This is a genomic window from Xanthomonas sp. NCPPB 4467 (genome assembly GCF_041475665.2).
Lineage (GTDB): Bacteria > Pseudomonadota > Gammaproteobacteria > Xanthomonadales > Xanthomonadaceae > Xanthomonas > Xanthomonas dyei.
In genome coordinates this window covers 1,950,139-2,007,809 of the sequence record NZ_CM191260.1, presented here as the reverse complement: position 1 = coordinate 2,007,809, position 57,671 = coordinate 1,950,139, and the positions used below count along the sequence as shown (strand labels likewise).

Sequence of the window (57,671 nt, the reverse complement as noted above, 5' to 3'; positions counted from 1 at the left end):
CGTGTCGGTGCTGCAGCAGGCCGCAAGACATGGCAGCGCCTGGCGCGCCGATGCGCTGGCGGCCGATGAGCGCGCCAGCCAGCTGGCCGGCATGCCCGAGCCGCTGCGCTTTGCCGCCGGCCCTGCCGCACGCACCGTGGCGTTTCGCGGTTATGCGTATACGCGCACGCCCTCGCCGATTTCCGGCGCGTTGATGACGCGCTACGACGAGAGCAAACCGCAGATCTGGAAGGTACCGCTGCGCGATCAGATCAAACCCGATCTGGTGGTCGACGCACCGCGTGGCGGCTATCTGGTGCCGGCAGCACAAGCGGCCTTCGTCGCCGAGAAACTACGTCTGCATGGCATCGATTTCCGCACCGTCGCCAGTACGGCCGAGCACCCGGTGCAAACCTTCCGTGCCGACACCGCCAACTTTGCCGCGCGCTCGAACGAAGGTCACCAGACATTGGAGGTCGGTGGGCAATGGCGCGATGAAACCCGCAGCGTGCCGGCCGGCGCGTTGTTCGTGCCGATTGCGCAACCCAAGGCGCGCCTGTTGATGGCGATGCTGGAGCCGCAGGCACCGGACTCGTTGCTGCAGTGGGGCTTTTTCAACGCGGCCTTCGAGCGCAAGGAATACATGGAGGCCTATGTGGCCGAAGACGTGGCGCGCGACATGCTGGCCAACGACGCCGCGTTGAAGGCGCAGTTCGAACAGCGCATCGCCAGCGACCCGGAGTTTGCCAACAGCCCGCAAGCGCGCCTGGAGTTCTTCGCCAAGCGTCACGCTTCCTGGGACGAGCGCTACCAGCTGTATCCGGTGCTGCGTACCGCGCAGACCGACTTCTAACCGCGCCGCCTCTCCAGGCGAGCGACAGAGCGGCGCCTGCGCGCGCCTCCCATCCCGGCATCTCGCTGCCCCCAATTTCGTCATGACTCAGCACCACAAGGACACCCCGTGCCACATCCCGCTATGAAACCGTTTACAACGACCACTCTTCGCCCTCGCCCGCGCGTCTTGGCGGTGGTCATGGGCCTGGGCATCGCGCTGTCTGCGCCGTTGGCACTCGCACAATCCGCAGCGGCAGCGCCGCCATGGATGGACACCGCGTTGACCGCCGACCAACGTGCGGACCGCCTGCTGGCGCAGATGACCGACGACGAAAAATTCCAGATGCTGCGCAGCTATTTCGGCCTGGGCACCGACAAGATTCCCAAGCCGGAAGGCGCGCTGGGGTCGGCAGGCTATGTGCCCGGCATTCCACGCTTGGGCATCCCCGCGCAGCAGCTGGCCGATGCCGGCGTGGGCGTGACCAATCCGGGTGGCATCCGCAAGGGCGACTTCGCCACCGCGATGCCGTCCGGCCCGTCTACGGCATCCAGCTGGAACCCGCAGCTGGCCTTTGCCGGCGGCAAGACCATGGGCCGCGAATCCTGGCAGCAGGGCTTCAACGTGCTGCTGGCCGGCAGCGTCAACCTGCAGCGCGATCCGCGCAACGGGCGCAACTTCGAATACGCCGGCGAAGACCCGCTGCTGGCCGGCACCATGGTCGGCGAATCGATCCGCGGCGTGCAGAGCGAACACGTGCTGTCGACGATGAAGCACTTCGCGCTCAACGACATGGAAACCCGGCGCAACTTCCATAGCGCCGAGATTGGCGAGCAGGCGATGCACGAGTCGGACCTGCTGGCCTTCGAGATTGCGCTGAAGATCGGCGACCCGGCGTCGGTGATGTGTTCGTACAACAAGATCAACGGCATCTACGGCTGCGAGCACGATTACCTGCTCAACCAGGTGCTCAAGCAGGAATGGAAATACCCCGGCTATGTGATGTCCGATTGGGGCGGTGTGCACAGCGGCTCCAAGGCCGCGCTGGCCGGGCTGGATCAACAATCGGCCGGCGAAGTGTTCGATGCGGCAGTGTTCTTCGATGCGCCGTTGCGCATGGCGGTGGGTGCCGGTGTGGTGCCGCGCGCGCGCTTCGACGACATGGTCAAGCGCGTATTGCGCAGCCTGTTTGCGCATGGCGCGTTCGATCACCCGACCCAGCGCCAACCCATCGATGGCAAGGCCGGGCAACTGGCCGCACAGCATGTGGCCGAAGAAGGCAGCGTGCTGCTGCGTAATGAGCAGGCCCTGTTGCCGTTGTCCAAGGACGTGCGCCGCATCGCGGTGATTGGCGGCTACGCCGACAAGGGCGTGATGTCCGGCGGCGGCTCCTCGCGGGTGGACTACACCATCAATGGCGGCAACGCGGTGCCCGGGCTCACCCCGACCACCTGGCCCGGCCCGGTGATCATCCATCCGTCCTCGCCGTTGCAGGCACTGCGCGCCGCATTGCCGAACGTGCAGATCGATTATGTCGACGGCAAGGACCACAATGCGGCCGCACGTGCGGCCAAAGCGGCCGATGTCGCCATCGTGTTCGCCACCCAATGGGCCGCCGAATCGGTGGACCTGCCGGACATGCAGTTGCCCGACAACCAGGATGCGTTGATCGACGCAGTGGCCAAGGCCAACCCCAAGACCACCGTGGTGCTGGAAACCAACGGCCCCGTGCGCATGCCCTGGGCCGAGCGCGTACCGGCGGTGCTGCAGGCGTGGTATCCGGGCATCGGCGGCGGCCAAGCGATCGCCAACCTGCTCACCGGCGTGGTAAATCCGTCCGGCCATTTGCCGGTGACCTGGCCGGTGGACGAATCGCAGCTGCCGCGCCCGTCGATTCCGGGGCTGGGCTTCAAGCCGGCCAAGCCGGGCGAAGACAGCATCGACTACGCCATCGAAGGCGCCAACGTCGGCTACAAATGGTTTGCCGCGCGCAAGCTCACCCCGCGTTATCCGTTCGGCCACGGTCTGTCTTACACGCAGTTCCGCATGGGCGGCCTGCAGGTGGACGCGCAAGGCAGCACTCTCACCGCGCGCTTCGAGGTGGAGAACACCGGCCCGCGCGAAGGCGCCGCAGTGCCGCAGCTCTACGTCACCTTGCCCGATGGCCATGCCACACCGCTGCGCCTGATCGGCTGGCAGAAGCTCACGCTCAAGCCCGGCGAAAAGCGCAGCGTGCAGGTGGTGGCCGAACCGAAGACGCTGGCCGATTTCGATACCAAGGCACGTCATTGGAAGATCGCTGCCGGCACCTACCGCGTGCAACTGGCGCGCTCGGCGAATGAGCCGGTGCAGAGTGCGGAGGTTACCTTGCAGGCTGCACAGCTACCGTAAACGGCGGCGGCGGGCACGTGATCCATGCGTCCGCCACGCCCGGCTGCCGAGCGCTGCATGCCGCACACAAAAATGTAAGAAAGTGCGTTGACAGCCGCACGTGCAACTTGCACAATTCGCCCCCTGAGTCGCCCAGGTGGCGGAATTGGTAGACGCACTAGCTTCAGGTGCTAGCGGGGGCAACTTCGTGGAGGTTCGAGTCCTCTCCTGGGCACCAAGACTCACGGTAGATCGTAAAAAACCTCGCTTCGGCGAGGTTTTTTGCGTTTGGGCGTTTGCTCTCGCACGCGGAGCGATTGATTCCTGCATCGCGTGGCCAAGTCACTGAGCACCAGCCAAGCTCACGCCGAGCAGCAAGCACAGAAGTAGTGATCCATCGCGATGTGTTGCAAACGAAGACACATGGCTGCGCGTGGCCGCAGCGTTTTACGTAGATCCAACGCTGCACCGCGCCAGGCAGTGACTTTCGACACTCGCCGCACGCGATCCACACGCATGAGGATGCCGCGCCACCATCACGGCACTCCCCATGCGCCGCTCGCCGCCACGTGCCTCGTTGCTGATTGCCACGCTCAGCACGCCCGCGTGGGCACAGCAGGCGCATGCAAGCCCGTCGCAGACGCATCAGGCGCAGGTGTCGTCGCACCAATGCGGCCTTGCTTGGCACAGCGTTCAATGTGCTCGCCGACAGCGGAGGCATCTGGCTCTACCGCGACAGTGGCGTGTTGACTGCGCTTAGTCAGGACTGCTGGATCTGTCCTTGATCGTTTGTCTGATGCGCTTGGCGCGCGCGACATCTCCCGCCGCCTCATACGCCTCCGCCAGGCTGTCCCGCGCATTGCTCGATGCCGGGAACAAGTCCACGTTGAGTGCAAACACCCTGATCGCGGCGGTGGCGCCCAGGTTGGACAACACGGTGTAGCCAGTCGCGTTGATCGCCCGTTCGAGCGCCGCATCGGACAGGCCGGGCCGTGCCCGAAGTGCCTGCGCGAAGGTGCGAGTCTCCCGCTCGTCAGGAGCGTGCAGTGCGAAGGCGATCAGTGTTTCAGCCAGCGATTTACTGGGAAACCGTTGCGGTGAGAGCGTGGCAAGGACGCTGTCCAGCAGCACCCTGCTCCACACACCGCGCGCACGGCCATTAGTGAGATAGACCACGCTGTAGCTGTCACCATCAAGCGTCGTATCGAACAGGATCCGCACCCGCACTCGCGCGCCGCCATCGTGGCCGACAGATTGATACGCATCGTCTTGCCCGACCTCCCAACCGCTGGCGAACCAGCCGCGCTGCCCGTTGGGAAGCGTCTGCGGTTGCCAGAGCTTGCGCAGGGTCTCCTTGCCCACCAGGCGCCCGGTCCGCACCGCCTCCAGAAACGTGCTCAGATCGTCGACGTTTGTGTACAACTGCCCATGCGCCAGCGCGTACTCCGGCCAGGCGACAGTGGGCTCCGGCTCCAGCTTGCCGTCGGTACCGAGATACGCGCTGGCCACGCTGTGCGCAGGCAGCAGTGGGCGCCCAATTGATGTGCGCGTCAGATGCAGCTTGGCGATGATCCGCTCCGATGCGATCTGTGGATAAGGCTTGCGGTAGTGGGCCTGCAGTAGCTGCGCAAGCACCACGTAATTGGTGTTGGTATAGCGCGTTTCGCTGCCGGGAACGGCGGCCAAGGGCTGTGTGGCCAGTCGCTCGAACATCGCCTGCGCGCTGGACGCAAAGCGCGCATTGGCATCGTCCGCGCCACGCATCTGCGACGGTTCGAAGTACTCCGGCAGACCGGAGGTGTGATCGAGCAGCTGCCGAACGGTGATGTGCCTCCAGGGTTCGGGTAACGCAGGCAGATACTGGCTGGCCGGCTGATCCAGGTCGATCTGCCCTGCCTCGACCAGCTGCATGACCAAGGTGCTGACAAACAGCTTGGCGACCGAAAACGCCGGAAAGATCTGCTCGTCCGTGACCGGCTGCTGCGTCTGCAGATCGGCAACGCCGTCGACTCCGCGAAACACCCGCTTGCCGTTGTGCACGACAACCACCGCCTGGCCGACGATGCCGTAGCGTTGCCGATTGAACTGCATTTGCCGGGTCAGGCGGTCGGCAAGAGGCTCAGGCGTGGCAGCGACGGGAAAGCAACAGCACACCGCAAGACACAGCAGCAACCATACAAACCACTGCGGCAGGTGTAGTCGCCGCGCTGGCAGAGGCGATGATCGCGACGTGGCTGGCGAAGCTCCATCCGTGAATGCCCTACCTGCCCAACACCTGACCATCGGCGCTGCTCCTGAGTGAACAGCGCCAGTCTAGCCGAGCCGCACAACCTGCCGTGCGCTCAGTGCCCCCCAGCCGCCGCCGCGCCACCGGCGCCCGCGCCGAACGGTGGTTTGGCCAACCACAGGAAGAAGATGATAACCAGGAACGTCCAGCCGAGCAGATAGAAGATGTCGTTGAAGCCCATCTGCGAGGCCTGGTGGTTGATCATGTTGTTGAGCGAGGCCGCGCCGCGTTGCAGGTCGCCCTGCCCCATCGCAGCCACTTGTTCCTGCATGCCGGGCGTATACACCGAGATGTGTTCGGTGATGTGCGCGTGGTGCACTTGCGTGCGGCGCGCCCACAGATACGTGGTCAGCGATGCAGCGAAGCTGCCGCCCAACGTCCGCAGGAACGTAGCCAGGCCGGAGCCGGCCGCGATCTCGCGCCCGTCCAGATCCGATAGCAGGATCTGCAGCACCGGCATGAAGAACAACGCCACGCCGACGCCCATCAGCAATTGCACGGTGGCCACGTGGCTGAAGTCCACCTGCAGGTTGAAGTTGGAGCGCAGGAAGCTGGTGAACGACAAAAAGATAAAGGCGACGGTGGCGAGCATGCGCAGATCGAACCGCAATGCGTACTTGCCCACGAACGGCGTCATCAACACCGGCAGGATGCCGATCGGTGCGGTGGCCAGGCCGGCCCAGATCGCGGTGTAGCCCATGTCGCGTTGCAGCCACTGCGGGATCAGCAGACTCACGCTGAAGAACGCCGCATACGCCACCACCATCGCCAAGGTGCCGGCGCGGAAATTGCGGTGCCGAAACAGTTTGAGATCGACGATGGGGTCTTTGTCGGTGAGTTCCCAGATCACGAACACCACCAGCGCCACGGCAGCGACACAGGCCAGCACCACGATCTTGTCGGACGAGAACCAGTCTTCGTCATTGCCCAGGTCCAGCACCAGCTGCAACGCGCCCACGCCGACCACCAACAGGATCAGGCCGATGTAATCCATGCGCGGTTTTTCGAGCTGTTCGGGGCGATGCCGCAACTGTGAGCCCACAATACTGCTGGCAATGATGCCCAGCGGCACGTTGATCAGAAAGATCCATTCCCAGCTGTAGTTGTCGGTAATCCAGCCGCCCAGGATCGGCCCGGCAATCGGCGCCACCACGGTGATCATTGCGAGCAACGCCAGCGCTTGCCCGCGTTTTTCGCGCGGGTAAATCGACACCAGCAAGCTCTGGGTGATGGGATACATCGGCCCGGCCACAAATCCTTGCAGCGCGCGCGCGACCACCAGCATGCCCATGCTCTGGGCAAGCCCGCACAGCAGCGAGGCGATGGTGAAGGCCAACGTGGACCACACGAACAACTTGGTCTCGCCAAACCGCCGGCTCAACCAGCCGGTCAGCGGCAACGCGATCGCCGTGCTCACCGCGAAGGAGGTGATGACCCAGGTGGCCTGCTGCGAACTGGCGCCGAGATTACCGGCGATGGTCGGCAGCGAGACGTTGGCGATGGTGGTATCCAGCACCTGCATGAACGAGGCCATGGCCAGACCCATGGTGCACAACGCCACGCTGGCCGGACGAAAGCCGGCAGCGGGCGCCGGCGCCGCCGGGCCGCCGGACGCGGTGGGAGCTTGCGAAGACATGGTGGCTTAGCCCGCCTTGCTGGCAGCCTGCGACGGCAGGTTGTCCTGGATGATGCGATGGATGTCGGCGTCGGCAGCCTGCAACTGCTGCGCATACACATCGGTGGAGAACACCGAGCCGGTCGCCAGCTTGGTCGGCAGCACGCTGCCCTGCTGGTCATGCAGATTGACGTCGACCTTCATCGACAAGCCAATGCGCAGCGGGTTGTCAGCCAGTTGCTTGCTGTCCACCGCAATGCGCACCGGCACACGCTGCACGATCTTGATCCAGTTGCCGCTGGCGTTTTGCGCCGGCAACAGCGAGAACGCGCTGCCGGTGCCCAGGCCCAGGCTCTCGATGCGACCGGTGTAGTCGACGCCACCGCCGTACAGATCCGAATGCAGCTCCACTTCCTGGCCCAGGCGCATGTGCTTGAGCTGGGTTTCCTTGAAGTTGGCTTCCACCCACACCTGCTCCAGCGGCACCACCGCCATCAGCACACTACCCGGCTGCACGCGCTGGCCAACCTGCGCCGAACGGCGTGCGACATAGCCGGACACCGGTGCCACCACACCGGTACGCGCGTGGTTGAGATAGGCCTGACGCACCTGCGCTGCAGCCGTCTGCACATCCGGCTGATCGGACAGCGCGCTGTCGTCGATCAACGCACGGTTACGCTCGAAGCTCTCGCGCGAGCCGCTCACTGCCGCTTCGGCGGCAGCCAGTTCTTCGCGGACATGCGCCAGTTCTTCGTTGGAGATGGCGCCGCTGGCAGCCAGATTCTTGCGGCGCGCAAAGTCGGCACGGGCACTGCGCAAGGTGACTTCGCGTGCCGACAACTCGGCCTGCGCGCCTTCCACGCTGCGGTACAGACCGCGCACCTGACGCACGGTCTTGGCCAGATTGGCTTCGGCCTGCTGCAACGCCACTGCGGTATCGGCCGGGTCCAGTTGCACCAGCAGCTGGCCGCGTTCGACGCGCATGCCGTCTTCGGCGCCAATGCTGACCACCGTGCCGCCCACCATCGGGGTGATCTGCACCTGGTTACCCTGCACGTAGGCGTCGTCGGTGTCCTCGTACCAGCGGCCGACCAGGACGTACCAGGTCACGACGCCGATGATCGCCAGGATCACCACAATGGCCACGATGCGCAGCGCCGCACGGCGCTTGCTGGGTGCGGCGGGCGCGGGTTGGGAAGAAGTTGGAGTCGTCTGGCTCATCGTCGATGTCTCAGGAATTCGGTTGTGCGGAAGTGGGCGCGGTGTGTGCGGTGTCGCGTGCGGGCTCCGGCGTGAATCCGCCGCCCAGCGCACGCTGCAACCTCACCGAGGCCAAAAGTTGTTGCGACTGCAGCCCGGCCATGCGCTGGCGTGCGACGAGCAATTGCTCCTGCACGCTGAGCACGTCCAGATAGCCGCCGATACCGGCGCGGTAGCGCTGCTGCGCCAGATCGAATGCCGCAGCAGCGGTCTGCACGGCGTCGTCCTGCGCACGTGCGCGTTGCTCCAGCGAACGTACTGCGTTGGCCTGGTCGGCCACTTCGCGCAGCGCCGCGATCACCTTCTGGTTGTAGTCGGCCACCGCCAGGTCGTATTGGGCATCGCTGCCGGCCAGACTGGCACGCAGCTTGCCGCCGTCGAAAATCGGCAGGCTCAATGCCGGCGCAACCACGCCGAACACCGACGCGTTTTCCAGCAACTGGCCGACATCGCGGTTCACCACGCCGCCCAGGGCGATGATGTTGAAGCTGGGATAGAAGCGCGTCTTGGCCGTGGCGATGTCCTTGTCGGCCGCCTCCACGCGCCAGCGCGCAGCCACTACGTCCGGGCGACGGCCGAGCAGATCGGCCGGCAGGTTGCTCGGCAGCTGCGCGGCAATGGTCGCGCCCAGCACCGGGCGTGCGATGTCCAGCCCGCGGTCAGGGCCCTGGCCAAGCAACGCCGCCAGCGCGTTGCGCGCCTCGTCGATCTGCTGCTGCGCCGACTGCACCTGCTGCTGCGCGGCCGGCACCCGGGCCTGCGCCTGACGCAGCTGCAGATCGCTGTCGATGCCGGCACTGCGGCGCTGCTGGGTGAGCTCCACGGTCTTGCGCGAGCGCGCCAGTTCTTCGTCGGCCACATCGTGCAGACGCCAGGCGTAGTCGAGCTGCGCATAAGCTTCGGCGATCGCCGCCGACAGGTTCAGGCGCGCTGCCTGCGCATCCACCTCGGCCGCGTGCGCGGTGTCCACTGCCGCTTCCCAGGCGGCGCGCTTGCCGCCCCATAGGTCCACGCCGTAGCGGAAATCCACCACCAGCTGACCGTTACCGCCAAAGCGTCCGCCGCGTTCCTCGCCGGCCACCGATTCCGGCAACTGCACGCCTGCGTAGCCGCCGGAGACCGACAGGCTGGGGCCGCGATCGGCCTGCGCGGTGCCGATACGGGCCTGTGCCTGGCGCAGGCGCGCGTCGGCGGCGTCGAGGCTGGGGCTGTGCTGCAGGCCTTCGCCGATCAGCGCATTCAATTGCGCATCGCCCAGCGCGCGCCACCAATCGCTGGCCGGCCATGCCGCCGGGCTCAGCCCGGTTTGCGCCAGGGTGCGCTCGGCATGCAGCTGGCTGGCGTCGAGCACGGTGCCTTGCGGCGCCAGCCCACGGCTGCTGGCGCAGGCCGCCAGCACCAGCGTCAATGCGGTGAGAACAAGCGGCCGCGCCAGGCGCATCGAGCGCGGGCGCAGCGTCTGGATGAAGGAACTAGCAGCGTTCATGAGTTGAGTGCATCGCGGACACGGATAAGAAGGGAGGTGAGTTGCTCGCGCTCAGGGGCATCCAGGTCGCGCAGGCCATGCTCGATCGCACGTTCGCCACGCAAGCGCAGCCGTTCCCACAGCGCCACACCCTGCTCGGTCATGACGATCTGCAGCGCGCGCCGGTCCTGGGCATGCGGCTCGCGCCGCACTGCGCCCAAGGCCTCGAGCTTGTCGAGCAGGCGGGTTACCGCGCTCGGCGTCTGGTCCAGCGCCTGCGCCAGTTCGTTGGCCGTGCAGGGAGAACGCACTGCCAGGATCTTCAGACCGACGTAGTGGCTGAAACCGAAGTCGGGCAGCTCGCCCTTCATCTCGGCATCGAGCTGGCGCATCAGCGCGTCGCGCACCTGGCGCAACAGCAACCCGAACGACGGCGGAGCGGTGGGCGTTGAATTCATGCGACACATTTTGTTCTGAAAAATATATTTGTCAACGCAAATATCTCAACCGGGATTAAACCGTCAGCAAGGATTGTCACCTTACGCGCCGCTTTGGCTGGCCTGGTAATACGATCAAGCCAATGACTATCGAAAACCCGCCAACGACGGTGGATGCACTGCCGCCCGGCGTGCGTGGCAGCTTCGAATGGGCCGACGGCCCGGTGCTGATCGCGTTCCTGGCCGACCTGCGCGCGGTGTGGGCACCGGAAACCGCATGGCATGCGCATGTGCGCGGGCAGCTGATGGTCGTCGAGCAAGGCGTGCTGACCGTGCATACCGAACAGGGCGCGCTGTCGCTGCCGCCGGGCTGCGCCGGCTGGATGCCGCCCGGCCAGCAGCACACCGTGGAGCTGGCCGGTCCGATGCGCGGCTGGGGCGTGGTGGTGCGGCCGGATGCCTGCGCCGCCCTGCCCGCGCAAGGCGGGGTGATCCGGCTGACCGGGCTGGCCCGCGAAGCAATCATGCGCGCCGCCAGCTGGCCGCTGGATCAGCCGCTGGATACCGCCCAGCAACGGCTGGCCGCGGTGCTGCTGGACGAGCTATGCCAGGTCCAGATCGACCACCTGCACCTGCCGATGCCGGCCGACCGCCGCCTGCTGCGGATTGCCCGGCAATTGCTCGCCACCCCCGCCGACCCGCGCGCGCTCGATGCCTGGGCCGATTGGGGCGGGCTGTCGCCGCGCAGCCTGAGCCGGCATTTTCGCGACGAGACCGGGTTGAGTTTTGCGCAATGGCGGCAGCAGGCCCGGCTGGCCGAAGGCCTGCGCCGGCTCAGCCAGGGCAGCGCGGTGGCGCAGGTGGCCGACCAGCTCGGCTACAGCAGCCCCAGTGCCTTCGTCAGTGTGTTTCACCGCCATTTCGGCGCTCCGCCCACCCGTTATCTGGCTGCCGGCCACGCGCGCGGCTTGGCATCCCTCGCCGCATCCGGATAATCGGCGCTCTTCGAGTCCGCGCTCTGGTGCGGGCTCTTCTTTCGCAGGACCTGGCTTTACATGACCGATCTGACCCGCCCCACCTTCCACGGCTTCGAACAGCTGCCGCTGCGCGAGTACGCCGAACGCGCCTATCTCGATTATTCGATGTACGTGGTGCTCGACCGCGCCCTGCCGTTCCTGGGCGACGGCCTGAAGCCGGTGCAGCGCCGCATCATCTTCGCCATGAGCGAGCTCGGCCTGAACGCGGCCGCCAAGCCGAAGAAGTCCGCGCGCACCGTGGGCGATGTCATCGGTAAGTACCATCCGCACGGCGATAGCGCGTGCTACGAAGCGCTGGTGCTGATGGCGCAGCCGTTCTCGTACCGCTACCCGCTGATCGAAGGCCAGGGCAACTTCGGTTCCACCGACGATCCCAAGTCGTTCGCGGCGATGCGCTATACCGAGTCCAAGCTGACCCCGATCGCTGAAGTGTTGCTGGGCGAAATCAGCCAGGGCACCACCGACTGGGCGGCCAACTTCGACGGCACCCTGGAAGAACCGACCTGGTTGCCGGCGCGCCTGCCGCACCTGCTGCTCAACGGCACCACCGGCATTGCCGTCGGCATGGCCACCGACGTACCGCCGCACAACCTCAACGAGATCGTCAGCGCGCTGCTGCGCCTGCTCGACAACCCCGATGCCACGGTCGCCGACCTGTGCGAGCACGTGCCGGGCCCGGACTACCCGACCACTGCGGAAATCATTACCCCGGCTGCCGACCTGCGCAACATCTACGAGACCGGCCATGGCAGCGTGCGCGCACGTGCCACGTATAAAAAAGAACACGCCAACATCGTCATCGATGCGCTGCCGTATCAGGTATCGCCGTCCAAGGTGATCGAACAGATCGCCCAGCAGATGCGCGCCAAGAAGCTGCCGTGGCTGGAAGATATCCGCGACGAGTCCGACCACACCAGCCCGGTGCGGGTGGTGCTGGTGCCGCGCTCCAACCGCGTGGATGCCGAGCAATTGATGGGCCACTTGTTCGTCACCACCGATCTGGAACGCAGCTACCGCGTCAATCTCAATGTGATCGGTCTGGACGGCCGGCCGCAGGTGAAGAATCTGCGCCAGCTGCTGACCGAGTGGCTGACCTTCCGCAGCGATACCGTCACCCGGCGCCTCAACCATCGCCTGCAAAAGGTCGAGCGTCGCCTGCACCTGTTGGAAGGCTTGTTGATCGCTTTCCTCAATCTGGACGAAGTGATCCGCATCGTCCGCAGCGAAGACGAACCCAAGCCGGTGTTGATCGCACGTTTCGCGCTCAGCGAGGAACAGGCCGAATACATCCTGGAAACCAAGCTGCGTCAGTTGGCGCGCCTGGAAGAAATGAAGATCCGCGGCGAGCAGGAAGCGCTGGCCAAGGAACGCGCGCAGTTGATGGCCATCCTGGAAAGCAAGACCAAGCTGAAGAAGCTGATCAAGGACGAGCTCACCGCCGACGCCAAGAAGTTCGGCGACGCACGTCGCTCGCCGCTGGTGCAGCGTGGCGCCGCGCAGGCGATCGACGAAACCGAGATGGTCGCCAGCGAACCGATGACGGTGGTGCTGTCGGAAAAGGGCTGGGTGCGCGCAGCCAAGGGTCACGAGGTCGATCCGGCCGGCATGTCGTATCGCGACGGCGACAGCCTGCTGGCCGCAGTGCGCAGCCGCAGTACCCATCAAGTGGCGTTTCTGGATTCGGATGGCCGCGCCTATTCCACTGCCGTGCACACGCTGCCCTCGGCGCGCGGCAACGGCGAACCGCTGACCGGGCGTTTTTCGCCGGCCTCGGGCGCGTCGTTCCAGGTCATGGCCAGTGCCGACAACGCCACCCGCTTCGTGCTGGCGTCCTCGCACGGCTACGGTTTCGTGACCCGTTTCGAAAACCTCACCGGCCGCAACAAGGCCGGCAAGGCGATGCTCAACCTGACCACCGGCTCGCATGTGCTGAGCCCGGCGCATGTGAGCAACCCGCAGACCGACCGCATCGTCGCCGTCACCAGCGCCGGCAACCTGCTGGCGGTGCCGGCCACCGACGTGCCCGAGCTGGACAAGGGCAAAGGCAACAAGATCATCGAGATCCCCAAGGCCAAACTCGGCACCGAGCGCGTGGTGGCGGTGGTCGCGGTGGCACCGGGCAACACCCTGCTGGTCCGCAGCGGCGCGCGCACCATGAGCCTGTCGTTCAAGGATCTGGACACGTATGTGGGCACACGTGCGAGTCGTGGCTCGTTGTTGCCGCGCGGGTGGCAGAAGGTGGATGGACTGGAAGTGCAGTAACGGTCTGTCATCGCGGTGATGCACGGCGGCGCGGTTGGCATTGCCGCCTCCGCGGTTTACTGAGGCGCGGCAGAAGGTGGATGGACTGGCAGTGCAGTAACGGCCTGTCATCCAATCGGCGCGCGGCGGCGTGGCTGGCATCTCCGCCACCTCGATTTACCGAGGCGGCGGCAGAAGGTGGAAGGACGGGATTTTCCATTGCAATGAATCACCAACGCACCGCGCTGCGGCGCATTGGCTGGGAGGTTCAATGCTGTACGCGGATGGCCAAGAATCAAAAGCCGGTGATCTCATCGAGATCGACTCGCAATATCGCGGGAAAGTCGTTGCCTGCATGGATATGGCCGATTATCTTCCGGGACACGAGAGCTGGAGCTATCTTGGCAACGGCATCATGGTCGATACGGATTTTGCTGGCCTGGTTCATTACGATCAGGCGTCTGCGGATGCAGAAGGACTGCTGCTCATTGCGCGTCTGCAAGCCAGTTGAATCATGCAGTCACGTCCGTCCATGGCACGCGACCTGATTTGAGCAATTGCTGTAGCGTCTCTGCCAAGAGCAGCGAACAAAACGACTGTACTCACCGCCAGGAGGCCGGTGCTCGGTGCGGCAGGGACCACGCATACACTCCGGTTCCTGCGCGCCGTCCACACCCACCTGACAACTGCTGGCTACGTTTTGTTAGCCGCTCTAAAGCACCGGACATGTTTCGATGAGCCATCTTCGTGGCATGCAACCACGCAGGCAGCGATTTGATTGATGCGCTTGGCTGCAAAACGCACTCGATCATCCGCAACACTGAGCAGGCCTGCCGCGCTGCGCACACAGGCGCGATTTTTTTCGTAAGCGCGATGCCGCACTGCGTTGCACCAACACGACGAGACCATGGACACAAATTTCTGGCTACAACGCTGGCAGGACCGGCAGACCGGCTTTCATCAGGATGAGGTGATGCCGCTGCTGCAAAAGCACTGGCCCGCACTGCAGTTGCCACGCGCTGCATGCGTGTTGGTGCCGCTCTGTGGCAAGACGCTGGACATGCATTGGCTGGCTGCGCAAGGCCATCGTGTCCTGGGCGTGGAGCTCTCGCCGCTGGCCGTGACGCAGTTCTTCGATGAGGCCAACCTGCAACCGCAGCGCCACACCAGCAGCGCTGGCGAACATTTCGTCGCCGGGCCCATCGAAATCATCTGCGGCGACGCCTTTGCGCTGGACGCAAGCGTATTGGCCGATTGCACGGCGGTCTACGACCGTGCTGCGCTGGTGGCCTTGCCGGCGGATCTGCGCCGGCGGTATCTGCAAACCACCTACGCGCGCTTGCCTGCCATGTGTCGCGGGCTGCTGATCACGCTGGATTATCCGCAAGCCGAAAAGGCAGGCCCACCCTTTGCAGTGGATGCGGCCGAGGTACAGGCGCTGTTTCAAGCACAGTGGCAGGTGCAGCAGTTGGAACAGCGCGACATCCTGGAGCAGGAACCGCGCTTCCGTGCAGATGGCGTCACCGCGCTAGCTACCGCGGTATATCGCCTGCAACGCAGCTGACACCCGGCCTCACCGCCGGTGTCGGCTACATCGCGGCTGACCGCAGGCAACGTCGAGACAAGGTCTGCAACGCCACTCTCGACGTCTGGACGGCCTTGACGAAAACGTCGGCACCACGCCGGTGATCTATCTCAGCTCGACCAGCGGTAGAGCGATGAGATCAGCAGAGCCGATCTGGCGCAATCGATGCGTGGGCCGTCTATCGCGCTGGCCCATATGCCGAGGCCACCTCCGCCACCGCCGCGCGGCTTTGCACCGCACAACGGTCAGCAGCGATCCCGCAATCAACCGGCCACGTGGCCCTTGTCGATCTTCGAGGTCTGGTACAGCTCCAGACCGATCCGCTTGATCAGGCCGAGCTGCTGCTCCAGCCACCAGGCATGGTCTTCTTCGGTGTCCTGCAGCTGCTTGAGCAGCATGTCGCGGCTGACGTAATCGCCGTGCTCTTCGCACAGCTTCATGCCGGCAGCGAGCGCCGCGCGCACTTCGTATTCCACCACCAAATCGCGCTCGAGCATCTCGACCACGGTCTTGCCTGGCGCAAACTCGGCCGGACGCATATCCGGGTCGCCTTCCAGGAACAGGATACGACGCAGCAATGCGTCGGCGTGCTCGGTTTCTTCCTGCATCTCGTGATTGATGCGCTCGTACAGCGCCATCAGGCCCTGATCCTCGTAGCGGCGCGAGTGCAGGAAATACTGGTCGCGTGCCGCCAGTTCGCCGCGTAGCAGCTGCTTGAGGTAGTCGACGACTTCGGGATGGCCTTTCATGGTGTGCTCCAGCAACGCAATGCGCGCATGGTGCACTAAGCCGGCGGGCAATGATCTAATCGGAATCACTTTCAGTTGCGCTTGCGGCAAGACCGCTCGCGGTAATGATCTGCGGCCACACTGAGACGACCCACACCACCACAGCGCAGCGGCAAACGGGTGGTATCGGCCGGCATGCATTTGATGCGCCAGTGCTGCTGCTCCCGCCCCACTGCCGGCCCAGGTCTGTCGGCTACCCATGAACCACGCTCCAAGGAACAGACGATGCGCAAATGGCTGACCCGGCTGATGTTGGCAACTGTGGTGCTGGTGCTCGCCGCCGGCCTGACGCTGTATCTGCTGCTGCGCGGCAGCCTGGCGCAGCTGGATGGCGACACGCCCTTGACCGGCCTGGCCGCCGCCGTCAGCGTGCAGCGCGACCACAACGGCGTGGTCACCATCGACGCGGCCAGCCAGGCCGATGCGATGCGCGCACTCGGCTACGTGCATGCGCAGGAGCGCTATTTCGAAATGGACCTGATGCGCCGCGCGCCTGCCGGCGAATTGTCCGAACTGTTCGGTCCCAAGGCGGTGGATCTGGACAAGCGCAACCGCGTGCATCGGCTGCGCGCACGCGTGCATGCCAACCTGGACATCGCCGCCGGCAGCCAGCGCGCGGCTCTGCAGGCCTACACCGACGGCGTGAATGCAGGTCTGGCCGCGCTGCCGGTGCGGCCGTGGCCATATCTGCTGCTGCGCCAGACCCCGCGCGCCTGGACGTTGGACGACTCCATCCTCACTGGCCTTGCGATGTATGCCGACCTGCAGGACAGCGACAATCAGACCGAACTGGCTGCCGCGCGCATCCGCGCCGTGGTGCCGCCCGCCCTGGCGGCGCTGCTCGATCATCAAGGCTCCAGCTGGGACGCGCCGCTGTTCGGCGCCGCGCACGGCGATGCCGTGTTACCCGATGCGGTTGCGCTGGATCTGCGTCGCTTGCCGCATCCGCCCGCTACACCGCCTGCCGAGCACCCCACCCCGGGCAGCAATAATTTTGCGGTGGATGGCAGCCTCACTGCCGACGGCCGCGCCATCGTCGCCGACGACATGCATCTGAGCCTGCGCGCGCCCAACATCTGGTTCCGCGCGCGGCTGCGCTATCCCGACACCGCGGCGCCGGACGGCAAGGTGGACGTCACCGGCTTCACCCTGCCCGGCCTGCCCGCGGTGGTGGTCGGCAGCAATGGCCATGTGGCCTGGGCGTTCACCAACAGCTATATCGACACCGCCGACTTTGCGCGGATTCCCGCCGCCACGCCCGAGCATCCGCAAGCCCTGACCACGCATGTCGAAACGATTCGTGTGGCGGGCGCGGCGCCGGTGCGTCTGGACGTACGCGAAGCGGCGTGGGGGCCGATCCTGCATGAAAACCCGGATGGCAGCCTGCTGGCGCTGCGCTGGGCCGCGCAGCTGCCCGGCGCGATTCGTCTGGACTTCGCACAGATGAGCAGCGCACGCGACCTGCAGAGCGCATTTGAAGTGGCCGACCGCTCGGGCATTCCGGCACAGAACCTGTTGCTGGCCGACCGCAGCGGGCGCATCGCCTGGCGCCTGATCGGCGCACGTCCTGCACGCAACGCTGGATGCAGCCCGACCGGCATTGCCGAGCTTGCGACCTCTGCAGCGCAGCCGACCTTGCCCACACCTCCTGCGCCGGCCGGCACACCGCCGCCCACCTGCATGCCATGGCCGGTACGCAGCGATGCGGCGCCGGCATTGATCGACCCGCCCTCGCATCGGCTATGGACAGCCAATAGCCGCGTGGTCGACACGCAACAACTGGCCACGCTTGGCAACGCCGGCTACGACCTCGGCGCGCGTGCGCAACAGATCCGCGACGACTTGTTCGCAAAACAGCGCTTTAGCGAGCGCGATCTGCTGGCGATCCAGCTTGACGATCGCGCGTTGTTGCTGACGCGGTGGTGGCAGCTGTTGCGCGGCGTGGTCGAGCACAGCAAGGACCCAGCGTTGCAGCAGATCGAACAGGCAACGCGCCAGTGGGACGGCCATGCATCCACCACGTCGGCCAGCTACCGCATCGTGCGCGATTTCCGCAGCAAGACCATCGATGCGGTAGAAGCCGGTCTGCTGGCACCGGCCCAAGCCGCATTGGGCGAGCGGTTCCTGACGCCGCGCCGCGCACAGCTGGAAGGTATCGTCTGGCCGATCTTGCAGCAGCGCCCCGCCAACCTGCTGCCACCTGCCTTTGCGAGTTGGGACCAATTGCTGAGCGATGCTGCACGCAATGCGCAGGCGGAGTTGATGGCGCAGGCCGCCCCAGGCCAGCCACTCGACAAGCGCACCTGGGGAGAGCGCAATACCGCCGCCATCTGCCACCCGATCGCTCGCGCGCTGCCGGCGTTGGCCGCGCGCTGGCTATGCATGCCGGCTGACCAACTCCCAGGCGACCGCGACATGCCGCGCGTCCAGGGCCCGGCCTTTGGCGCCTCCGAACGCATGGTGGTGTCGCCCGGCCACGAACAGGACGGCATCGTGCACATGCCCGGCGGTCAGAGCGGACATCCGCTGTCGCCGTTTTGGGGGGCGGGCCACGACGATTGGGTGCATGGCCGCCCCACGCCATTCCTGCCGACCACCACAACCCACACGCTGCGTTTGCAACCGCAGTAAGCGCGCTGGCGTTGTCCGATCTGTCGGATACCGGTCTCGACGCAACCGAAGAAATGGCCGAGCCGCAGTCGCCCCTCTCCTGCGGGAGAGGGGTTGGGGTGAGGGTACGTGCGCACGCCATGCGACCGATGGTGTGCGATGCGACGCATGCTCGGCTTGTTTCAAGCGGCTTGTGCATGACAGACACCACGAGGTTTCGTACGTCCCCTCATCCGCCCTTCGGGCACCCTCTCCCATCGGAGGCAGGAGAGCGCTGCACTTCTGACGTCTGCATGTAGAGCAGCTAACAAAAAGACTGTGCAGCCACGAGGCGCGCGCGGCCGGTGCTCGATGCGGTATGGACCACGCATACGCTCCGCTTACTCCGCGGCACCCACCTGACGACTGCTCGATACGTTTTGTCAGCCACGCTTATGAGTTGCGTTTGGCGTTTGGCGTTTGGCGTTTTGGATGCTGCACCTTGCACATCTGCACGTTTAGCGTCCAGGCATCCGCATGGCTGGCGGGGCATGTCATCAAGCGAGCACAGCATGATAAGATGCACTTGATAACCATTATCATTAACGACCAATGCGCCCCACGCTTCTTGTCACCGCGCTGACCGCTGCGCTCGCCCTGCCCTCGCCATCCGCTTTCGCTCAGCACACCAGCAGCCCGCCTGCGGTCACCGAACTCGATGGCATCAACGTGGTCGGCCGTGCGCAGACGCTGTACAAATCCGACGATGCAGCGGTCGCCACGCGCACCGATACGCCGCTGTCGCTGGTGCCGCAATCGGTACAGGTGCTACCGCGCGAGTTGATCGACGACCAGGCCGCGCGCCAGATCACCGATCTGTATCGCAGCATCAGCGGCATCAGCTTCTTCAGCTACGCGGGCGTCACCTTGCGCGGGTTCCGCCAGGAAAACGTGCTGTATGACGGTCTGCGTGGCGATCCGTATGCAGGCTTCTCGGTGCCGCAGCTGTTCAACATCGAACGCGTGGAAGTGCTCAAGGGCCCGGCGGGTGCGTTGTATGGCGGCGGCGAACCCGGCGGCGTCATCAACTACGTCACCCGCAAGCCTGCGCACCAGACGCAGCGGCGCGTGGAGCTGCAGCTGGGCAATCAATCGTTCGGCGCGGCGTCGTTCGAAGCCACCGGCCCGGCGCGCGAAGACGGCCGCATCCGCTATCGCATCGGCGCCTATGCCGATGGCGAGGATGGCTTTCGCTGGAACACCGATAGCCAGAGCCAGATCGGCGATGCCTCGGTGGCCTTCGATGTCGGCGACACCGGCGAGCTCACCCTGCAATACACCGACATCACCCAGAACCTGGGCGGCAATCGCCTGCGCGGCGTGCCGGTCGATGACGACGGCAACTTCCTCACCGACCGTCGCTGGAACCACAACGAGCCCACCGATTTTCTCGACATGCGCGCCAAGGTCGCGTTCGCGCAATATCGGTTTGCACCTTCCAGCGCGTGGGATGTGGACATGGCGCTGCGCTGGTTCAAAAACGATGAGCACCAGATCTATCACGAGCCGATGGGCTTGATCGACCGCGATCGCGACGGCACGGCCGAATGGATGACGCGGCAGTTGCGCAACCAGTACCGCGACAACGATGCCATTTCCAGCAACGTCAATGCGGTGTTCCGCACCAGCACCAGTGCCATCGCACACAAGCTGCTGATGGGCGCCGATTACTATCGCCTGGACGCCGATTTCCGCGCGCAAACGGCCAATACCGCAGATAGCGGACGCGTGCGCGGGCCGGTGCCGGGCATCGACTTGTTCAACCCGGTCTACGGGCGCAGCGGCTTTTACGATTACGGTCTGGACACGCTGCCATGGCGTGCCACCAGCACGCGCAGCCTGCGCTACGGCGCGTATCTGCAGGACGAACTGACGCTGACGCCACGCTGGTATGCGATGGCCGGACTGCGCTGGGATGGCTTCAAGGACGACAACCTGCTGGATGGCTCGCGCATCACCGGCAACGACCTCAGCTGGCGCGTGGGCAGCACCTTCGTGCTGCGCGATGGCGTCAATGCCTATGCGAGTTACGCCAGCGGGTTTGTGCCGCAGGACGCGGCAAATCAGGATGCGAGCGTCGGCGGGCCGTTCGACCCGGAGCGCAGCAAGCAATGGGAGCTTGGCCTGAAGACCGCGCTCAACGATGGCGGCCTGACGCTCAACACCGCGCTGTATCGCATCGAGCGCAGCAACATCGTGCAGGCCAATGGCAGCGTCGTCGATGGCGTCAACCAACTATCTGCGCTGGGCCTGGTGCGCAGCGAAGGGCTGGAGGTCGACCTGCTGGCCGATCTGACCCAGCGCTGGGTGCTCAACCTGACCTACGCCTACAACGATGCGCGCGTGCTCGATGCCGGTAGCGACGGCATCACCAATGCATCGGGCGATCGCTTCGCCAACGCACCGCGCAACACGCTCGGGCTGTGGACCCGCTACGACTTGCCGGCCTGGCGCTCGGCGGTGGCCTTCGGCGCCGACTACGTGGGCGAGCGCGTCAGCCTGGACGGCCAGCGCGTGAAGCCGTACGCCATCTACGACATCAGCTGGCAGACGCAATGGGACGCATGGAAGCTGCAGATCAACGTCAAGAATCTGTTCGACAAGGTGTACGCGATGAGCGGCTTCAATGCGCGTGGCGGGCACTTTCCGGGCGAGCCGCGACGCATCTATGCGCAGTTGGCCTATACCTTCTGAGCACGGCGACTCGTCGCTCAAACATCTGCAGCACGCGACGCTTGCAACGCCGGCGTCGCCCTCCGGCAAGCATTGCCATCACGATCACGATTGCGTCCATGCAGCACGCACTCGCCGCCACCGCAACTGCGCGTTGAAGCACAGTTGCACTGCGCTCGATCGCCACGCAATGAACCTGCGCCGAATCGCGCAGGCCGTCATGGGCTGGAACTTAACGTTCGGTGCGACACACTAGAGGCCGTCGCGATCTGGAGATCTCTCCGCACCGATCGCCCCCCTCCCTTCACTGACCGGAATCCGCATGCCTCAGCTTGCCCGCTCCGTTTCCGCCCTGTTGCCCCTGGTGTTTGCAGCCGCCTGCTCGGCCGCACCACCGGCTAAATCCGGCCCACCCGACGCGCCTGTTGCCAGCTGCACCGCCAAGGTCAAGCCGGGGCAGGATCTGCAAAAGGCCATCGACAAACTGCCGCAAGGCGATACGCCGTCGGTGTTGTGCCTTGAAAAAGGCGAATTTCCGCTCAGTGGGCTGGTCTCGATCCACCGCGGCAACCTGACCTTGCGCGGCAAAGGCCCAAGCACGGTAGTGCGTATGGCCGATGGCGTGCAGCAACCGGCACTGGTGGTGGGAGACTACGAAAACCAGCAGCCGACCGGCGTGATCCGCAATGTCAGCATCGAAGACATGCAGATCGTTGCCAGCACCGGCGACAAGGAATTCATGCCCGAGCGCCCGTACCTGAGCAACAGCGCGGTGGTGGTGCGCTCCGGCCAAGGCATTCGCCTGGCTGGGCTGCAGGTCAACAAGTGCCGTAGCGCCTGCCTGTTGAGCGAATACGACACGCGCGAGATCACCATCGAAAACAACGATGTGTCCGGCGCGATCTGGGACGGCGTGTCGTTCAACCGCACCGCCAAGGTCACCATGGTCAACAACTACATCCACGACAACGTGGCGGCCGGGTTGACCACCGAACATCTGGAAGACAGCGAGATCCGCAACAACCGCTTCGAGCGTAACGGCAGCCAGGGCATCTATCTGTCCGATGCGCGGCGCAACCGCTTCAGCAACAACGTGTTCGATGGCAACAAGGTGGCCGGCGTGTTCCTGGCCTGCGCCATCCGCTATCGCACGCCGGAAATCCTGTGCTGGGACAACAGCATGAGTCAGGACAACGTGTTCGAGAACAACCGCTTCTCCAATACGCCGTTCACCTACACCATCGGTGTGGACCGTGCCGCCAACTGCACCGCGGCCGACTTCAAGCCCAACCTGTGGCGCAACAACCAGGCCGATGTGGCCGGTGTGGATATCGAGCCGCAGCGCTACGGCTATTGCGTGCGCCACGAGCAATAAACACGTGCACTACAGAGCGGCCGGCAGCGCGTTGGCGCATGCCGGCCGCTGCAGTTGCAACGCGCCTTACGAGGCCAGTGCCTGTTCGTGCACGCCGGCGATCGCACGGCCCGACGGGTCGGCCATCGCGGCAAAGCTCGCATCCCAGGCAATCGCGGTCGGCGACGAGCACGCAATCGACTTGCCGCCGGGCACGGTTTCTGCCGCCGCCTGGCTCGGGAAAAACTGCTCGAACAGGCTGCGATAGAAATACGCTTCCTTGGTCTGCGGCGGATTGACCGGAAAACGCCGGTCGGCCGCGGCCAGCTCGCGGTCGCTCACATGCGCGGCGGCATGCGCCTTGAGCCCATCGATCCAGCCGTAGCCCACGCCATCGCTGAACTGCTCTTTCTGCCGCCACAGGATCGATTCGGGCAGGTAGCCGGCGAACGCTTCGCGCAGCACGCCCTTTTCCATACGCGTGGCGCCGGTGCTGGTCTTGTCGATCATCTTGAAACTGGCATCCATGCGCATGGCCACATCCAGGAACTCGCGGTCCAGGAACGGCACGCGCGGCTCCACGCCCCAGGCCATCATCGACTTGTTGGCGCGCAGGCAATCGAAGTTGTTGAGTGCATCCAGCTTGCGTACCAACTCCTCATGGAATTCGCGCGCGTTCGGTGCCTTGTGGAAGTACAGATAGCCGCCAAAGATTTCGTCGCTGCCTTCGCCCGACAGCACCATCTTGACGCCCATCGCCTTGATGCGCCGTGCCAGCAAAAACATCGGCGTTGACGCGCGAATGGTGGTCACGTCGTAGGTCTCGATGTGACGGATCACTTCCGGCAACGCGTCCAGGCCCTCTTCGAAGGTGTATTCGAACCCGTGGTGCACGGTGCCCAGCGCTGCGGCGGCGACTTCCGCAGCGGCAAGATCGGGCGAGCCTTTCAAGCCGATCGCGAACGAATGCAGGCGCGGCCACCACGCTTCGGTGGTGTCGTTTTCTTCGATGCGATGCCGTGCATAACGCGCGGCGACGGCTGCGACCAACGACGAATCCAGACCGCCCGAGAGCAACACGCCGTACGGCACGTCGGTCATCAACTGACGATGCACCGCACGCTCGAAGGCTTCGCGCAATTCCTGCAGTTGCACCTGCACGCCTTCCACTTCGCCGTATTCGCGCCAGGCGCGTTCGTAGTAGCGGCTCAATGCGCCGGTGGCGCTGTCGTACCAATGGCCCGGCGGAAACTGTGCGGCATCGGCGCAATCGTCCACCAGCGATTTCAGCTCGGAAGCCACGCGCAGGCGGCCTTCGCGATCATGCCCCCAGTACAGCGGCACCACGCCGATCGGGTCGCGCGCGATGATCACGCGCCCGGCCGCCTTGTCCCACAGTGCGAACGCAAAAATCCCGTTGAGGCGGTTGAGATACGAGGCCGGCGCATCTTCGCGATACAACGCGTTGATCACCTCGCAATCGGAGCCGGTCTGGAAGGCGTACGGCTGCTGCAGCTCCTGCTTGAGTTCGCGATGGTTATAGATTTCGCCATTCACCGCCAAGGCCAGCTGCCCATCTTCCGAGAGTAAGGGCTGCGAGCCGCCGGCCGGGTCGACGATGGCCAGCCGCTCGTGCACCAGGATCGCGCCGGTGTCGACATACACGCCGCTCCAGTCCGGACCGCGATGCCGCTGCCGCTGCGAACATTCCAGCGCCTGCCGGCGCAGGGCCTGCAGATCGTCGCCGGGTTGCAGGCCGAAAATGCCGAAGATGGAACACATGGAAACACTCCTGATGAAACTGCGGGGATGGATGGCCGGTGGACGAGCATGCTGCTTGGACGTGACGCCCAAAAAAAAACCCGCATCGGCCGATGCGGGTTTTCTGATTCCTGGGCGTTTGGGTGTACTTCGCCTAGTCGCAGACCCGCGTCGGCCGCGCACGATTATTCGCGCGCAGCGTGTTGCGGTTGGCGTTATTAAGCTTGGCGAGGCGGATGACCATGCAGGCGACGCTAACCGTTCGTTTTCGCTGGCGCAACTGTTTCAGCGGCAACGACGGCGACGCAGCGCTTGCTCAACCGATCAACAAGCGTTCGACAAGCGTGCGGTACAGCGACGGCAGCGCCTCCAGATCGGCCACGCGCACATGCTCGTCGACCTGGTGGATCGACGCGTTGACCGGGCCGACCTCGATGCATTGCGCACCCAGCGGCGCGATGAAGCGCGCATCGGAGGTGCCGCCTCCGGTGCTCTCTTCCGGCGGTGCGCCGGCGAACTGGCCCAACACTTCGCGCGCAACGCTGCGCAGGCGCCCCTCGGGCGTGTAGAACGGCTCGCCGCTGCGGTGCCAGCGCACGCTGTAATCCAGCGCATGGCGATCCAGCACTGCGGTGATTTCTGCCTCCAGACGCGGCGCATCCCACTGCGGGGTGTAACGCAGATTGAAGGCCACCTGCAGCTCACCGGGGATCACGTTATTGGCGCCGGTGCCGGCATGGATGTTGGAAATCTGCAGGCTGGTGGGCGGGAAACTTTCGAAGCCGTCGTCCCAGCGCCGTGCGACCAATTCGGCCAACGCGGGCGCTGCCAGATGGATCGGGTTGCGCGCCTTGTGCGGATACGCCACATGCCCTTGCACGCCGTTGACGGTCAGCGTGCCGGACAGGCTGCCGCGGCGTCCAACCCGCAGCAGGTCGCCCAGCCGCTCGGTGGACGATGGCTCGCCGGTGATGCACCAATCGATCGCTTGCCCACGTTCGCGGAACAAATCGGCCACACGCCGCACGCCATCGATGGCATCGCCTTCCTCGTCGGAGGTCAACAACACCGCCAACGTACCGGGGTGCTCCGCATGGGCGGCGACAAACTGCTCGGCGGCGATCACGAACGCAGCCACGCTGCCTTTCATGTCGGCGGCACCACGCCCGTACAGCACGCCATCGCGGATCTGCGGATCGAACGGATCGCTGGTCCACACCTCGCGCGGGCCAGGCGGTACCACATCGGTATGCCCAAGCAGTACCAGCACCGGCGCGCCGCTCCCGTGCGTGGCCCACAGATTGTCGACCTCGCCCAAGCGCAGGTGCTCGCAGGCGAATCCGGCAGCGGCCAGGCGCTGCGCGATCACGGCCTGGCAGCCGGCATCCACCGGGGTCACCGAGGCGCGTGCAATCAAATCACGGGTCAGATCCAGCACATCACTCATCGAAACATCACCATAGCGAGGCCGCACCAGCGGCGTGGATGGATCATGGACAGCGTAGAGCAAGCGCACTGATCAGGTCCGCGCCGCGCGCGTTGATCACCGCTCGCGGCGCGTCGTGGTACGGCGGTCCAAACTGCACCCAGCATGGCCGTCTATCGCCACCGCACCAGCCACCGCTGCGGCGGCATTGCCGGCACCGTCGCGACTGCAGCTGCTCAGCCCACACCAAACGCTTTCTTGAAGCCGTTATCGGAAAAGCCCTGCGTCAACGCACCGTCATCGGTCACCACTACCGGCCGGCGGATCAGTTGCGGATACTCGCGCAATAACAGCTTCCACTCCGCCTCCGAGCCGGGCGCCTTCTTGTTGTCGGGCAGCTGCCGCCAGGTGGTGGACGACTTGTTGATCAAGGCATCGAATCCGCCCGCCTTGCCGGCCCACTCCAGCAGTGTCTCCGGCGACGGCTTGTTGTCGCGGTAATCCACGAACGTGTAAGCGACACCGAAGCGGTCCAGCCACTTGGTGGCCTTCTTGCAGGTGTCGCAGTTCTTCAATCCATACAACGTGGTCATGTCGTGCTCTCTTCAACTGCCTGGTGCGCGCCTGCACGCGCCAGCAGGGTGGTGGCCAACGCGGTGGGGTCTTGCCCGCGCGCAGGCAGGAACACCACCCGTGCGCGCTCACCGTGGAATTTCAACGCCAGCCGCACCGGTGGAACCAGCCAGGCCGGATCGACTGCACGCAACTGCGCCAGGTCCACACGCTGCGACCGGCCCTGCTGCACGATCTCCAGCACATCGCCGGCATCGCGCACCTGCGCCCATCGCCTGCACAACACGATATGCCGCACGGTCAGCCCTAGCATCGCGACAGGCGCCAGCCAGCGCAGCACATCCAGCTGCTGTGGGACGCCGTCGCGCGCCAGCGAGCCCGCCACGTAGACAGCCACCCAGCTCAGCCACAGCGCCGGGATGCCCCATCGTATCCAGCCACTGGCTGGACGCGACAGCAAGGTGCCGACGGGCGCGTGTGCGGTACTCAATCGGCCAGACCGCGCAGCAGCTCGTTGATGCTGGTCTTGCTGCGCGTCCTGGCATCCACCTGCTTGACGATCACCGCGCAATACAGCGAATGCGAGCCGTCCTTGGACGGCAACTGGCCGGATACCACCACGCTGTACGGCGGCACATAGCCGTAGGAAATTTCGCCGGTAGCGCGGTTGTAGATCCGCGTGCTTTGCGAAATGAACACGCCCATGCCGATCACGCTGTGATGGCCGATGACCACGCCTTCGACCACTTCCGACCGCGCACCGATGAAGCAATGGTCTTCGATGATGGTCGGGCTGGCCTGCAGCGGTTCGAGCACGCCACCGATTCCAGCACCGCCGGACAGATGGCAGTGCTTGCCGATCTGCGCGCACGAACCCACCGTGGCCCAGGTATCGACCATGGTGCCTTCGCCGACATAGGCGCCGATATTGGTGAAGCTCGGCATCAGCACCACGTCCTTGCCGAAATAGGTGCCGCGACGCGCGACCGCACCGGGCACCACGCGCACACCGGCCTTGCGGAAGTCGGCTTCATGGAAACCGGCAAAGCGCGATTCCACCTTGTCCCAGAACGGCGCCGGCTGCGCATCGATCACCGCCATCTCGTTGACGCGGAAATACAGCAGCACCGCTTTCTTCAGCCACGCGTTGACGGTCCAGCCGCCCTGCCCGTCCGGCTCGGCCACGCGGAATTCGCCGCTTTCCAGGCCATCGATCACGCGGGTGACGATCGCGCGGGTGGAGCCGTCGATCTCGTCCATGGTCAAGGTGGCGCGGCGCTCGAAGGCGCTTTCGATGCCGAACTTCAGTTCATCGTTACCCACATGGGTTGCCGCGCTGTGCACGGCCTGCTCGGCAATCGGCCGTTTCTTCGCAGCGGCCGCCTTCTTTGCAGCTGGCGCCGACACCACGCCGGTCGCCTGCCTGGCCACGCGCGGTGCGCTGGCGGTCTTCTTTTCAGCAGGCTTCTTTACAGCAGGCTTCTTTACAGCAGCCTTGTTTACAGCAGTGCTCTTGACCGGTGCGGTCTTGACCGCTGCCGTCTTGACGGCGCCCTTCCTGCCGACGCTCGCGACCGGCTTGGCCGTGTCCGCTGCGGGCGTCTTGGCGGCTTTGGCGGTGGAGGTGGCTGCGCGCTTGGGTGCGGCGCTGGCGGTGGTGGCGCCGGGCTTGCGCGCGGTCTTCTTGGTGGTGGCCATGGGGTCTCCGGACGGACTAGGTGGGGTCGAGACAGGCACACAACGCATCGCGCAGGGCCTGCCGGGCGGATTCGGACAACGGGCGATCGTGCTCGTCGGTGATCTGGAACTGATCTTCCGCACGCTCGCCAAAGGTGGCGATGCGCGCATCGTGCACGCGCAGATGTTGCATGCGCAGGACATGCGCGACATCGGCCAGCAGGCCGGGGCGATCGGGGGCGACCAGACTGATGCGGGTGCGGCGGCCGCCGGCGCTTTCGCTGAATTCCACCCGCGGCGCAAAGCGGAAATGCCGCAACTGGCGAGGTACGGCACGCCGCGATGGCCGTACTTTTTGCAGGTCGCCGGCCAGCACCTGGCGTAGCGCGGCGGCAAGACGCTGCGGATCGCCATCGGCATAGCCTTCCTGCGGCAGCACTTCGAACACGTCGAAGATCGCATCGTGCGGCGCATCCAGCACGCGCGCGCGATGGATGCCGTAGCCCTTGCGATCCAGCGTGGCGACGATCGCCGAAAATAGGCCATCGCGGTCTGGCGAATACACGAACAGTTCCAACGCATCGTTGTCCGGCACCGCACGACGCGCCTTGACCAGGGTCTGGCCGATCTGCACTTCGATCAGCGAGACGGCCTGCCAGGCGAGTTGCTCGGGACGGAAGCGCAGGAAGTTTTCGTCCGGCATGCCGGCGAACTGGCGGTCGATGGTGGCATCGTCATGGCCTTGCGCCTGCATCAGCGCGCGTGCGGAGTCGCGCGCTTCGCGCAAGCGTTCGGCGCGCGGCGGCGGATGTTCCAGGCCTTCGCGCAGCGCGCGACGCGCAGCAAAATACAGATCCGCCAGCAGCCGGTCCTTCCACGCATTCCACAGCTTGGGGCTGGTGCCGGCGATGTCGGCGCAGGTCAACAGATACAGATAATCCAGACGCTCGCGGGTGCCGACCAGGGTGGCGAAGCGATGGATCACCTCCGGGTCGGAGATGTCCTGCTTTTGCGCAGTCACCGACATGCGCAGGTGCTGCTCCACCAGCCAGGTCACCAGTTCGGTATCGCCTTCGCTGAGCCGATGCGCAAGACAGAACGCGCGCGCATCCACTGCGCCCAGTTCGGAATGATCCCCGCCACGGCCTTTGGCGATGTCGTGAAACAACCCGGCCAGCAGCAGCAATTCCGGCTTGCGCAGGCGCGGCCAGACTTCGTGGGTGATCGAAAAACGCTCGTCGGCACGGCCGGCGGCGAATAGCGCGATGTTCCGCAGCACCATCAGCGTGTGCTGGTCCACCGTGTAGACGTGGAACAGGTCGAACTGCATGCGCCCGGACACACTGGCAAACGCCGGAATCCACTGCCCCAGCACACCCAGCCGCGCCATGCGATTGAGCGTTTCCACCGCACGCGGGCCGCGCAGCAGCGCCATGAAACGGTCGCGCGTGGCGGCATCGGCCACGTCGTAAGCCGGCAGTTGCTGCAGTACTTCAGCCAGCGCGCGTGCGGTCAACGAATGCAGCCCGCGCACATCGCGATGCGCGGCCCACTGCGCAAACAGCGCGAACACCCGCAGCACATCGCCATCCGGCCAGCTGTCGGCATCGGCGGCCAGGTAGCCGCGACGCAAGCTGAAACCGTCGCCCAGCGGCTCCGGTACCGCTTCGCCATCGAACTGTTCTTCAAAGCGCTGCAGCAGCCGGTCGCTGATCCGGCGGATCAACGCAGCGCTACGGTAGAAGCGCTGCATCATTTTTTCTACGCCCAGACTTTCCGGGTCGTCGGCAAAGCCCAGCCGCTGCGCCAGGGTCTTTTGATAATCGAAACGCAGGCGTTCTTCCGGCCGGTTGGCCACGATATGCAGGCCGAAGCGCAGCCGCGCCAGTTCTTCGCGCTCGCGCCGCAATGCAGCCGCTTCGTCGAAGCCGACATGGCCCAGCCCGACCAATGCTTCCAGATCCTTGACCCCGAACGCACGCAACGCCATCCAGCCCAGGGTCTGCAAATCGCGCAGGCCACCCGGGCCGTCCTTGATGTCGGGTTCGAGGTTATCGGCGGTGTCGCCAAAGCGCTGATGCCGTGCCAGCAATTCTTCGCGCTTGGCCTGGAAGAAATCGCGCGGCGGCCACACCCATTGCGGCGCGATCGCCGCAGCCAGTGCCGCGCGCGCGTCGCCATCGGCAACCAACGGCCGCGACTCGATCAACGCGGTGAGCACAGTCTGATCGATCGCCGCGGCGGTGCACTGCGCCGGCGAGCGCACCGCGTGACTGATCGGCAGCCCCACGTCCCACAACAACGCGAACAAGCGGGCCAGCGCCTGCTCGTGGCGCTGCTGCACAGCGCTGTCGCCCAGTACCAGCACGTCCACGTCCGAACGCGGAAATAGCTCGCCGCGGCCATACCCACCAACCGCATGCAACGACAGGCCGCTATCGGCTGGGATGCAGCGGGTCCAGGCGTTGCGCATCAACTGGTCGACTGCGCGTGCGCGTAACGCAACCAACCGTTCGATCGGCTCGCCCTGATCGAAGCGTTTGCACAACCGCATGTCCGCGTGCACCAGCAGCGGACGGGCCTTCGCGGCCCATTCCGCATCGCCGGCGACGCCCGGGTCGGGTCGATCCGCCGGCGTGTCGGTCATACCGGCGCGGGCGAATTGGCCGACAGCGTGAGCACATCCACGCCGTCTTCGGTCACCGCGACCATGTGCTCCCACTGCGCGGACAACTTGCGGTCCTTGGTCACAACGGTCCAGCCGTCGGGCAGTGTCTTATGGTGATAGGTGCCTTCGTTGATCATCGGCTCGATGGTGAAGGTCATGCCCGGCTTGAGTACCAGGCCTTCGCCCGGACGGCCGTAATGCATCACCTGCGGTTCGTCGTGATAGACCTTGCCGATGCCGTGGCCACAGTAGTCGCGCACCACGCTGAAACGTTCGGCCTCGGCAAACTTCTGGATCGCATGGCCCACATCGCCCAGCGTGGCGCCCGGCTTGACCGCGCGGATGCCGCGCCACATCGCTTCATAGGTGGTGTCCACCAGGCGTTTGGCCATTACCGACGGCGTGCCCACGTAATACATGCGGCTGGTGTCGCCGTGCCAGCCGTCCTTGATGACGGTGACATCGATATTGACGATGTCGCCTTCCTTCAACACCTTGGCCGCGCTCGGAATGCCGTGACAGATCACGTTATTGACCGAGGTGCACACGCTCTTGGGAAAGCCGCGATAGCCGACGTTGGCAGGAATGGTGCCCTGCACGTTGACGATGTGGTCGTGGCAGATGCGGTCGAGCTCGGCAGTGGTCACGCCCGGCTTGACGTGCGGGCCAACGATGTCGAGCACCTCGGCGGCCAGACGACCGGCGATACGCATCAGTTCGATTTCTTCTTTGGTTTTTAGATTGACGCTCATGGCCCCGATTATCGCCGATCCGGGCTGAATCTGAACGACTTGCGTCAGCGTTTTTTGCAGGACGTTGTGTCGACAGCACAAACGGACCGGGCAACAGGAAACCGTCGCCAGCGCCTATTCATGTGTGACGCAGTTCTTCGCGCGTCAAATATTGCATGAGCGGAGTCATCTGCAGGACATCGCAAATCCGGCAAAAGAACCAAACAAAACAGCTAGATACAAGATGAATTCACCGTTATGTTTGGCACGACCGATGCATTGCAGGGAGGGCGACACCTCGTCGCGCCACCAAAGACCTGACCGGTCAAGGAAATGTCCATGCGTACTGTCCACCCTGTCCTGCTCTCCCTCGGCCTGCTCTCGACCATCGGCATGGCGACTGCAGCAGACACCACCACCTTCACCGTCAAGATCGCCGTCACCAAGGCCTGCACCATCACCGCCGCTTCCGCCACGGACGTCGACTTCGGTTCGGTGCTCTCCACCTCGACCGCCAACGCCGATGCGAACGGCAGCGTGACCGCCCAATGCACCGCGCTGACGCCCTACAACATCGCGTTGAGCGCAGGCAGCAACGCGGGCACCGCCAACGATGTGACCACCCGCCGCATGAAGAACGCCGACCCGCTGGTCACCACCAACAACTTCATCGCCTACCAGCTCTATCAGGACCTGGGCCGCAGCACGGTCTGGGGCAGCACCACCGGCACCAACACGCTGAGCCGCACCGCCACCGGCATCAACCAGGTCTACCCGGTCTACGGTCGTGTGACCAACCCGTCAGTCAACAACGCTGCGACCGGTAGCTACCAGGACACGATCACCGCGACTATCGTCTATTGAGCTCACGCATGCCATCGCAACCGTTGCCGTCCCGCCTTCGTGCGTGGCTGGTCCCGCTGGGACTGGCCCTGAACCTGTCACTGAGCGGCGCCGGGCTGGTGCCGTCCGCGCAGGCAGCCAGCCTGCAGCTGGCGCCGACCTCGCTAACCCTGAGCGCCGAACAGACCGCCGATGGCCTCTGGCTGAGCAACAGTGGCGGCGCGCCGGTGCAGGTGCAGACCCGCGCCTATCGCTGGACCCAGCGCGATGGGCAGGACCAGCTCGATCCGACCCAGGAAATCCTGATCAGCCCGCCGATGCGCACCCTGGCTGCAGGCGAACGCCAATTGATTCGCGTGATCCGCGCCGGGCCTGCGCCCAATCGCCAGGAGCTCTGCTACCGCATCATCGTCGACGAACTGCCCAGCGCCGATGCCGATCGCAAGGGCATGCAGTTCGTGCTGCGCTACTCGGTGCCGATCTTCGTCCTGCCGCACGGCAAGACCGAGCACACGCCCACGCTAAGCGCGCAGGTGGTCGCCGGCACCGACGGCACTGCGCAGATCCAGATCAGCAACAGCGGCTCCGGGCATGCGCAGGTGGCCGATCTGCAGCACCGGGTCGATGGCGCAGCCAAGACCAGCTTGAACGGTCTGGTGGGCTACGTGCTGCCGGGCCAGACCAAGCGCTGGTCGCTGGGCGCACCGCTGGCGCAGTTCGGCCGCGGCTCCATCGTCGCAAGGATCAATGGTGAGGCTAACGAACGCACCCTGTTGGCCGCGCCTGCGGCGCCGTGATGCGGCCCGGCTGGCGATGACCCTGCTTGCGACCGCCACCGCGCTTGCGAACGCCATGGCCGGCGACCTGGCCGATGTCGCAACGTTGCCAGACCAAGTTGCGCCGACCGCCGCCACACAAGCACAGTCGCTGTATCTGGACGTCACCTTGAATCAGGCCGACCGCGGCCTGGCGCCATTCGAGCTGGTCGACGGCCATCTGCGTGGCTCGGTGGAAACGCTGCGCAAACTCGGCTTCATCCTGGCCGATCGCGCACCGGACGCACTGATCGATCTGGATCTGTTGCCCGATGTGGAAGTGCGCTACGACGCCGCACTGCAGCGACTCGCGCTGCAGGTGCCGCTGGCGCAGCTGTCGCTGTCCACCACGATCCTCAAGCCGGAAGAAGTCGCCCCGCCCAGCGCCACCGCATCGCCGGGCATGCTGCTCAATTACGACTTCTATGCCACGCGCAATGCCGGTTCCAGCAGCATGTCGCTGGCCACCGAACTGCGCGGCTTCGGCCTGGGCCGCGGCATGGTCGAGACCACGGCCATCTTCCTGGCCTACGACCGCCCGCAGGACCAACGCTGGCGCAGCGAGGCGGTGCGCCTGGACAGCGCCTGGCAGATGGATTTCCCTGAGAGCGCCACCAGCCTGCGGGTGGGCGATTTCTATAGCGGCTTCGTCGACTGGAGCCGTTCGCTGCGGCTGGGCGGCGTGCAGATCGGCCGCAATTACGCGCTGCAGCCGTATCGGGTGCTGACCCCAACGCCCAGCTTCCTGGGCGAAGCGGCGGTACCCTCCACGGTGGAGCTGTATGTCGATGGCCTGCGTCAATACAGCGGCCAGGTGCCCGCCGGCCCGTTCCAACTGGCCGCGCAGCCGGGCATCAGCGGCACCGGGCAGGCGCAGATCGTGGTGACCGATGCCTTCGGCCGGGTGCGCCGGCTGGACTTCGCGTTTTACGGCACGCCGCAACTGCTGGCGCGCGGCATTTCCGAGTGGTCGGCCGGCATCGGCCAGCTGCGCCGCGACTACGGGTTGCGTTCGTTTTCCTACGCCTCGCAGCCGCTCGCCAGCGCCAGCCTACGCAAGGGCCTGCGCGACGATTTCACCATCGAGGCGCACACCGAAGCCGGCGGCGGCGTGATCAATGCCGGCGCAGGCGGGGTGTGGTTGCTCGGCGCCGGTGGCGTGTTCAATGCGGCCTACGCGCACAGCCGTATGCACGCATTGCGTGGCGGCCAGTACGTGCTGGGCTACGGTTGGAACAACCGGCGTTTCAACGTCAATCTGGGCACCCAGCGCACCCACGGCGATTACCGCGACCTGGGCGCATTGCAGGGCAGTCTGCCGGCGCGCGTCAGCGACCGCGCCGCGTTTGGCGTCAACGTCGACCCGATCGGCTCGCTGGGCACCAGCTATGTGCGCCTGAGCTATCCGCAAGGCGATACCTCGCGCTATGCCAGCGTGTTCTGGTCGCGCAGTTTCGGGCGCAATTGGGCCGCCAACCTGTCCGGCAACCAGAACCTGGATATTCGCAGCGATCGCAGCCTGTATCTGTCGCTGTCCACCACCTTGGGCGAGTTGCGCCAGGCCAGCGCGTCGATGCAGCGCAATGGTAATCGCACCGGAGTTGTGGCCGATGTCAGCCAGCCGCTGCCTGGCGACGGCGACCTGGGCGGCATCGGTTGGCGCCTGCAGGCGCGCACCGGCGACGATGCCAGCGGCGGGCTGGCCGAGCTGGGCTGGTTGAACCGCATCGGCCGCTACAACTTTGGCGTGGCCACCCAGGACGGCAACAGGTTCGGCTACGCCAGCGCCAGCGGCAGCCTGGTTTGGATGGACGGCCGCAGCTTTGCGGCGCGCGATGTACAGGACGCGTTTGCGGTGGTGTCCACCGACGGCCAGGCCGGCATTCCGGTACGGCTGGAAAACCGCTTGATCGGGGTCACCGATGCACGCGGCACCTTGTTGGTGACGCCGCTGCAATCGTGGCAGCGCAATCAGCTATCGATCGACACGCTGAGCCTGCCGGCGGACCTGCGCGTGGATCGGGTCGACACCACGGTGACGCCGCGCCAGCAATCCGGTGTGGCGGTGCGCTTCGGCATCACCCGGGTGCGGGCTGCGGTGATCGTGTTGCACGACGCAAACGACGCACCGGTACCGGTGGGCAGCGTGGCGCAACGCGAAGGCGATACCGAACGCGTGGTAGTCGGCTACGACGGCGAAACCTACCTGGACAATCTGCAGAACGATAACCGCATCCTGGTGGAGTTGCCGGAGGGCCGCTGCATCGCGCAGTTCGCCTATCCGGCCGACGCCGGACGCATTCCGCGGGTCGGCCCGTTGCGCTGCATCGCGACGCCGGCGCCATGAGCGTGCAGGCGCTCTGGCGGGTCTTGCTTGCACTGAACCTTGCACTGCTGTGGCTGACGCCCAGCCAGTCGGCGCATGCCGATACCACCTGCACGGTGACGCTGGGGACGCCCTTGGCCTTCGGCAACGTGGCCGCCAATGGCGCCACCGATGCGGTCGCAACCTTCAACGTGTCCTGCGCCACCACCGCGCTCAGCGTGCTGGGCGCGGCGCGGGTGACGTTGTGCCTGGACCTGGGGCCCGGCAGTGCAAGCGCAGGGGTGTATACGCCGCGCCGCATGCTCAACGCCACCAGCGACGCGTTGAGCTATCAGATCTACAGCGATGCGGCACGCACGCAGGTCTGGGGTGCGACCGGTTCCAGCACGCCGTCGCCGCTGTTGCTGAATTTGGCTTATTCGGTGCCGGTACTGGTCGGCGGCTCGCAGACCACCACGGTCACCGTCTATGGACGCATTCCCGGTAGCCAGACGCTGTCGGTGGGCAACCACACCAGCAGCTTCGGCGGCGCCGATACGGTGATGCGCTACGCCTACAACGAAAGCATCATCGGCGGCATCCAGCCGCCCGCCAACTGCAACACCGGCGCCAGCGGCGCCAAGACCGCCAGCAATGCATTCCCGTTCACCGCCTCGGCCAATGTGCCGGCGCGCTGCAATACCTACGTCACCACCGATCTGGACTTCGGCAGCATCGCCGGCAGCATCGACACCCAGATCGACCGCAGCTCGACCATCAGCCTGGCCTGCACCAACCGCACCGCCTGGAACATCGGCTTGGACGTCGGCGTCAACGCCAGCGGCAGCACCCGACGGATGCGCCACGCCAGCAGCGCCAACTTCATCACCTACGAGCTCTACAAGGACCCGGGCCGCAGCAGCCGCTGGGGCACCACGATCGGGGTCGATACCCTGGCCGGCACCGGCAACGGCGTCGCGCAGACGGTGACGGTCTACGGCCGCGCGCCGGCACCGCAGCTGCCCATCGCCGGCGCCTACAACGACACGGTGACCGTCTCGATCACTTACTGACCGTTAATTAAGTTCGCACCGGGGGCGTCGCTATTTGTAACGTCTCCAATGCAAACGATTGCCTTCATGACGCCGGTCAACCTGATTAAGTGCCTCACGCTGGTCGCCCTCGCTTGCAGCTCGGCTGCGGCAACCGCGTCGACGAACCGTGGCCCGGACAACTCCAGCCTGCATATCGGCCTGCGTCTGCTCAGCGGGTGCGAGTTGCGCACCACCGCGCCGCGCGCCAGCTGCTCGCGCGGCACGCCGGTCGCGATTGCGCAGCCGTCGCTCACCGTGGACACCCTGTCGACCACCAGCACCGGCCAGGACGCCAGCGCACTTGCCGGGCCTGCGCCTGCCGGTGCGACGCGCATCACCACCATCGCATTCTGAGCATGGCCGCCGCCCGCCCGCACTGGAGCTGGCTGATCCTGGGGGTGCTCTGCATGGCCGCCAGCGGTAGCGCTGGCGCTGCCGAGATCGCCATCGCGCCGACCACTTCGTACATCCCGGCCGACAGCAACCAGGCGGCCGTGTGGCTTTATAACCAGTCTGCACAACCGTGGCGCGCCGACGCCAAGCTCTACCGCTGGCACCAGGACGGTGGGCGCGAGCTGCTGGAACCGGCCACCGGCGCCGCCGTCAGCCCCAGCCAGTTCGAAATCCCGGCGCAAGGCCGTCAGCTGTTGCGGGTCATCCGCCTCGGCCCAAGCCCGGCCCGGATCGAAGACAGCTATCGGCTGGTGGTGACCCAGCACGCGGTCGGCGATGAAACCGAGCTGCTGCGCTATTCCACGCCGGTGTTTGCGATGCCGAGCGAGCCGGGTGAGCCGCAGCCGCAGCTGCAGGCGACACTGACCGGCCAGGGCAGCGGCCGCAGCTTGCACATTTACAATGCCGGCATGCACCACGCCCGCCTGGCCGACCTGGCCTTTATCGACGCCGGCGGAACCCGCCACAGCATCGGCGACGACCTGGCCGGCTATGTGCTGCCTGGCCAGACCCGGCAATGGCTGCTACCGGCCACGCTATCGGCCGGTCTGGGCCGCTTCGTGGCCCGCGTCAACAGCGATACCGAAACCACACTCGCCCTGCAGCCCTGAGTCCCACGTCCGCCGGTCCGCAGCGCCGCTGGCACCCCAGATTGCGTACAACCGGCCTGGCGGCTATACTCCGCCGGCTGTTTTGCGTCTTTGCCGCATTGCGTCGTCCACGTCGGACGTCACCGACGAATCCACACCTGCTGCCGCCATCCGTGCCGGGGTGCCCTCACACAGGGTTCGTCGCGGAGGCAACAGGGAAGCCCAACCCCGGAATCTTGTGCGTGTGATGCGAGCGTCTTCGCAACATCCGCACTCCCTGCGCTGACTTCAAACAACAGCTGCGCACGGCGATTCCGCTACCAGGAGTTTTTTCAATGCCTCAGGTCACCATGCGTCAGATGCTGGAAGCCGGCGTCCATTTCGGCCACCAGACCCGCTACTGGAACCCCAAGATGGCGCCGTACATCTTCGGCGCGCGCGGCAAGATCCACATCATCAACCTCGAGAAGACCGTCCCGCTCTTCAACGACGCGATGAACTTCCTCTCCTCGATCGCGCAGAAGCGCGGCACCGTGCTGTTCCTGGGCACCAAGCGCAGCGCGCGCGAGTCGATCAAGGAAGAAGCCGAGCGTTGCAACATGCCGTTCATGACCCAGCGCTGGCTGGGCGGCACGCTGACCAACTTCCGCACCGTCAAGCAGTCGGTTGCCCGCCTGAAGGAACTGGAAGCCGCCGAAACCGACGGCACCTTCGAAAAGCTGGTCAAGCACGAAGTGCTGGGCCTGCGTCGCGAGCGCGAAAAGCTGGACGCGTCGCTGGGCGGCATCAAGGAAATGAACCGTCTGCCCGACGCGATCTTCGTGATCGACATCGGCCATGAAGACATCGCCATCAAGGAAGCCAAGAAGCTCGGCATCCCGGTGATCGCGGTGGTCGATACCAACTACGATCCGGCCCTGGTCGACTACGCCATCCCGGGTAACGACGACGCCATCCGCGCCGTGCAGCTGTACGCACGTGCCGCTGCCGATGCCGTGCTGGAAGGCAAGGCGGCTGCGCCGAACTCGGCGTCGGTGCGCGAAGAAGAGTTCTCGGCTGACGCCGGCGACGAAGGCAAGGGCCGTCGCGCCCCGACCAAGAAGGCCGCCGAGAAGAAGGCCGACGCACCGGCCGCTGCTGCTGAAGCACCTGCGGCACCGGCTGCCGAGTAATCGGCATGCAATGCGACCGCCCCATGCTGGGCGGCCGCAGCCCCGACGGGTCCATCGCGCCCCGTCGCCGAGGCCACCAAAGATTCTTACGGAGACGGCCCGCACACTGCACCGTCTCCTCACTGGCGGAACATTTCCGCCGTACGCATTCGTCCATACGAGGTAATTCCATGGAAATCACTGCTTCCCTGGTCAAGGAACTGCGCGAGCGCACCGGCGCCGGCATGATGGAGTGCAAGAAGGCACTCGTCGAAAACGCTGGCGACATCGACGCCGCTGCCGAATGGCTGCGCAAGTCGGGTCTGGCCAAGGCCGACAAGAAGGCTGACCGCGTTGCCGCCGAAGGCCGCATCGCCACCGCACAGGCCGGCGGCAAGGCCGTGCTGGTCGAAGTCAATTCCGAGACCGACTTCGTCGCCAAGGACGAGAACTTCCTGGCCTTCACCGAGGTCGTCGCCAACGCCGCACTGACCTCCGACGTCGCCGATGCCGATGCGCTGAAGAGCGTCAAGCTCGACAGCGGCGAGACCATCGAAGAGCGTCGCGCTGCGGTCATCGCCAAGGTTGGCGAGAACCTGCAGGTGCGTCGCCTGGTCCGTATCGACAGCGCCAACAACGTCGCAGCCTATGTGCACGGCGGCCGTATCGGCGTGCTGGTCGAGCTGAAGGGCGGCGACATCGAGCTGGCGCGCGGTATCGCGATGCACATCGCTGCCATGAACCCGCCACACGTCAAGGCATCCGACGTGCCGGCCGAGTTTGTCGCCAAGGAAAAGGAAATCGAACTGGCCAAGATGTCCGAAAAGGACAAGTCCAAGCCGGCCGAGATCCTGGAAAAGATCATCAGCGGCAAGATCAGCAAGATCGTCAACGAAGTCACCCTGTACGGTCAGCCGTATGTGCTGAACACCGATCAGACCGTCGAGCAGGCCGTCAAGGCCGCTGGTGCCGACGTGATCGGCTTCCAGCGCCTGGCCGTTGGCGAAGGCATCGAGAAGGTGGTGGAAGACTACGCCGCCGAAGTGATGAAGCAGGCCGGTCTGGCCTGATCTTCGCCACAGCGTGAAAAAAAGCCGCGGCCATGCCGCGGCTTTTTTTTGCCTGCCAATCCCCACTGCATCGAAGCGCGCGAGACTGAAGCACACACATCCGTGGTGCCTGCAACCGACCTCGACGCTATAGATGTCGTCGGCCGTGCCGCTAAGTCTAGATGCCAACCAGACTCTCAGCACCCCTCACGCATGCGCTCCAGCGCAGCGACTGCGAGCCGTGGCGTGCTCAAACTCACCGAACGCAGCTGTATGCTTGCGTTCACTGTTGGCGATGACTCATGCAACCAGATCTTCAGGCCGCCCTGCACTACTGCCGTAACCTGCCCTCGCCGCCCGGCGTCGCGCTGCGCATCATCGAGCTGGCGCAGGACCCGGATGTGGACATGACCACCACCGCGAAGGTCATCGGCATGGACATGGCCCTGAGCGCGCGCATGCTGCGCGTGGCCAATTCGCCGCTGTACGCCAGTCGTCGCCGTGTCGACAACCTGGGCCAAGCGCTGACCATGCTCGGCCTCAACGCCACCCTGAGCCTGGCGCTGGGGTTTTCGATGGTGCACGGCGTGCGCAGCACGTTCGTCGCCCATCCGTTGCACGAGCGCATCTGGCGTCGCGCCGGGCTATGCGCGCTGGCCAGTCGCATCCTGGGCCAGGCCTACGGCATCCGCAAACCCGAAGAATTGATGCTGGCCGGCCTGCTGCAGGACATCGGCAAGCTGGCGCTGCTGCAAGGCGCGGCCGAGCTGTATGCGCCGCTGCTGGAACAGGCGCCCGACAACGCATCGCTGCTGGATGCCGAACGCGAACACCTGGGCGCCACCCACGCCGAGATCGGCGCCTGGCTTGCGCATCAGTGGCAGCTGCCGCATTACCTGCAGAACGCGATCGCGCAAAGCGAAGAAGAACCGGAAGGCCTGGAGCCGTTCATGGCCTGCGTGGCGCTGTCCGGGCGCCTGGCCGACATCTGGCTCTCCGCCAGCGCGGCCACCGCCACCGAGCATGCGCAGCGCCAGGCGCAGGACGTACTGGAACTGGATGCCGAACGCTTCGAAAAAGTGATCGAACGCATCGCCGAATCGTTGCCCGAGCTCGAAGCGTTATTCGACATCCGCGTGCCGCAACCCGAGCACATCCAGCTGATCTTCGAGCAGGCGCGCGAGCTGGCGACGCTGCGTACCTTGCGCGAATTGCAGGACGTGGCCGAAGCGCGCCGACATGCCGACGAATCGGAAAACCGCATGCGTCATCTGGCCGAGCAGGCCAGCCGCGATGCGCTGACCGGCGTGTTCAACCGGCATCAGCTCGGCACCGCGCTGGCGCATGAGTTCGAACTGGCATCGCGGCAGGCCTGGCCGCTGTCGATCGCCTTCATCGATCTGGACGATTTCAAGCGCGTCAACGATGCGCACGGCCACCTGGTCGGCGACGAGGTGTTGCGTAATTTTGCGCAAACGCTGCAACGCATGGTGCGCACCAGCGACCTGGTGGCGCGCTATGGGGGCGAAGAATTTCTGGTGATCCTGCCCAACACGCCCGCCGATGCGGCGTTGATGGTGATCGAGCGCATCCTTGCCGAGACCGCGCGCACGCCGATGGCGCAGCTGCAGGGCGGCCCGCTGCACATCACCTTCTCTGCGGGCCTGGCCACGCATGGCGGCATCGAGCGCCAGTTCGAAAGCATCGAACACCTGTTGCAGGCCGCAGACAGCACGCTGTACCGCTCCAAGCATCGCGGCCGCAACCGCGTCACCGCCTACGATGCGACCGATGTCCCGACGCCACCGAACCCGCGGGCGCACTGAGCGGCACGTCACCTCGATGACGACAAAGGAATTTTTACCACGCCCGGTGGCAGGCTTCCGCTAGAATTGCCGGCGTTTGCCGTCCCCCACCCCCGAGGTCTCCCCCATGTCTGAACTTTCCTATCGCCGCATTCTTCTCAAACTTTCCGGGGAGGCGCTGATGGGAGACGGGGATTACGGCATCGACCCCAAGGTGATCAACCGCCTTGCCCATGAAGTGATCGAAGCGCAGCAGGCCGGCGCACAGGTCGCGTTGGTGATCGGCGGCGGCAACATTTTCCGCGGCGCCGGTCTGGCTGCCAGCGGCATGGACCGCGTCACCGGCGACCACATGGGCATGCTCGCCACCGTGATCAACGCGCTGGCCATGCAGGACGCGCTGGAAAAGCTCGGCGCCAAGGTGCGCGTGATGAGCGCGATCAAGATCAACGACGTCTGCGAGGATTTCATCCGTCGCCGCGCCATGCGCCATCTGGAAAAGGGCCGTATCGCGATTTTCGCCGCCGGCACCGGCAACCCGTTCTTCACCACCGATTCGGGCGCTGCGCTGCGCGCGATCGAAATCGGTGCCGACCTGCTGCTCAAGGCAACCAAGGTCGACGGCGTGTACGACAAGGACCCGAAGAAGCACACCGATGCGGTGCGCTACGACAGCCTGACCTACGACGAAGTCATCATGCAGGGCCTGGAAGTGATGGATACCGCCGCCTTCGCGCTGGCGCGCGACAGCGACCTGCCGCTACGCATCTTCGGCATGAGCGAACCCGGCGTGTTGCTGCGCATCCTGCGCGGCGAGCAGATCGGCACCTTGGTGCAGGGCCGTAGCTGAGTTTTTGGGATTAGGGAATCGGGATTTGTGATTCGTCACAGCGTGGATCGGGCACTCCGCTCGTGCCCGATCCACCGCATCGCCTGGCGTGAACGCGCCAGGCAGGTGAACCGGCTGCGCCGGCCCATGCAGGCCAGCGAGTCGTGAAACCCCAGTCCCGGCTATAATCCCCGGATTCAGCTCCACACGGATTCCGGCGATGCTCAACCAGATCAAACAAGACGCGCAGGCGCGCATGACCAAGAGCATCGATGCTCTGCGCCATTCCCTGACCACCGTGCGTACCGGCCGCGCGTCGCCGGCGCTGCTGGACGGCATCAAGGTCAAGGCCTACGGCACCGACACCCCCCTCAATCAGGTTGCCAGCATCAGCGTGTCCGAAGGCCGCTCGCTGGTGATCAGCCTGTTCGACAAGGGCATGATCAAGGACGTGGAAAAAGCCCTGTACGCCTCGGATCTGGGCCTGACCCCGACCGTGGTGGGCACCGTGATCCGTCTGAACCTGCCGCCGCTGACCGAGGAGCGCCGCAAGGAGCTCAGCAAGTCCGTGCATGGCGAAGGCGAAGACAGCAAGGTCGCCATCCGCAACATCCGTCGCGATGCCAATCAGCAGGTCAAGGATCTGCTGAAAGACAAGAAGGTCACCGAAGACGAGGCCCGTGGCGCCGAAGACGACATCCAGAAGTTGACCGACAAGGCCATCAAGGATGTGGATGAGGTCGTCAAGGGCAAGGAACAGGAATTGATGACGGTCTGATCGTGGCATCCCCTGCCATGCATCCAGTCCCTTCTACCGACGCGGTACCGCGCCACATTGCCATCATCATGGATGGCAACGGGCGTTGGGCGCAGCGTCGGCGACGTCCGCGCATGATCGGCCATCGCGCCGGTGCGCGGGCGGTCAACCGCACCATCGATTTCTGCCTGGAAAAAGGCGTGTCGGCACTCACCCTGTTCGCGTTCTCCAGTGAAAACTGGGGCCGTCCGCAGGAGGAAGTCGATGCGCTGATGAAGCTGTTCCTGCATGCGCTGGACCGCGAGGTCGAAGAACTGCAACGGCGCGGCGTGCAGGTGCGTTTCATCGGCGAACGCAGTCGCTTCGCTGCGCCGCTGCGCGAGCGCATGGCCGCTGCCGAGCGCACCACCGCCGGCAACGCGCGACTGGTGCTCAGCATCGCAGCCAGTTACGGCGGCCGCCAGGACATCGCGCTGGCCGCGCGTGCGCTGGCCGAAGAGGTGGCTGCCGGGCGCCTGCAACCGCATCAGATCGACGAGGCCCTGCTGTCCAGCCGCGTCGCACTGTCCGACCTGCCGGCGCCGGATCTATTCATCCGCACCGGCGGCGATACCCGCATCAGCAATTTCCTGCTCTGGCAGCTGGCCTACACCGAGCTGTGGTTCACCGAAACCCTGTGGCCGGAGTTCGATGCCGGCGTGCTGCAGCAGGCGCTGGACGACTATGCCGGGCGCGAACGCCGCTTTGGCCTGACCAGTGCCCAGATCGCCGACAAGGCGACGGAGATCTCCTCCGCATGACCAAGACCCGCGTGATTGCCGCGCTGATCATGGCGCCGCTCGCCATCTGCGCGATCGTGCTGCTGCCCACCCAATGGCTGGCGGCGCTGGCAGCGATCCTGTTCCTGACCGGTCTGTGGGAGTGGCTCAAGCTCTCCGGCATCGACGACAGCCTGCCGCGCACCGTGCTGCTGATGCTCAATCTGCTGCTGATGGTGCTGATGGTGTGGGCCTCGGCCGGCTCCATGGTGCTGTTCCAGATCGCCGCCCTGGTGGGAGTGGTCTGGTGGGTCCTGGCGCTGCTGTGGCTACGCTTTTTCACCTTCGGAGCCGATCACGGCAACGGCCAGGCGCGCGCGCTCAAGCTGGCGGCCGGCACCCTGGCGGTGCTTCCGGCCTGGGCGGCGCTGGTGCTGCTGCACGCCAACCCGGACAAGGGCAACCTGTGGCTGCTGACCGCCCTGACCATGGTTTGGGCGGCCGACTCGGGGGCGTATTTCGCCGGACGTGCGTTCGGCAAGCACAAGCTGGCGCCGCGCATCAGCCCCAACAAGACCATCGAAGGCCTGCTCGGCGGGATGGTTGCCGGTATCGCGGTGGCCTGCGCGTTCGGCTGGCTGGCCGGGCTGACCCTGGCGCATGTGCCGCAACTGGTTCTGGTCGCGGCAGTGGCGGTGCTGGCGTCGGTGCTCGGCGACCTGTTCGAAAGCCTGCTCAAGCGCCACGCCGGCGCCAAGGACTCGGGCACGGTGATTCCCGGCCACGGCGGCGTGCTGGATCGCATCGATGGCGTGCTCGCCGCCCTGCCGGTGTTCGCACTCGGCAAGGAAATTCTCGGATTCTAAGCATGGCTGGCTCTTCTCCCCGCCAGGTCGCCGTCTTCGGCGCGACCGGCTCGATCGGTACGTCGGCACTGGACGTGATCGCCCGCCATCCGCAGCGGCTGCGCGTCAGCGTGCTGTCCGCGGGACGCCAGGTCGACGCCCTGCTGGCGCTGTGCGCCACGCATCGACCTGCGCATGCGGTGATTGCCGACGAGGCGCTGTACCCGGCCCTGCGTGACGGCTTGCGTGCCGCCGGCCTCGCCACCCAGGCGCACGCCGGTACAGCGGCGCTGGATGCGCTGGCCGGCAGCGATGCCTGCGACACCGTGGTAGCTGCCATCGTGGGCGCCGCCGGCCTGCCTTCGACCCTGGCGGCCGCCCGCGCCGGCAAGCGCCTGCTGCTGGCCAACAAGGAATCGCTGGTGCTGGCCGGCGAGCTACTGACCCGCACCGCGGCCGCGGCAGGCGCGGAGATCATTCCGATCGACAGCGAACACAGCGCCATCTTCCAGTGCCTGCGCTCGTGCGATGCCAGCCGCGGCGTGCGCCGGGTGGTCCTGACCGCGTCCGGCGGCCCGTTCCGGGGCTGGCATCGCACCGCGCTGGCGGCAGTGACGCCCGCGCAGGCGGTTGCGCATCCCAAATGGTCGATGGGCCCGAAGATCTCGGTGGATTCGGCCACCCTGATGAACAAGGGCCTGGAAGTCATCGAGGCGCATCATCTGTTTGGCCTGACCGGCGAGCAGATCGATGTGCTGGTGCACCCGCAAAGCCTGGTGCATTCGCTGGTGGAATTCGTCGACGGCTCCACCCTGGCCCAGCTCGGCCTGCCGGACATGCGCACCACCTTGGCGGTCGGTCTGGCGTGGCCGGAGCGGATGGAATCGGGTGTGGCAGGACTGGATCTGCTGCAACAGGGGCGGCTGGATTTCGAAGCGCCCGATACAGCCGCATTCCCGTGCCTGCGCCTGGCCTGGGAGGCTCTGCGCGCCGGCGGAACCGCGCCTGCGATCCTGAACGCAGCTAACGAAGTGGCTGTTTCAGCGTTTCTTCAGGGCCAGATAGGTTTCCTAGCGATCCCTGCGTTGGTCGAACACACGTTGACAACGCTCCCACGGCACAATGCCGACTCCCTCGACATCCTGCTTTTTGCCGATGCGCAAGCCCGGCAAATCACCGAACGCGCCCTCGCCAACCACGCCCTTCATGCCTGATCGATCCACGCAGCCGAGTTGCATCCATGGGTGATTTCATCGGTTCGGTCTGGTGGATGATCGTCAGCCTGGGTCTATTGGTGACATTCCACGAATTCGGGCACTTCTGGGTCGCGCGCCGCTGTGGCGTCAAGGTGCTGCGGTTTTCGGTGGGCTTCGGCAAGCCGCTGTGGATGCGCCGCGACCGCCACGGCACCGAGTTCGTGGTGGCCGCGATTCCGCTGGGTGGCTACGTCAAGATGCTCGACGAGCGCGAAGGCGACGTGCACCCGGCCGAACTGGATCAGGCGTTCAATCGCAAGACGGTGTGGCAGCGCATCGCGATTGTTGCTGCCGGCCCCATCGCCAACCTGCTGCTGTGCATGGCGATGCTGTGGGCCATGTTCGTGGTCGGCAAGCAGGATTATTCGGCCACCGTCGGCCGCGCCGATGGCCTGGCCGCCGAAGCCGGGCTGACAGCGGGCGAGCGCATCGTGCGCATCGACGGACGCAGCGTGAGCAGCTGGAGCGATGCCAGCATGCAGCTCACCACCGCGGCGATGGACAAGCGCGACATCCAGGTCCGCACCGCCGCCGAGGGTGGCGGCAACAACGAGCACACCTTGCGTCTTTCGCAGTTGCCGGTCGGTTTCGACGAGCGCCGGGTGGCATCGCTGGCCGGCATCGGCTGGCAGTTCATGTTGCAGCCGCCGGTGATTGCCGAGGTAGTGCCAGGGTCGGTGGCCGACGGCCTGCTCAAGCCGGGCGATCGCATCGTGGCCATCGATGGCCAGCCGATCCGCTCGGCCGAAGACATCATTCCGCAGGTGCAGGCGCTGGGCGCGCACGGCGGGCCGGGCATGATCGAAGTGGCGCGCGGCGAAGACCGCCTGGCGCTGGAAATCGCACCGCGCAAATCGCCGCAGGGCCAGTGGATGATCGGGGTCCGCCCGGCCGCCGTACCGGCGCCGGAATACGACAGCCGCCAGCAGTACGGCGTCTTTGCTGCGGTGCCGGCGGCGATCCGCGAAACCGGCAAGATGACCGCCGATTCGCTGGGCATGATGAAGCGCATGCTCACCGGCCAGGCCTCGGTCAAGAACATTTCCGGCCCGGTCACGATTGCGCGCGCGGCCAACGCCTCGGCCGAACGCGGGCTCGACTGGTTCCTGTATTTTCTGGGATTGCTGTCGCTCAGCCTGGCGATCATCAACCTGATGCCCATCCCGATCTTGGACGGTGGGCATCTGCTGTATTACCTTATTGAGTTGGTCAAGGGCAGCCCGATCAGCGAACGGGCCATGATTGCCGGGCAATATGTCGGCCTGGCGGTCCTGGCCGGGTTGATGGGACTGGCGTTCTACAACGACATCCTCGGCCTGGTTCCACGATGAAATTGCTCCACTCTTTCCGCCTGTTGTCGTCGTCATACGCCGGCACCCAGCAACACCCGAAATCGACTCCAACCGGATGTGACATGACGCGTCTTCCCACTCGCCGCCTGCTTGCCCTCGCTCTCGCCGCCGGCCTCAGCCTGCCAGCCGTTGCCCTGGCCGCAGAGCCGTTCGTTGCCAGCGACATCCGCGTCGACGGCCTGCAGCGCATCGCTTCCGGCACCGTGTTCACGTATCTGCCGGTGAACCGCGGCGACACCGTGGACGATGCCAAGGTGGCCGACTCGATCCGGGCGCTGTACCGCACCGGCTTCTTCGAAGACGTGCAGCTGGACCGCCAGGGCAACATCCTGGTGATCACGGTCAAGGAACGTCCGGCGATCAACAAGCTCACCGTGACCGGCAACAAGGACATCAAGTCCGAAGAGCTGCTCAAGGGCCTGGGCGATATCGGCCTGACCGAAGGCGGCACCTTCGACCGCCTGAGCCTGGACCGCGTGACCCAGGAACTGACCCGTCAGTACAACAACCGCGGCAAGTACAACGTCGAGATCACCCCGACCGTCAGCCCGCTGGACCGCAACCGCGTCGATGTGGCCATCGCGATCAAGGAAGGCAAGGCGGCCAAGATCCGTCACGTCAACCTGATCGGCACCGAAAAGTTCGCCAACGAAGACATCCTGGAGAACTGGGAATCCAAGGAGCACAACTGGGCCTCGTGGTATCGCCGCGACGACCAGTACTCCAAGGAAAAGATGTCCGGCGACCTGGAGAAGCTCAACTCCTGGTACCTGGACCGCGGCTACGTGGACTTCAGCATCGACTCCACCCAGGTGGCCATCAGCCCCGACAAGCGCGACATGTTTGTCAGCGCCGGCGTCACCGAGGGCGAGCAGTACAAGATTTCCGACATCAAGGTCACCGGCGACACCGTGCTGCCGCAGGCCGATATCGAGCGTCTGGTGATTCCCAAGGCCGGCGATATCTTCTCGCGCGCGTTGTTGGAGTACACCTCCGATGCGATCACCAACACGCTGAGCAACGTCGGTTACGCGTTCGCCAAGGTCAACCCGATTCCGACCCCCAACCGCGAGGACCGCACCGTTGCGGTGAACCTGCAGGTGGTGCCCGGCCCGCGCGTGACCGTGCGCCGCATCCTCTACAAGGGCAACAGCCGCACCTCCGACGAAGTGTTGCGCCGCGAAATGCGCCAGTTCGAAAACACCTGGTATTCGCAGGCGGCAATCGACCGTTCCAAGATCCGTCTGCAGCGCCTGGGCTACTTCGAGTCGGTGAACGTGGAGACCCCGGCGGTGCCCGGCAGCAACGACCAGGTGGACGTGATCTACGACGTCAAGGAAACCACCTCCGGCAGCTTCGTGTTCGGCCTGGGTTATTCGCAAAGCTTCGGTGTGACCACCTCGGTGCAGTTGTCGCAGAACAACTTCCTGGGCGGCGGTAACCGCGTGGCGGTGGAAGCCTCGCGCAGCACCTTCCAGCAGCGTTACGCCTTCTCCTACACCAACCCGTTCTTTACCGACGACGGCGTGTCGCTGGGCTACAACCTGTCGTGGCGTTCGCTGGATTACTCGGACTTCAACACTGCGCAATACAACAGCAAGAATGGCTCGGCGCAGGTGGTGTTCGGCGTGCCGATCACCGAGAACGACACCGTCTCGGCGATGATCGGCATCGACAGCAATCAAATCAACACGTTCCCGGGCACTCCCCAGGCGATCATCGATTACATCGATGCAGTCGGCACACGCACTTTCCATGCGTGGCGCACCGAGCTGGGCTGGGCACGCGATACCCGCAACGATTTCTTCATGCCGACCCGCGGCATGTACCAGCGCGTCGGCCTGGAAACCACCCTGCCCGGTTCCACGGTCGAGTACTACAAGCTCAACTACCAGATCTCCAACTACTGGCCGATCATCCCGGCGCTGGTGTTGAATACGCGCTTCGAGCTGGGCTACGGCGACAGCTACGGCAACGACAGCACACGCGTCGTGGCCGGCCCCAATGGCACCTCGCGCACAATCACTGCGTCCGGCCTGCCGTTCTACGAGAACTTCTACGCCGGTGGTACCAACTCGGTGCGAGGCTTTGAAGACAACACTCTGGGTCCGCGTTCGGAAGTACTTCCTGGATTTAACCGCGGTCAGCCACTGGGTGGTTCGTTCAAGACCGTCGGCTCGGTAGAAATGTATTTCCCGAAGCTGTTCGACAGCCCGTCGGCGCGCGTGTCGGCGTTTTTCGACTTCGGTAACGTGTACGACGGCGTGGACAACTTCAAGGCCAACGAGTTGCGCGCCTCTACTGGTGTGGCGCTGTTGTGGCGCGCCCCGGTCGGCCCCATCTCGATCAGCTACGCGTTCCCGCTGAAGAAGGAAGACAACGACGAGATCGAGCGCCTGCAGTTCACCTTCGGCGGCCAGTTCTAAGACGCACGCAAAACAATGGCGGCCCGACTGGTCGGGCCGCCATTGTTTGTCTGTGGTACCAGACGCGTTACGGTTCAGACGCGTTACGGGTTCAGAAGTAGCTCTGGAACAGCGTGCTCAGGCAGCTCGCCGTCCCGCTCCAATCGGATGTATTCACACACTGGACCTGCTGGTCCCAGAAGTTCTGAGCGTCGGCACGCTGCTGCGAAAGATCATCGGCCGAAGCGCTGCTGACTGCGCCCAGCAGGACAACGCCGGCAAACATGGAGAGGAGAGTTTTCATATGCTTCTTCCTGGATTAGCCGCTCGGTTGCGGCCAGGCAACAGATACGCCTGACTGTTTAGCAAATTCTTGGCGATGTTTTTTTTCCGTAAAAACAGCCACTTACTGTTTACGCGAGGTTTACCTGATGCCCCTGACCGCCAGTGCGATTGCCGAACAATTTGGTCTGACCGTCGTGGGCGACGGCGCGACTGAGGTCACCGGGGTAGCGACGCTGGCGCACGCTGGAGTCGGCCAGCTGAGCTTCCTGTCCAACCCGCGCTATCGGCCGCAATTGGCTGAGACGCACGCTGCGGTGGTGGTGGTGCGCGCCGACGATGCCGAGGCGGCGCACGGCACCGTGCTGGTTGCCAAGGACCCGTACACCGCATTCGCCAAGATCGCCGCGTTGTTCGACGTGGCGCCAGTGCGCGAGCCCGGCATTCATCCCCTGGCGGTGATCGACCCCAGCGCGCAGGTGTCGCCTGGCGCGCATGTCGGGCCGTTTGTGAGCATCGGTGCGCGCAGCCGCGTGGGCGATGGCTGCATTATCGGCACCGGCAGCATCATCGGCGAAGACTGCGTGGTGGACGATGGCAGCGAGCTGATCGCCCGCGTCACCCTGGTCACCCGCGTGCGGCTGGGCAAGCGCGTGCGCATTCATCCCGGCGCGGTGATCGGCGCCGATGGCTTCGGCCTGGCGATGGATGCCGGCCACTGGATCAAGGTGCCGCAGCTGGGCGGTGTGGTGATCGGCGACGATTGCGAGATTGGCGCCAACACCTGCATCGACCGTGGCGCGCTGGAAGACACCGTGCTCGAAGAAGACGTGCGCGTGGACAACCTGGTGCAGATCGCGCACAACTGCCGGATCGGCGCGCACAGCGCGATCGCCGGCTGCACCGGCATCGCCGGCAGCGCCAAGATCGGCCGCTATTGCCTGCTCGGCGGGCATGTCGGCGTGGTCGGCCACCTGGAGATCTGCGACAAGGTCGTCATCACCGGCAAGTCGGTGGTGCGCAATTCCATCCATGAGCCGGGCGAGTATTCGTCCGGCACCCCCCTCACCGACAATCGCACGTGGCGCAAGAATGCCGCGCGCTTCAAACAACTCGATGCGCTGGCAAGGCGCATCCTGGCTGTGGGCAAGGAGAACGCATGAGTCACCCCGTTTACGAGCTGCCGATCGACGTCAGCCAGATCCACACGCTGATCCCGCACCGCTACCCGTTTCTGCTGGTCGACCGGGTCATCGAACTGGATCTGGACGCCAAGCGCATCGTCGGGCAGAAGAACGTCAGCATCAACGAGCCGTTCTTCCAGGGCCACTTCCCGAACCGTCCGGTGATGCCTGGCGTGTTGATCATCGAAGCGCTGGCGCAGGTCGGTGGCGTGATGACCCAGCTCGGCCTGGGCCGCGATGCGTTGTCCCAGCTGTTCTACATGGTCAAGGTGGACAATGCCCGCTTCAACAAGCAGGTGATCCCCGGCGATGTGCTGATCATGGAGGTGCAGATGAAGCGCCTGATCCGCAACGTGGGATGCTTCCATGGCGAGGCCAAGGTGGATGGCGCAGTAGTGGCCAGTGCCGAGGTGATGTGCGCCGGCGCCAGGTAATGACCCGCTCCCGGAGTGAGACACGATGCGTGATTCGACACCTTTGATCCATCCCACCGCCGTCATCGATCCATCGGCCATGCTGGCCGACGATGTGCGCGTTGGGGCGTTTACGCTGATCGGCCCCGATGTGCAGATCGGGGCGGGCACCGAGGTGGGGCCGCATTGCTCGATCCACGGCCCGACCCGGATCGGCCGCAACAACCGCTTCATCGGGCATGCGGCGATCGGCGGCGAACCGCAGGACAAGAAATACGCCGGCGAGCGCACCGAGCTTACGATCGGCGACGGCAACGTGATCCGCGAATTCGTCACCATCAATCGCGGCACCGGCGGTGGCGGCGGCATCACCGTGGTCGGCAACGACAACTGGATGCTGGCCTACACGCACGTGGCGCACGACTGCCATGTCGGCAACCACTGCGTGTTCTCCAACAACACCACGCTGGCCGGCCATGTCACCGTGGGCGATTACGTGATCATCAGCGGCTTTGCCGGCGCGCATCAGTTCTGCCGCATCGGCGCCCACGCCTTCCTGGGCATGGGCGCGCTGACCAACGGCGACGTGCCGCCGTTCACCATGGTCGGCAGCGAGTCGCTGGGCCGCCCGCGCGGCATCAACAGCGAAGGCCTCAAGCGCCGCGGCTTCGATGCCGAGCGCATCACCGCCATCAAGCGCGCCTACCGCACGCTGTACGTCGCCGGCCTGCCGCTGGCCGACGCCAAGCTGCAACTGGCCGAACAAGCCAAGGACAGCGACGACGTCCGCGGCATGCTCGAGTTCATCGAAGCGGCAGAAAGGCCGTTGCTGCGATGAATATCGGGACCGGGGACCCGGGACCGGGGACCCGGGAAAAGCAAAGCACTGATGCGGTTGCGGTCACGGGTCCCCGGTCCCCGGTCCCCGGTCCCGGTCCACGCATCGCCCTGATCGCCGGCGAAGCCTCCGGCGACATCCTGGGCGCCGGGCTGATTGCGCAGTTGCGGCTGCGGTATCCCGATGCGGAATTCGTGGGTATCGGTGGCGATGCGATGCGCGGTGCCGGTTGCCAGACCTGGTTCGATGCCAGCGAGCTGGCGGTGATGGGGCTGACCGAAGTGCTGCGCCATCTGCCGCGCCTGCTCAAGCTGCGCCGCGCCTTCCGCGAGCGCGTGCTGGCGTGGAAGCCGGACGTGTTCATCGGCATCGATGCGCCGGATTTCAATCTGCCGGTCGAACGCTGGCTCAAGCAGCGCGGCATTCGCACCGTGCACTACGTCAGCCCGTCGGTGTGGGCATGGCGCGAGAAACGTGCCGAGAAGATCGGCGCCAGCGCCGACCTGGTGCTGTGCCTGTTCCCGATGGAGCCGCCGATCTACGCCAAGCACGGCGTGGATGCGCGTTTCGTCGGCCACCCGATGGCCGACGACATCGCCTACAAGGCCGACCGCGAGGCGGCCCGCGCCACATTGGGAATTTCCGCCTCCAGCACCGTGCTGGCGGTGCTGCCGGGCAGCCGGCATGGCGAAATCAGCAAGCTGGGCGACACCTTCTTCCAGGCCGCCTGGCTGGTCTCCGAACACCTGCCCAACCTGCATGTGCTGGTCCCCGCCGCCAACCCGGGCTGCAAGCAGTTGCTGGCCGAACAGTTGTCGCGCAGTTCGTTGCCGGTGATGCGCTCGCACCTGCTCGACGGCCAGGCGCGCACTGCGATGCTGGCGGCCGACGTGGTGCTGCTGGCCTCGGGCACCGCCACGCTGGAGGCGATGCTGGTCAAGCGGCCGATGGTGGTGGGCTACAAGGTCGCGCCGCTGACCTACCGCATCGTCAAGACGCTGGGCCTGCTCAAAGTCAACCGCTACGCACTGCCCAACATCCTGGCCAACGCCGACCTCGCACCGGAGCTGATGCAGGACGACTGCACCCCGGAACGGCTGTGCGTGGCGCTGCTGGATTGGTTCAAGCACCCGGACAAGGTGGCCGCCCTGCAACCGCGTTATCTGGCGCTGCACGCCGAACTGCGCCGCGATGCTTCTGCGCGCGCGGCCGATGCGGTGGCGGGGCTGGTCGGGACCGGGGACCGGGGACCGGGGACCGGGGCGAGCGACTCTGGATGAAAGCTTCCCGCACCGAACTGTCGCTGTTTCCCGGGTCCCCGGTCCCGGGTCCCGAGTCCCGGCTCTATGCCGGCGTCGACGAAGCCGGCCGGGGGCCGCTCGCCGGGCCGGTGGCGGTGGCGGCGGTGGTGTTCGACCCGAGCAAGCCGCGCATCAACGGGCTGGACGATTCCAAGCAGCTCAGCGCCGAGCGCCGCGAGCAGTTGTATGCGCGCATCGTCGACCGGGCGCTGGCGTGGTCGGTGGTGTTGATCGACAGCGAAGAGATCGACCGCATCAACATCTACCAGGCCACCATGCTGGGCATGCGGCGGGCGGTGGAAGGCGTGGCGCATGTGGCCGGGTTTGCGCGCATCGACGGCAACCGCGTGCCCAAGGGGCTGCCCTGCCCGGCCGAGGCCTTGATCGGCGGCGACGCGCTTGATCGCGCCATCATGGCCGCCTCGATCGTGGCCAAGGTCACCCGCGATCGGCTGATGCACGACCTGCACGCGCAGCATCCGGAATACCGCTTCGACCAGCACAAGGGCTATGCCACGCCGGTGCATCTGACCGCGCTGCGCACCCATGGGCCATGCCCGCAACATCGCCGCAGCTTTGCGCCGGTGCGGCTGGCGCTGGAAGGCCGTGAAAGCCGGGACCCGGGACCGGGGACCTGCGACCCGGAACAGCTGCAGGTCGTGGAGCTGGTTGTCCGGCCATAGGCGGCGGGCGTTCTGGCACCGTTGGTTTGGTCTTTCCTCGGGACCTGTGATCGGAACATCTGCACATCGTGCAATCCGTCGATGGGGTTGCAGGCATGGATCGTTCTACCCGCACAGAACCTGAATTCCTCATCAGCCAAATGCCTCCCCAAGGCCCCGGCGGCTGGCGATTCAACGCTTTCCCGGCTTTCTGCTGCCCGATCCCGCGTCCGGCCGCCACCTGTCAAGCCTTGTTCGTCCCCGCCCCCGCCGGTACCCTGACCGCGCATTATTCCGGCCTCGCATGTCCACTTCCCGTTTCGTCCATCTGCACGTCCACACCGAGTTCTCGTTGGCGGATTCCACTATCCGCGTGCCCGAGAAACCGGATCAGGCTGACCCGAAAAAGGCCAAGCAGGCCAACCTGCTGAGCCGCGCGGTCGAGCTCGACATGCCATCCCTGGCGGTCACCGACCTCAATAACCTGTTCGCGCTGGTCAAGTTCTACAAGGCCGCCGAAGGCGTCGGCATCAAGCCGATTGCCGGCGCCGACGTGATGATCGCCACCCCGGACATGACGCCCTGGCGCATGACCCTGCTGTGCCGCGACCGCGAGGGCTACCTGAGCCTGTCGCGGCTGCTGACGCGCGCCTGGATGGAAGGCCACCGCCCCGAAGGCGGCGTGGCGATCCACCCGGAATGGCTGCAGGCCGGGCACGCCAACCTGTTCGCCCTGGCCGGCCGCGACAGCCTGGCCGGCCGCCTGTTTTCCGAGGGCCGCGCCGATCTGGCCGAGCAACAGCTCGCCGACTGGCAACGCGTGTTCGGCGATGGCCTGCACCTGGAGCTGACCCGCACCGGGCGCGCCGGCGAAGAACGCTTCAACCAGTTCGCCCTGCATGCAGCCGGCGTGCGCGGGCTGCCGGTGGTGGCCAGCAATGATGTGCGCTTTCTGTATGCCAGCGACTTCAATGCGCACGAGGCGCGCGTGTGCATTTCCTCCGGCCGCGTGCTGGACGACCCCAAGCGCCCGCGCGACTACAGCGACCAGCAGTACCTGAAGTCCGGCGATGAAATGGCCGCGCTGTTCGCCGACGTGCCCGATGCGATCGACAACACGCATGCGCTGGCGCAGCGTTGCAACATCGAGATGCGACTGGGCACCTACTTCCTGCCCGCCTACCCGGTGCCCGAAAACGAGACGCTGGACAGCTGGATCCGCAGCCAGTCGCGCGACGGTCTGGCCGCACGCCTGGAAAAGAGCCCGATCGCCCCGGGCAAGACGCGCCAGGACTATGTCGACCGGCTCGAATTCGAGCTGGACACCATCATCAAGATGGGCTTCCCCGGTTACTTCCTGATCGTTGCCGACTTCATCCAGTGGGGCAAGAATCAGGGCATCCCGATCGGCCCGGGCCGTGGTTCCGGTGCCGGCTCGCTGGTGGCCTGGGCACTGCAGATCACCGATCTGGACCCGCTGCCGTACAACCTGCTGTTCGAGCGCTTCTTGAATCCAGAGCGCGTGTCGATGCCCGACTTCGATATCGACTTCTGCATGGATCGCCGCGACGAAGTCATCGACTACGTGGCGCGCAAGTACGGCCGCGAGCGGGTCAGCCAGATCATCACCTACGGCACCATGGCCGCCAAGGCGGTGGTGCGCGACGCCGGGCGCGTGCTCGGCTTCACGTACGGGTTGGTCGACAGCGTCGCCAAGCTGATCCCCAACATCCTGGGCATCACGCTCAAGGATGCGATGGGCGAAGGCAAGGACTCGGAGATGGCCTCGCCGGATCTGATCCAGCGCTATCAGGTCGAAGACGACGTGCGCGACCTGATGGACCTGGCGCGCCAGCTCGAAGACCTCACCCGCAACGCCGGCAAGCACGCCGGTGGCGTGGTGATCGCGCCCGAACCGCTGAGCGAGTTCTGCCCGCTGTTCGCCGAACACGACGCAGACGGCCGCGGCAAGAATCCGGTCACCCAGTTCGACAAGGACGACGTCGAAGCGGTGGGCCTGGTGAAGTTCGACTTCCTCGGCCTGCGCACGCTGACCATCATCGACTGGGCGGTCAAGGCGATCAACGTGCGCCATGCGCGCGCCGGCATCGACCCGGTCGACATCACCACCATTCCGCTCGACGACGTGCCCACCTACAAGGGCGTGTTCGCCTCGGGCAATACCGGCGCGGTATTCCAGTTCGAATCCTCAGGCATGCGCCGCCTGCTCAAGGACGCGCGCCCGGACCGTTTCGAAGACCTGATCGCGCTGGTGTCGCTGTACCGCCCCGGCCCGATGGACCTGATTCCGGACTTCAACGCGCGTAAGCACGGCCAGCAGGAAATCGTGTACCCCGATCCGCGCACCGAAGTCATCCTGAAAGACACCTACGGCATCATGGTGTATCAGGAGCAGGTGATGCAGATGGCGCAGATCGTCGGCGATTATTCGCTGGGCGGCGCCGACCTGCTGCGTCGTGCGATGGGCAAGAAGGTACCGGCCGAAATGGCCAAGCACCGCGAAATCTTCCGCGAAGGTGCGGCCAAGGGCGGCGTGAGCGCGGCCAAGGCCGACGAAATCTTCGACCTGATGGAGAAGTTCGCCGGCTACGGCTTCAACAAGTCGCACGCCGCCGCCTACGCGTTGGTCAGCTACCAGACCGCGTGGCTGAAACGCCATTACCCGGCCGAATTCATGGCCGCGACGCTGTCCTCGGACATGGACAACACCGACAAGGTGGTCGGCTTTCTCGATGAAGTGCGTAACCTCGGCCTCACCGTCAAGCCGCCGCGCGTCAACGAATCGGCCTACATGTTCGAGGCCGCCAGCCCGGACACGATTCAATACGGTCTGGGCGCGATCAAGGGCGTCGGCCAGGGCGCATGCGAGGCGATCGTCGAAGAACGCCAGCGTGGCGGCCCGTACACCACGCTGCTGGATTTCTGCACGCGCGTGGGCACCGCAAAGCTCAATCGCCGTACGCTGGAAGCGATGATCAATGCCGGCGCGATGGATGGCCTGGGCACCAACCGCGCCTCGCTGATGCTGCAATTACCGGAAGTGATGAAGGCCACCGAGCAGATGGCGCGCGAACGCGCCTCGGGGCAGAACTCGCTGTTCGGCGGGCCGGACCCGAGCGCGCCGGCAATGCGCCTGGATCTGCCCGAGAGCAAGGAATGGCCGCTGGGCCAATTGCTCACCGGCGAGCGCGAAACGCTGGGTTTCTACCTCAGCGGCCACCCGTTCGACCCGCACCGCGACGAAGTGCGCGAGCT

45 protein-coding genes, 1 tRNA gene and 2 other RNA genes (2 of these 48 only partly in view) are annotated in these 57,671 nt (G+C 65.3%); 34 read left to right on the top strand and 14 right to left on the bottom strand.

What is annotated here, in order from left to right:
- The 3 genes from ACCQ06_RS08830 to ACCQ06_RS08820 all read left to right on the top strand — a co-directional run.
- Window positions 1-832, top strand: the 3' end of a protein-coding gene (locus ACCQ06_RS08830) for a M14 family metallopeptidase (RefSeq protein ID WP_316691760.1). It extends 938 nt beyond the left edge of the window; only the last 832 of its 1,770 coding nucleotides appear in the window; its start codon lies off the left edge, out of view; the stop codon is at window positions 830-832.
- 180 nt (window positions 833-1,012) lie between these two features.
- Entirely contained in the window at window positions 1,013-3,202 is a 2,190-nt protein-coding gene (locus ACCQ06_RS08825) for a beta-glucosidase family protein (RefSeq protein WP_316691759.1), read from the top strand.
- Between the two features lie 130 nt (window positions 3,203-3,332).
- A tRNA-Leu gene (locus ACCQ06_RS08820) sits at window positions 3,333-3,419 on the top strand.
- Between the two features lie 518 nt (window positions 3,420-3,937).
- On the opposite strand, the gene ACCQ06_RS08815 is transcribed toward ACCQ06_RS08820, so the two are convergent.
- The 5 genes from ACCQ06_RS08815 to ACCQ06_RS08795 all read right to left on the bottom strand — a co-directional run bounded on the left by ACCQ06_RS08815 (window position 3,938) and on the right by ACCQ06_RS08795 (window position 10,266).
- Window positions 3,938-5,272, bottom strand: coding sequence for a serine hydrolase domain-containing protein (locus ACCQ06_RS08815; RefSeq protein ID WP_316691758.1), 1,335 nt, complete (start codon window positions 5,270-5,272; stop codon window positions 3,938-3,940).
- A 251-nt stretch (window positions 5,273-5,523) separates the two neighbouring features.
- The gene (locus ACCQ06_RS08810; protein WP_104613967.1) at window positions 5,524-7,104 is read right to left on the bottom strand and encodes a DHA2 family efflux MFS transporter permease subunit; all 1,581 of its coding nucleotides are present in this window, start codon (window positions 7,102-7,104) and stop codon (window positions 5,524-5,526) included.
- A gap of 6 nt (window positions 7,105-7,110) precedes the next feature.
- Window positions 7,111-8,304, bottom strand: a complete 1,194-nt coding sequence (locus tag ACCQ06_RS08805) for an HlyD family secretion protein (protein ID WP_316691756.1) — start codon at window positions 8,302-8,304, stop codon at window positions 7,111-7,113.
- A 10-nt stretch (window positions 8,305-8,314) separates the two neighbouring features.
- On the bottom strand, window positions 8,315-9,829 hold the full coding sequence (locus tag ACCQ06_RS08800; RefSeq protein WP_316691755.1) for an efflux transporter outer membrane subunit: 1,515 nt from the start codon (window positions 9,827-9,829) through the stop codon (window positions 8,315-8,317).
- Window positions 9,826-10,266 (bottom strand): MarR family winged helix-turn-helix transcriptional regulator, encoded by a 441-nt coding sequence (locus ACCQ06_RS08795; RefSeq protein ID WP_316691754.1) that lies wholly within the window; start codon window positions 10,264-10,266, stop codon window positions 9,826-9,828. Before ACCQ06_RS08795 ends, ACCQ06_RS08800 begins: the two co-directional genes overlap by 4 nt.
- A gap of 122 nt (window positions 10,267-10,388) precedes the next feature.
- Between ACCQ06_RS08795 and ACCQ06_RS08790 the strand changes: the two genes are divergently transcribed.
- From ACCQ06_RS08790 to ACCQ06_RS08770, 5 genes are all read left to right on the top strand, one after another.
- Window positions 10,389-11,240, top strand: a complete 852-nt coding sequence (locus ACCQ06_RS08790) for an AraC family transcriptional regulator (RefSeq protein ID WP_316691752.1) — start codon at window positions 10,389-10,391, stop codon at window positions 11,238-11,240.
- A 60-nt stretch (window positions 11,241-11,300) separates the two neighbouring features.
- A complete protein-coding gene (gene parC, locus ACCQ06_RS08785) occupies window positions 11,301-13,544 on the top strand; it encodes a DNA topoisomerase IV subunit A (RefSeq protein WP_316691751.1) in 2,244 nt (747 codons plus the stop codon).
- A gap of 130 nt (window positions 13,545-13,674) precedes the next feature.
- Window positions 13,675-14,034, top strand: a complete 360-nt coding sequence (locus tag ACCQ06_RS08780) for a hypothetical protein (RefSeq protein WP_316691749.1) — start codon at window positions 13,675-13,677, stop codon at window positions 14,032-14,034.
- Between the two features lie 122 nt (window positions 14,035-14,156).
- A non-coding RNA gene (locus ACCQ06_RS08775) (sX9 sRNA) lies at window positions 14,157-14,232 on the top strand.
- A 198-nt stretch (window positions 14,233-14,430) separates the two neighbouring features.
- Complete coding sequence (locus ACCQ06_RS08770; protein WP_316691748.1) at window positions 14,431-15,087, top strand: thiopurine S-methyltransferase; 657 nt, start codon at window positions 14,431-14,433, stop codon at window positions 15,085-15,087.
- 284 nt (window positions 15,088-15,371) lie between these two features.
- On the opposite strand, the gene bfr is transcribed toward ACCQ06_RS08770, so the two are convergent.
- Window positions 15,372-15,857 (bottom strand): bacterioferritin, encoded by a 486-nt coding sequence (gene bfr, locus ACCQ06_RS08765; protein ID WP_074059611.1) that lies wholly within the window; start codon window positions 15,855-15,857, stop codon window positions 15,372-15,374.
- Window positions 15,858-16,121: 264 nt separating this feature from the next.
- Between bfr and ACCQ06_RS08760 the strand changes: the two genes are divergently transcribed.
- The 4 genes from ACCQ06_RS08760 to hpaM all read left to right on the top strand — a co-directional run bounded on the left by ACCQ06_RS08760 (window position 16,122) and on the right by hpaM (window position 22,593).
- Window positions 16,122-18,527: a penicillin acylase family protein gene (locus ACCQ06_RS08760; protein ID WP_316691744.1), complete on the top strand. Its 2,406-nt coding sequence runs from the start codon at window positions 16,122-16,124 to the stop codon at window positions 18,525-18,527.
- Between the two features lie 337 nt (window positions 18,528-18,864).
- Window positions 18,865-18,934, top strand: a non-coding RNA gene (locus ACCQ06_RS08755) — sX9 sRNA.
- Window positions 18,935-19,097: 163 nt separating this feature from the next.
- The gene (locus ACCQ06_RS08750; RefSeq protein ID WP_228322619.1) at window positions 19,098-21,239 is read left to right on the top strand and encodes a TonB-dependent siderophore receptor; all 2,142 of its coding nucleotides are present in this window, start codon (window positions 19,098-19,100) and stop codon (window positions 21,237-21,239) included.
- Between the two features lie 301 nt (window positions 21,240-21,540).
- Entirely contained in the window at window positions 21,541-22,593 is a 1,053-nt protein-coding gene (hpaM, locus tag ACCQ06_RS08745) for a type III secretion-associated outer membrane-bound protein HpaM (RefSeq protein WP_104613975.1), read from the top strand.
- A 66-nt stretch (window positions 22,594-22,659) separates the two neighbouring features.
- On the opposite strand, the gene asnB is transcribed toward hpaM, so the two are convergent.
- The 7 genes from asnB to map all read right to left on the bottom strand — a co-directional run bounded on the left by asnB (window position 22,660) and on the right by map (window position 31,429).
- Window positions 22,660-24,354: an asparagine synthase B gene (asnB, locus tag ACCQ06_RS08740; protein WP_055845080.1), complete on the bottom strand. Its 1,695-nt coding sequence runs from the start codon at window positions 24,352-24,354 to the stop codon at window positions 22,660-22,662.
- A 295-nt stretch (window positions 24,355-24,649) separates the two neighbouring features.
- A complete protein-coding gene (gene dapE, locus ACCQ06_RS08735; RefSeq protein WP_228322622.1) occupies window positions 24,650-25,780 on the bottom strand; it encodes a succinyl-diaminopimelate desuccinylase in 1,131 nt (376 codons plus the stop codon).
- A 215-nt stretch (window positions 25,781-25,995) separates the two neighbouring features.
- On the bottom strand, window positions 25,996-26,352 hold the full coding sequence (locus tag ACCQ06_RS08730) for an arsenate reductase (protein ID WP_115561709.1): 357 nt from the start codon (window positions 26,350-26,352) through the stop codon (window positions 25,996-25,998).
- Window positions 26,349-26,822 carry a hypothetical protein gene (locus tag ACCQ06_RS08725; protein WP_316691738.1) on the bottom strand — a complete coding sequence of 158 codons (474 nt, stop codon included), beginning with the start codon at window positions 26,820-26,822 and terminating at the stop codon, window positions 26,349-26,351. Before ACCQ06_RS08725 ends, ACCQ06_RS08730 begins: the two co-directional genes overlap by 4 nt.
- Window positions 26,819-28,030 carry a 2,3,4,5-tetrahydropyridine-2,6-dicarboxylate N-succinyltransferase gene (gene dapD, locus ACCQ06_RS08720; protein WP_316691737.1) on the bottom strand — a complete coding sequence of 404 codons (1,212 nt, stop codon included), beginning with the start codon at window positions 28,028-28,030 and terminating at the stop codon, window positions 26,819-26,821. The genes ACCQ06_RS08725 and dapD overlap by 4 nt, the downstream gene beginning before the upstream one ends.
- Window positions 28,031-28,046: 16 nt before the next feature.
- Window positions 28,047-30,656, bottom strand: coding sequence for a [protein-PII] uridylyltransferase (locus tag ACCQ06_RS08715; RefSeq protein WP_316691736.1), 2,610 nt, complete (start codon window positions 30,654-30,656; stop codon window positions 28,047-28,049).
- Complete coding sequence (gene map / locus ACCQ06_RS08710; RefSeq protein ID WP_055845099.1) at window positions 30,653-31,429, bottom strand: type I methionyl aminopeptidase; 777 nt, start codon at window positions 31,427-31,429, stop codon at window positions 30,653-30,655. Before map ends, ACCQ06_RS08715 begins: the two co-directional genes overlap by 4 nt.
- Window positions 31,430-31,747: 318 nt before the next feature.
- Here map and ACCQ06_RS08705 point away from each other — a divergent pair, with 318 nt between their 5' ends.
- The 16 genes from ACCQ06_RS08705 to bamA all read left to right on the top strand — a co-directional run bounded on the left by ACCQ06_RS08705 (window position 31,748) and on the right by bamA (window position 49,736).
- Window positions 31,748-32,272 (top strand): Csu type fimbrial protein, encoded by a 525-nt coding sequence (locus tag ACCQ06_RS08705; protein WP_104614233.1) that lies wholly within the window; start codon window positions 31,748-31,750, stop codon window positions 32,270-32,272.
- Window positions 32,273-32,280: 8 nt separating this feature from the next.
- On the top strand, window positions 32,281-33,048 hold the full coding sequence (locus ACCQ06_RS08700) for a fimbrial biogenesis chaperone (RefSeq protein WP_316691734.1): 768 nt from the start codon (window positions 32,281-32,283) through the stop codon (window positions 33,046-33,048).
- 16 nt (window positions 33,049-33,064) lie between these two features.
- Window positions 33,065-35,413, top strand: coding sequence for a fimbria/pilus outer membrane usher protein (locus tag ACCQ06_RS08695; protein ID WP_316691733.1), 2,349 nt, complete (start codon window positions 33,065-33,067; stop codon window positions 35,411-35,413).
- A complete protein-coding gene (locus ACCQ06_RS08690; RefSeq protein ID WP_228322629.1) occupies window positions 35,410-36,444 on the top strand; it encodes a Csu type fimbrial protein in 1,035 nt (344 codons plus the stop codon). The genes ACCQ06_RS08695 and ACCQ06_RS08690 overlap by 4 nt, the downstream gene beginning before the upstream one ends.
- Window positions 36,445-36,492: 48 nt before the next feature.
- Window positions 36,493-36,819, top strand: a complete 327-nt coding sequence (locus ACCQ06_RS08685) for a hypothetical protein (RefSeq protein ID WP_228322630.1) — start codon at window positions 36,493-36,495, stop codon at window positions 36,817-36,819.
- A 2-nt stretch (window positions 36,820-36,821) separates the two neighbouring features.
- Window positions 36,822-37,529, top strand: coding sequence for a fimbrial biogenesis chaperone (locus ACCQ06_RS08680; protein WP_316691730.1), 708 nt, complete (start codon window positions 36,822-36,824; stop codon window positions 37,527-37,529).
- Window positions 37,530-37,843: 314 nt separating this feature from the next.
- Entirely contained in the window at window positions 37,844-38,680 is an 837-nt protein-coding gene (gene rpsB / locus ACCQ06_RS08675; RefSeq protein ID WP_316691729.1) for a 30S ribosomal protein S2, read from the top strand.
- A gap of 170 nt (window positions 38,681-38,850) precedes the next feature.
- Window positions 38,851-39,729 (top strand): translation elongation factor Ts, encoded by an 879-nt coding sequence (tsf, locus tag ACCQ06_RS08670; protein WP_104613985.1) that lies wholly within the window; start codon window positions 38,851-38,853, stop codon window positions 39,727-39,729.
- A 281-nt stretch (window positions 39,730-40,010) separates the two neighbouring features.
- The gene (locus tag ACCQ06_RS08665) at window positions 40,011-41,534 is read left to right on the top strand and encodes a sensor domain-containing diguanylate cyclase (protein ID WP_228322633.1); all 1,524 of its coding nucleotides are present in this window, start codon (window positions 40,011-40,013) and stop codon (window positions 41,532-41,534) included.
- 106 nt (window positions 41,535-41,640) lie between these two features.
- A complete protein-coding gene (gene pyrH, locus ACCQ06_RS08660) occupies window positions 41,641-42,363 on the top strand; it encodes a UMP kinase (protein ID WP_046963035.1) in 723 nt (240 codons plus the stop codon).
- A 199-nt stretch (window positions 42,364-42,562) separates the two neighbouring features.
- Window positions 42,563-43,120 (top strand): ribosome recycling factor, encoded by a 558-nt coding sequence (gene frr, locus ACCQ06_RS08655; RefSeq protein ID WP_104613987.1) that lies wholly within the window; start codon window positions 42,563-42,565, stop codon window positions 43,118-43,120.
- A gap of 17 nt (window positions 43,121-43,137) precedes the next feature.
- A complete protein-coding gene (gene uppS, locus ACCQ06_RS08650; RefSeq protein WP_228322634.1) occupies window positions 43,138-43,899 on the top strand; it encodes a polyprenyl diphosphate synthase in 762 nt (253 codons plus the stop codon).
- Window positions 43,896-44,723 (top strand): phosphatidate cytidylyltransferase, encoded by an 828-nt coding sequence (locus ACCQ06_RS08645; protein ID WP_039423350.1) that lies wholly within the window; start codon window positions 43,896-43,898, stop codon window positions 44,721-44,723. Before uppS ends, ACCQ06_RS08645 begins: the two co-directional genes overlap by 4 nt.
- 2 nt (window positions 44,724-44,725) lie before the next feature.
- Complete coding sequence (locus ACCQ06_RS08640; protein ID WP_316691725.1) at window positions 44,726-45,916, top strand: 1-deoxy-D-xylulose-5-phosphate reductoisomerase; 1,191 nt, start codon at window positions 44,726-44,728, stop codon at window positions 45,914-45,916.
- 26 nt (window positions 45,917-45,942) lie between these two features.
- Entirely contained in the window at window positions 45,943-47,289 is a 1,347-nt protein-coding gene (rseP, locus tag ACCQ06_RS08635) for an RIP metalloprotease RseP (protein ID WP_316691724.1), read from the top strand.
- 83 nt (window positions 47,290-47,372) lie between these two features.
- Window positions 47,373-49,736 (top strand): outer membrane protein assembly factor BamA, encoded by a 2,364-nt coding sequence (gene bamA, locus ACCQ06_RS08630; protein ID WP_316691722.1) that lies wholly within the window; start codon window positions 47,373-47,375, stop codon window positions 49,734-49,736.
- 91 nt (window positions 49,737-49,827) lie between these two features.
- Here the strand turns inward: bamA and ACCQ06_RS08625 are convergent, their stop codons facing one another.
- Window positions 49,828-50,019, bottom strand: coding sequence for a hypothetical protein (locus ACCQ06_RS08625; RefSeq protein ID WP_316691720.1), 192 nt, complete (start codon window positions 50,017-50,019; stop codon window positions 49,828-49,830).
- Window positions 50,020-50,146: 127 nt separating this feature from the next.
- Here ACCQ06_RS08625 and lpxD point away from each other — a divergent pair, with 127 nt between their 5' ends.
- From lpxD to dnaE, 6 genes are all read left to right on the top strand, one after another.
- A complete protein-coding gene (gene lpxD / locus ACCQ06_RS08620) occupies window positions 50,147-51,160 on the top strand; it encodes a UDP-3-O-(3-hydroxymyristoyl)glucosamine N-acyltransferase (RefSeq protein WP_316691719.1) in 1,014 nt (337 codons plus the stop codon).
- Window positions 51,157-51,615 (top strand): 3-hydroxyacyl-ACP dehydratase FabZ, encoded by a 459-nt coding sequence (gene fabZ / locus ACCQ06_RS08615; protein ID WP_316691717.1) that lies wholly within the window; start codon window positions 51,157-51,159, stop codon window positions 51,613-51,615. The genes lpxD and fabZ overlap by 4 nt, the downstream gene beginning before the upstream one ends.
- Before the next feature lie 25 nt (window positions 51,616-51,640).
- On the top strand, window positions 51,641-52,432 hold the full coding sequence (gene lpxA / locus ACCQ06_RS08610) for an acyl-ACP--UDP-N-acetylglucosamine O-acyltransferase (RefSeq protein ID WP_316691715.1): 792 nt from the start codon (window positions 51,641-51,643) through the stop codon (window positions 52,430-52,432).
- Complete coding sequence (lpxB, locus tag ACCQ06_RS08605) at window positions 52,429-53,712, top strand: lipid-A-disaccharide synthase (RefSeq protein WP_228322638.1); 1,284 nt, start codon at window positions 52,429-52,431, stop codon at window positions 53,710-53,712. Before lpxA ends, lpxB begins: the two co-directional genes overlap by 4 nt.
- Window positions 53,709-54,416: a ribonuclease HII gene (gene rnhB, locus ACCQ06_RS08600; RefSeq protein WP_372365489.1), complete on the top strand. Its 708-nt coding sequence runs from the start codon at window positions 53,709-53,711 to the stop codon at window positions 54,414-54,416. The genes lpxB and rnhB overlap by 4 nt, the downstream gene beginning before the upstream one ends.
- A gap of 283 nt (window positions 54,417-54,699) precedes the next feature.
- A protein-coding gene (gene dnaE, locus ACCQ06_RS08595) for a DNA polymerase III subunit alpha (protein WP_316691714.1) crosses the window boundary here: on the top strand, window positions 54,700-57,671 show its 5' portion. Its footprint extends 616 nt past the window's final position; 2,972 of the gene's 3,588 nt are visible here — the first part of the coding sequence; its start codon is at window positions 54,700-54,702; its stop codon lies off the right edge, out of view.

Excerpts from the sequence above, each read along its gene's own strand:
- ACCQ06_RS08790 (WP_316691752.1), top strand. The coding sequence starts at position 10,389 with ATGACTATCGAAAACCCGCCAACGACGGTGGATGCACTGCCGCCCGGC.
- dapE (WP_228322622.1), bottom strand. The coding sequence starts at position 25,780 with ATGAGTGATGTGCTGGATCTGACCCGTGATTTGATTGCACGCGCCTCG.
- ACCQ06_RS08625 (WP_316691720.1), bottom strand. The coding sequence starts at position 50,019 with ATGAAAACTCTCCTCTCCATGTTTGCCGGCGTTGTCCTGCTGGGCGCA.
- rseP (WP_316691724.1), top strand. The coding sequence starts at position 45,943 with ATGGGTGATTTCATCGGTTCGGTCTGGTGGATGATCGTCAGCCTGGGT.
- tsf (WP_104613985.1), top strand. The coding sequence starts at position 38,851 with ATGGAAATCACTGCTTCCCTGGTCAAGGAACTGCGCGAGCGCACCGGC.
- ACCQ06_RS08760 (WP_316691744.1), top strand. The coding sequence starts at position 16,122 with ATGCGCAAATGGCTGACCCGGCTGATGTTGGCAACTGTGGTGCTGGTG.
- map (WP_055845099.1), bottom strand. The coding sequence starts at position 31,429 with ATGAGCGTCAATCTAAAAACCAAAGAAGAAATCGAACTGATGCGTATC.
- ACCQ06_RS08680 (WP_316691730.1), top strand. The coding sequence starts at position 36,822 with ATGGCCGCCGCCCGCCCGCACTGGAGCTGGCTGATCCTGGGGGTGCTC.
- bfr (WP_074059611.1), bottom strand. The coding sequence starts at position 15,857 with ATGAAAGGCCATCCCGAAGTCGTCGACTACCTCAAGCAGCTGCTACGC.
- ACCQ06_RS08730 (WP_115561709.1), bottom strand. The coding sequence starts at position 26,352 with ATGACCACGTTGTATGGATTGAAGAACTGCGACACCTGCAAGAAGGCC.
- ACCQ06_RS08825 (WP_316691759.1), top strand. The coding sequence starts at position 1,013 with ATGGGCCTGGGCATCGCGCTGTCTGCGCCGTTGGCACTCGCACAATCC.
- ACCQ06_RS08685 (WP_228322630.1), top strand. The coding sequence starts at position 36,493 with ATGCAAACGATTGCCTTCATGACGCCGGTCAACCTGATTAAGTGCCTC.
- parC (WP_316691751.1), top strand. The coding sequence starts at position 11,301 with ATGACCGATCTGACCCGCCCCACCTTCCACGGCTTCGAACAGCTGCCG.
- bamA (WP_316691722.1), top strand. The coding sequence starts at position 47,373 with ATGACGCGTCTTCCCACTCGCCGCCTGCTTGCCCTCGCTCTCGCCGCC.
- lpxB (WP_228322638.1), top strand. The coding sequence starts at position 52,429 with ATGAATATCGGGACCGGGGACCCGGGACCGGGGACCCGGGAAAAGCAA.
- ACCQ06_RS08715 (WP_316691736.1), bottom strand. The coding sequence starts at position 30,656 with ATGACCGACACGCCGGCGGATCGACCCGACCCGGGCGTCGCCGGCGAT.
- ACCQ06_RS08640 (WP_316691725.1), top strand. The coding sequence starts at position 44,726 with ATGGCTGGCTCTTCTCCCCGCCAGGTCGCCGTCTTCGGCGCGACCGGC.
- ACCQ06_RS08805 (WP_316691756.1), bottom strand. The coding sequence starts at position 8,304 with ATGAGCCAGACGACTCCAACTTCTTCCCAACCCGCGCCCGCCGCACCC.
- lpxD (WP_316691719.1), top strand. The coding sequence starts at position 50,147 with ATGCCCCTGACCGCCAGTGCGATTGCCGAACAATTTGGTCTGACCGTC.
- ACCQ06_RS08810 (WP_104613967.1), bottom strand. The coding sequence starts at position 7,104 with ATGTCTTCGCAAGCTCCCACCGCGTCCGGCGGCCCGGCGGCGCCGGCG.
- pyrH (WP_046963035.1), top strand. The coding sequence starts at position 41,641 with ATGTCTGAACTTTCCTATCGCCGCATTCTTCTCAAACTTTCCGGGGAG.
- rpsB (WP_316691729.1), top strand. The coding sequence starts at position 37,844 with ATGCCTCAGGTCACCATGCGTCAGATGCTGGAAGCCGGCGTCCATTTC.
- ACCQ06_RS08665 (WP_228322633.1), top strand. The coding sequence starts at position 40,011 with ATGCAACCAGATCTTCAGGCCGCCCTGCACTACTGCCGTAACCTGCCC.
- ACCQ06_RS08700 (WP_316691734.1), top strand. The coding sequence starts at position 32,281 with ATGCCATCGCAACCGTTGCCGTCCCGCCTTCGTGCGTGGCTGGTCCCG.
- uppS (WP_228322634.1), top strand. The coding sequence starts at position 43,138 with ATGCATCCAGTCCCTTCTACCGACGCGGTACCGCGCCACATTGCCATC.
- ACCQ06_RS08815 (WP_316691758.1), bottom strand. The coding sequence starts at position 5,272 with ATGCAGTTCAATCGGCAACGCTACGGCATCGTCGGCCAGGCGGTGGTT.
- ACCQ06_RS08800 (WP_316691755.1), bottom strand. The coding sequence starts at position 9,829 with ATGAACGCTGCTAGTTCCTTCATCCAGACGCTGCGCCCGCGCTCGATG.
- ACCQ06_RS08750 (WP_228322619.1), top strand. The coding sequence starts at position 19,098 with ATGCGCCCCACGCTTCTTGTCACCGCGCTGACCGCTGCGCTCGCCCTG.
- ACCQ06_RS08770 (WP_316691748.1), top strand. The coding sequence starts at position 14,431 with ATGGACACAAATTTCTGGCTACAACGCTGGCAGGACCGGCAGACCGGC.
- frr (WP_104613987.1), top strand. The coding sequence starts at position 42,563 with ATGCTCAACCAGATCAAACAAGACGCGCAGGCGCGCATGACCAAGAGC.
- rnhB (WP_372365489.1), top strand. The coding sequence starts at position 53,709 with ATGAAAGCTTCCCGCACCGAACTGTCGCTGTTTCCCGGGTCCCCGGTC.
- ACCQ06_RS08705 (WP_104614233.1), top strand. The coding sequence starts at position 31,748 with ATGCGTACTGTCCACCCTGTCCTGCTCTCCCTCGGCCTGCTCTCGACC.
- ACCQ06_RS08690 (WP_228322629.1), top strand. The coding sequence starts at position 35,410 with ATGAGCGTGCAGGCGCTCTGGCGGGTCTTGCTTGCACTGAACCTTGCA.
- ACCQ06_RS08645 (WP_039423350.1), top strand. The coding sequence starts at position 43,896 with ATGACCAAGACCCGCGTGATTGCCGCGCTGATCATGGCGCCGCTCGCC.
- dapD (WP_316691737.1), bottom strand. The coding sequence starts at position 28,030 with ATGGCCACCACCAAGAAGACCGCGCGCAAGCCCGGCGCCACCACCGCC.
- ACCQ06_RS08795 (WP_316691754.1), bottom strand. The coding sequence starts at position 10,266 with ATGAATTCAACGCCCACCGCTCCGCCGTCGTTCGGGTTGCTGTTGCGC.
- asnB (WP_055845080.1), bottom strand. The coding sequence starts at position 24,354 with ATGTGTTCCATCTTCGGCATTTTCGGCCTGCAACCCGGCGACGATCTG.
- fabZ (WP_316691717.1), top strand. The coding sequence starts at position 51,157 with ATGAGTCACCCCGTTTACGAGCTGCCGATCGACGTCAGCCAGATCCAC.
- lpxA (WP_316691715.1), top strand. The coding sequence starts at position 51,641 with ATGCGTGATTCGACACCTTTGATCCATCCCACCGCCGTCATCGATCCA.
- hpaM (WP_104613975.1), top strand. The coding sequence starts at position 21,541 with ATGCCTCAGCTTGCCCGCTCCGTTTCCGCCCTGTTGCCCCTGGTGTTT.
- ACCQ06_RS08695 (WP_316691733.1), top strand. The coding sequence starts at position 33,065 with ATGACCCTGCTTGCGACCGCCACCGCGCTTGCGAACGCCATGGCCGGC.